The following is a 57,671-nucleotide window of genomic DNA, read 5'->3' as shown; positions in this document are numbered from 1 at the left end:
AACGTTTACCAAGATAATACTGGCGGAAATCATCGTCTGCGGCGCGCTCGCTAAGTAATGCCTCTGCACGCGCTAAATCTTTAGGTCCACCTTGGCCTGCAGCAAGCATATGCCCTAGATCATCTTTTGCTAATTCATCACCAGCGGCGGCGGATTTCTCAAAGTATTCACGTGCTTTGATATAGTCCGAAGTGACGCGCTCATCATGCCAGTAGAGTGTGGCTAAATGGTAATAGGCTCTTTGGTTTTCTTGTGCGGCGGCTTTTTCGAACCAGTAAATTGCTTGGCTAGCATCGGGATCGAGAAAGGGCTGGCTTAGATACAAGTAAGCAAGCTCATATTGAAACTCGGCTTGCCCCGCTTCGGCATTAGGTTTGAGCTGTTCTGCCTGTGCGATTAACTCATCGAGTGTTTGCGACTCAGAAGAGAGCAAATTAGGTAGTGTGAGCATGGGTAAATATTGAGGCTCTATTTCGGCGGCTTTTTTATACCAATCGTTAGATGCCTTGGGATCGGCGGGAACTTGTGGGAATCGACCGGAATAAAGTTCGGCCATAGCAATGGCGGCAACGGCTAAGCCTTTATCGACTGCCTGCTGAATATAATCTAGGCCAGAGTTGACTTCGCCTTGGTTAATCAGTGTTAAGCCATGATTGAGTAGCGCAGTAGGATCACCTGCGGCAAGTGCTTTAGCTTGCACTTGTTTTTTTTGATATTTAGCGAAAAAAATAAACAGTACAATAAAAGCAATAATTATGAGTATCAACAACATAGTAGTCCATCACTATTGATATTTGGGAGTATAGTAAACGTAAATTTTTACAAGAATGCAAGTTTACAATTTGGGCTAGGCTGATCGACTAAGCCTACCAATCCCATGGGCATTAGCGTTATTTATCTTGCAGATGGATCTCCCTAATGGGGCAGGCAATCTCGATTCCTGCCTGCTTAAGGGCGTTATAAAGAGCAAGGTTCACCTTATATTTATGCTGAAAATAGCTTTGTGTGGGCACCCAGTAACGAACCCCCATTTCAATTCCATTAGCATTAAAACCATTGATGCCAATATTAGGTGTGGTCTCTTGATAAACATAGGGATTATTGCTCAATAACTCAGTAATCACACTAATGGCTCGTTCGGGATCTGTGTTGTAACTGAGATTGAACTGGGTTTCGACTAGCTTATTGCTGAAGGAGTTGTGCAAGATTTCGCCGACGATATGCTTATTAGGAATGCTGATTTGCTCACCTTCCTCATTGGTCAGTATGGTCATGCCTAAGTGGATACGTTTAACGACGCCGCTTTCCCCTTTGATTTCGATAGTATTCCCTACTACAAAAGGGCGGGTGACGATAATAGTTACGCCTGCGGCATAGTTCGCTAGCATACCTTGTAAGGCTAAACCTGCACCGAGGGAGGCGGCACCAATTGCCGCAACCATAGGGGTAATACTGATGCCGATTTTGCCGAGGGCGATGATCCCGACCATGACTATGATCAAAATGCGGATAAGATTGCTGACAAAATTGCTTAGGGTGATATCGATATTGTGTTTGTCGAATTGCTTAGCGACTAAGCGTGATACTTTACTGGCTACCCATAAACCTAACAAAAAGATCAGCAAAGCACCTACGAGTTGAAAGCTGTAGGTGACTAAAAACTCGGTGATGAGTTGATAAACGCCTTGTAGTTGCTGCAATTCTTGATCGAGTCCAGGTGTTATCATTATGATATCCTTGTAATAAAATTAACTGTGCGATTATAGCGTAGATATTTCACCAAATACTTTTCGCCCTTCATGTGTGAAGCGTATCATGTAATCGTGGTTGGTTTAATGAGTCGATAGGGGGAGTCAGGTATGCTGTTCGCCTATCCAATAATGGAGTCGAGTGTTTATGAAAACGCTGTTGTTATGTTTGTCTTGTCTGTTAACCCCAATCTGGGCGTATGCTGCGAGTTATGTTGCCGGAGATGCGATTAATCCCATTTCACTTCTCGACCAAAATGATAAAACCATTAATGTGACTGATGAGACTCAAGTGCTGCTCTTTAGTCGCAGCATGAAAGGCGGTGATGTGATTAAGGATGCACTTACGCCCTTGAGCGCGACTCAAATGCCAACGGGTTTAGTTTATGTTGCCGATATCAGTGGTATGCCTTCTTTGATCGCTAAATTTGTGGCTGTGCCACAGATGCAAGATTTACCTTTTGCGATTGGGTTAGATAGGGATGGTGAGATCAGTCGTTTATTACCTGATAACAAAGATATGGCCACTATGATATTACTCAAGCAGCGTAACATTTTGGACATTGCCTATTTTGATTCCAGTGAAGCCTTGAACCAAGCCCTCGCAAAACTCAATCAGCCGCAGTAACAACTCGATTTAACGGACGTATTTTAAGGCATCCATTAGTCTTCTTTTCGCTGTGTGATTGTTACTTCAAGATAACTGTTTTTAGATGGATATTTTGGCTCCAGCCAGTCTATCCATCTCCCTTCCGATAACGTCGTAAAAAATTCACTTTTTATTCTGATAATGAACACAAATTTACCTTAGGGTTTGTGTGCATAATTATTTGTTTTATAGCGCCTTTTTTTGATGGTTCAGTTCCTTAAAGAGTTGTGGAATAAAAAGTTATTAATTCAGCATAAAAATTCGTTGCGTAAAGCGAAAAAATATCGTTTACTGCGCACGTTTTTAATACATCACACTTACTGTTATCTATCTGACCCAAAGGAGACTCTGGCCCAATGAGCCAATTTCAATCTATTGATGTTGCTGACTATTATGATATGGACACATTCAAGCGTATTGAAGCGTTTGCCAAAGACAAAGCAACCCCGTTCGTAGTGATCGATACCAGTATCATAGCGAAACAATACGATGACATGGTTAATAGTTTTCCTTACGCCAACGTTTATTATGCAGTTAAGGCAAACCCCGCGGCCGAGATCTTATCTTTACTAAAAGATAAAGGGTCAAACTTTGATATTGCCTCGATTTATGAGCTAGATATGGTCATGAATGTCGGTGTGACAACCGATCGAGTCAGCTATGGTAATACCATTAAAAAGCGCCAAGATGTGCGTGCATTTTATGAGCGTGGCGTGCGTATGTATGCATCTGACTCAGAAGCTGATTTGCGAATGATCGCTGAAGAAGCACCGGGTTCACGTATTTATGTGCGCATTCTGACCGAAGGTACAGATACCGCTGATTGGCCGTTATCCCGTAAATTCGGCTGCCAAAACGAAATGGCCTATGAGCTATTAGTATTGGCACAGGAATTAGGCTTAGAGCCTTTTGGTATTTCTTTCCATGTGGGTTCTCAGCAACGTGACATAGGTGCTTGGGATTCCGCTATTGGTAAAGTGAAAAGCATTTTTGACCGTCTACGTGATGAGCACAATATCACCTTGAAGATGATCAATATGGGTGGCGGTTTCCCTGCTAACTATATTGATAAAACCAATCAATTGGGTGTGTATGCCGAGCAAATCACTCACTTCCTGAAGGAAGATTTTGGTGATGATTTACCACAAATTATTTTGGAACCAGGTCGTTCGTTGATCTCTAACGCGGGGATTTTAGTGTCTGAAGTGGTACTGATCAGCAAAAAATCTTACACAGCGTTAGAGCGTTGGGTGTTTACCGATGTGGGTAAATTCTCTGGCTTGATTGAAACGATGGACGAGGCGATTAAGTTCCCGATTTATACTGAGCGTCAAGGCGAGCTGGATAAATGCGTGATTGCCGGCCCAACCTGTGACAGTGCAGATATCATGTATGAGCACTATAGCTATGGCTTACCAAATGACTTAGCCATTGGCGATCGTATGTATTGGTTGACCGCAGGGGCTTATACGACGACGTATTCAGCAGTATGCTTTAACGGTTTCCCACCGCTGAAGGATTACTATCTGTAAGCGATTGTGATGACATTAATAAGGGCGCTTAGGCGCCCTTATTTGTCTTTAGAGTAATAGTAGAATTACTCGTGGGATTTGAGGATCTGATAAATTTCCTCTTTTAAGTGTAACTTTCTGCTTTTGAGTTCTTTCACAGTGGGGTTGAAATCACTGGCGACACGTTTTTCCAGTTGTTTGATTTCCTCGTCTAACTGATTATGCTCATTAAACTTACGTTGAAAATGAGCATCTTGGGTTTTCAGGGTGGAAATTAATTCTCTGTACTCTGGAAACATCGGCATTCTCCTTGTCGTCATTTACTACACTTCAGGTTACGCCTTAACCCTAACCTTATACTAAGTCGTTAAACGTGACTTAGATCACCTTTAGCGGTCACTTAGATTAATACTAATGGATGATTTATTTTAATCTATTTTAAATCAGTACTTTAGGCATTTGTTGCCACAGACTCTGGCATGAGTTCAGGATCTAGTTCACACTTTGTTTGGTATAAATCAGACTGACATTCGAAATATGGGCAAATTTGCTATCTTGTGAGCAGATGCTGGTGTAGTTGGTAATTTCATTACGACTAAACAATTACTTCTTGCCGATAATTCTGTGATCAAGTTAACCTTCACCGCTTCGATACTAGGTTAAAGTCGATTTTATAAGAATTTAATTATCAAAAATGAAAGGGGTTTTCACAATGGCTGATGTATTTCATTTAGGTTTGACCAAAGCGATGCTCGATGGTGCAACCTTAGCAATCGTTCCTGGTGATCCAGAGCGTGTAAAACGTATTGCCGAACTAATGGACAATGCGACGTTTCTTGCTAGCCACCGCGAGTATACAAGCTATTTAGCGTATGCCGATGGCAAGCCAGTAGTAGTGTGTTCAACCGGTATCGGTGGTCCATCGACTTCTATCGCAGTAGAAGAACTTGCACAATTAGGTGTGAATACCTTCCTGCGTGTAGGGACTACAGGCGCAATCCAACCTCATGTTAATGTGGGTGATGTAATTGTGACTCAAGCTTCAGTGCGTTTAGATGGCGCAAGCTTACATTTTGCACCTATGGAATATCCAGCGGTTGCAAACTTTGAATGTACCACTGCTATGGTTGCGGCGTGTCGCGATGCTGGCGTTGAGCCACACATTGGCGTAACAGCTTCTTCTGATACTTTCTACCCAGGCCAAGAGCGTTATGACACTGTCACAGGCCGTGTAACGCGTCGTTTCGCGGGTTCAATGAAAGAATGGCAAGATATGGGCGTACTGAACTATGAGATGGAGTCTTCCACTTTGTTCACTATGTGTGCTACTCAAGGTTGGCGTGCAGCCTGCGTTGCTGGTGTGATTGTAAACCGCACCCAACAAGAAATTCCTAATGAAGCCACAATGAAGAAAACTGAAGTGAGTGCGGTTTCTATCGTGGTTGCAGCAGCGAAAAAATTGTTAGCTTAATTTTTAGTAAGCTAAGCAACACTCCCCTGCAAAGTGAGTGCTCAGAATAGAAAGGTGCCAATGGCACCTTTTTTGTTGCTTTAAAACTATGCCGATACCGATTAGAAATGGTATTGAGCAATCACAGAGTAAGTGTCTTGATCGACGCCTTTCACACCGTATTTATTGGTCCACAGATCGTATTCGATACCCACCAATAATTTATTGGCTTGATGATCACCGAACAGGCTCTTACCGAGATCGTATTTTAGCTGTGGGTTGAAATGGAAGTTTTCCTCGTAGCCGTTATCGTCGGTGGCAAATACCCAGTCGATAAAGCCATCGAGTACTATGTTGGCAGATCCAACAGGGATATCGATACGAAATACAGGAGTGAACTGCCAGCCGTCACTATTGTTACCAGTGCTCATACCATCGCGGCGATAGGTATTAAAGTTAAGATAAGTAAAGTATGGTACTGCTACGTCAACCCCTAAACCGTAAAGTAAGCTGTGGACTGGGCCTTCACCTTCTTCATAGGTTAACGCTAAAGACAAGTCTGTTATTGGGCCAAAGGCTATTTTTTCGCCAAGAATTTTACTGGCACTAAAACGTGGCGAAATTTCACCATAGGTAGTGCTTTCCATGCCTGTATCGTTACCTTTGAAATAGATAAAATCTTGGAAGGCAAACCAATCACCGTATTTCCAGCCGCCAGCCGTTTCTAAGGTAATAGTGGCTTGTTTATCTGATGGCGCTAAATCGTAGTCTTCGCCATAGAGGGCTGTTGCACTGAAATCCCACCACTGTACTAAGTCACCCGCAAATGCTTGAGGAGAAAGCATTAGTGCTAGGCATAGGCATGTTTTTTTCATTGTTATTTCCTGTTGTATAGGTCGAAGTTAATTCGTGTCTTACTCAATCCGCTCTCTGACCTATGGCATGGTTTGATGGGTAAGTTCAAACCTAGCGCGAGTGTACGTCAAAGGACTTGCTCAAAAGTGGGGGCAATATATGCAAAAATTTACATTTATTCAAAGTTTTTATCGAATGTTGTTGTCAAAATCACATAATCATTAGTGAGGAATTTTATTTTTAGATAATTGATTTTTAATGTTTTTTATTGTTATTGCGCCGCTTGTGGATTGGGGGGGTGCTATCTTTTTGAATTGATTATGCTTAATTTTAAAACAACCTAACGGCTTTCGTGGGCGGATATGGGAGAATGAGGATTAAGTCATAGGTGATTGAGTGTGCGTTTTGATAGGGTAAATTTTGACATATTATGTCGATTATCCGAAACTCTGCTGTTATAGTGCAGTAAAGGACACTCTCATTTCAGGGGGAAATATGGAGTTTTCAAATCCGATTTTAGTGTGGGCAGTGATTGGTTTAGTGTTAATGCTCGCCGAAATAGTGGTTCCAGGTGGCATAATAGTGTTGCTGGGTGCGGCTTGTTTAGTCGTGGCAGGTGCGTTAGGCATAGGACTGGTCGAAGGTGTCGTGCAGAGCATGACCCTGTGGTTTATCTCTGCCATTGTGTTGTTATTGGCTTTCAGACAAGTCACTCAGAGGCTCGTTGGTGGTGATTCCCATGTGGATAACACGGATGAAGCAATCGAACTATACAATCAAATTGTTCGCGTAAAGCAGACCATAGGTCCTGGGCAAACACCTGGGCGGGTGGAGTTTCAAGGTAGTGAATGGCCAGCGCTTGGCGATGGCAGCATTATCGAGGCGGGTACCGAAGTCAGAATTATTTGTCGTGAAAATATCGCTCTAGTCGTTGAGCCTATTTCAATAGAAGCTTCCAAAAACTAAAGGATGGAATCTATGTTTGTATTTACCTTAGTCATTTTATTTATCTTTTTTATTCTTTATAAGTTGATGTTAATTGTGCCGATGCGTGAAGTGCATGTCATTGAGCGTCTTGGCAAATTCCGCGCAGTATTAAGCCCTGGATTTCATTTTTTGATCCCTTTTTTCGATCGCGTCTCCTACCGTCACGATACCCGTGAGCAAGTATTAGATGTGCCGCCACAGAGTTGTATCTCCAAAGATAACACTCAACTTGAAGTGGACGGCTTGGTCTACCTAAAAGTGATGGATGGCAAATTGGCGAGTTATGGTATTGAAAACTACCGTAAAGCAGCGGTGAATTTAGCCCAGACCACTATGCGATCTGAAATCGGTAAGCTGAGTTTGAGTGAGACTTTCTCTGAGCGTGATAGCTTAAATGAATCAATCGTGCGGGAAATAGATAAGGCTTCCGAGCCATGGGGAATCAAGGTATTGCGCTATGAAATTCGTAATATCACGCCTTCACGCCATGTGATCCACACTCTTGAGAAGCAGATGGAAGCTGAGCGTCGTAAACGTGCCGAAATTACCTTAGCGAATGCCGAAAAAGCCGCGATGATCAATATGTCTGAAGGTGAGCGCCAAGAGGCCATTAACCTGTCAGAAGGTCAAAAACAGAAACGGATTAATGAAGCTAAAGGTACAGGTCAGGAGATCGCTATCATAGCCAAAGCAAAATCCGAAGGTATGGCAATGATCTCGCAAGCATTAGCCGTCAATGGCGGTACAGATGCGATGAATATGCTATTAAAAGAACAGTTTATTGCTCAAGTTGGCAAGATCCTCAATGATGCACAAGTCTCTGTTGTTCCCGCTGAAATGGCAAAACTTGAAGGTTTCTTCGAAGGCATGGAGCAAGTCACTCAGACTATGAGTGGCCAGAATAATCTTGGCAAAGGAGCGCGATAATGAATATTCCAGTAGATACAGATTTGATTGTGATGGCGATTTGGGGCCTGATATTTGCCATTTTTGTGATTAAACTATTTCAATCGATCCGCCTAGTACCCACTAAATCGGCTTTTATTGTTGAGCGTTTAGGTAAGTATCACAGTACGTTAGATGCAGGGTTCCATACCTTGATCCCCTTTGTGGATAAAGTGGCTTTTATTCATGATTTGAAAGAAGAAACCATTGACGTACCACCGCAGGAATGTTTCTCGAGCGACGAAGTAAACGTTGAAGTGGATGGGGTGATTTATATCTCTGTGACTGACCCAGTGAAGGCCAGCTATGGTATTACTGATTATCGTTATGCAGCAATTCAGTTGGCGCAAACGACGACGCGCTCTGTCATCGGGACACTTGATCTTGATCGTACGTTTGAAGAGCGTGATGTGATTTCAGCCAAGGTAGTGCAAGTCTTAGATCAAGCGGGTGCCATGTGGGGAATACGCGTGCATCGTTATGAAATTAAAAATATTACACCACCTGAAACCGTTAAAAATGCCATGGAAATGCAAGTAAATGCCGAGCGTGAGCGCCGTGCATTATTGGCTAAGAGTGAAGGTGACAAACAGAGTAAAATTAACCGTTCTGAAGGGGTTAAAGCTGAAACGGTAAACCGTTCTGAAGGTGAGATGCAGCGCCGGATTAACGAAGCCGAAGGTAAGGCTGAGGAAATTTTAACCATTTCCCGTGCGACGGCAGAATCGATTGAACGTCTCGCCTCTGTTATTGCCGCACCGGGTGGTCACAATGCCCTGCGGATGCAACTCGGTGAGCAATACTTTAAACAGCTCGATGGCTTAAGCCAGAAGAATAGTCGAGTCGTATTGCCGGGTAATATGGTGGATTTCGATTACTGGATGAATAGCATAGGCTTAACGGAAGAAAAACCGAGCTAAGGCTGTGGTTAAAATTTGAAACTAGCTAGATTTTTAAGGTCAAATACTCAGGTGTTTGGCCTTATTTTTTGGCTCTAATTGGATGATATGACGGTTTGTGTTGCGAATTGCGGGGAGATCATACAGCTTCTGTTGAATGAACCGCCAGAAGCTGCAGTTGGGCATAGTTAAATTTTTCATTGAATGGAAGGCTAATAAGCTAGGCGTTCATGAATTTGGGAATGGGCGTGGGTTTCAATGAGCTTGGCAATTTGGTTTTGTTCTAATTGCTGAAGCGCAGAAATTTCGTCATAAATCTTGTCTTGAACATCCAGTGGCATGCGCACATGTTCCATAAACATCCTAATTCCCAGCATGTCGCCACTCTTGAACAGTTGGCTGAATTCGGTGGCTTCTATCTCGATTAATGCATTCATAATACTTCACCCTGAGGTTGGATTTGACACAGATACAGCGGTCTTGCTGTTAATTAAGAGATACGCCTAAGTTTGATCTAGGTCAATTAAACTGCATATTAATCTTTCTTAATAAAGGATTTTGTTGTTTGTAAATAATGGGTTATAAATTTAGTAGATCAGCAAATTTGAAATGAGTTGTTGTTTAAAACTGAGTTTTTATGGGTAGGCAGAATCAATAAGTGAGTCATGTGATACGGATAAAAAAATAGCGACGAGCGATAAAACGCTGGCCGCTATTTATTCTTAATAGTCTATCAGGAGTAGGCTAAAGCCTTATTTAGGAATCGCTAGAATCTGGCAACCATTAATCCCCGCTTTTTGCAGTGTATGACGTTTACGCTCTGCATCACGTTTACGCTCGAAGGGGCCTAAAGCAACCTTGTACCATACGCCAGTCGTACCTTCGACTTGTCTCACTTGCGCCTCTAAACCTTGGAAAGCGATGACAGCTTTCATCTCGTTCGCCTGTGATTCTTGGCGGAAAGAAGCACACTGCAACTGATATTGCATCGGTGTTCTGCTCGCAACAATATCGGGAATATCGACCTCAACATGCTTATTTTCAAGCTCGTTGAGATAGGTCCATTCTTCCTTTGGTTGTGGTGGCAGAGCATTTGGATCTTTCTTTGGCGGAACAATAAGCTCAGCAGTTTCAGTTGTCTCTACTGGGATAACGACCGCTTGGCGTTCAGGTTCTTTGACCTTAGGAGTAAGCACTGCTGTCTCTTGAGGCTTAACTTGTACTTCCGTTTTCTTGGCTGGAGCGGGTATCTGCTTCACTTCTTGCTTAGCATTATCTTTAATGCTTGACAGGAAATAGACGAAACAACCCACAGCGAGTATGACAAAGCCTATCAAGGTCAGCGGCAGCTTCTTACGCGGCGCCGATTTAGATTGTGAAGGCTTTGCTCGAGTTGGGCGAGTCGCGCGGATTGGGCGCGGTTTAGCGCCCGACTGCGGCCTTCTATTGGCATAATCGCGATTACTCATGGCTTACATCCGCTCTAAGGTTTCAATACCGAGTAGATTTAGGCCTTTTTGTAACGTACGAGCCGTCAGTTGCGCGAGTAATAAACGGCTGTTCTTTTGCGCGTCATTATCGGCGGCAAGCACTGGACAAGCTTCGTAAAAGCTAGAGAAAGCACCCGCTAATTCATATAAATAAGCACACAGTACGTGCGGCTGACCTTTATCGACAACACGATTGAGGATCTCACCGAACTGCGCCAACTTATTACCGAGATCTTTCTCTTTTTCATGCTCAAGCACGATTTTCGCTTGGCTGAGATCCAGATCGGTTACTCGCTTGAATATGCCCGCAACACGGGTGTAAGCGTACAGCAGGTAAGGTGCGGTATTGCCTTCGAAGCTGAGCATTTGTTCAAAGCTGAAAATGTAATCGCTGGTTCGGTTTTTCGACAAGTCAGCATATTTAACGGCGCTGATCCCAACGACACGGGCGATTTCAGTCAGCGTGGCTTCATCCATATCAGGATTTTTGCTACGAACGAGTTCTAGCGCGCGCACATTGGCTTCTTCTAACAGGTCAACTAACTTAACGACACCGCCGCTACGGGTTTTGAATGGACGGCCATCTTCGCCGTTCATAGTGCCAAAACCTAAGTGTTCTAACGACATATCTTCACGGACAAACTTAGCCAGTTTCGCTAGGCTAAAGACTTGTTGGAAATGCAGTGCCTGACGTAGGTCAACAAAATACAGGACGCGATCGGCCTTTAACACGTTCGAGCGGTAGCGCATTGCCGCAAGATCTGAGGTGGCATACAAATAGCCGCCATCGGCTTTTTGGATGATAACAGGCAATGGCTCACCTTCTTTGTTGCGGAAGGCTTCTTGGAATACGACTTTAGCGCCGTTACTTTCGGTTAATAAACCTTGGGCATCTAAATCTTTAACCACTTGCTCGAGATCGGCGTTATAAGCACTTTCACCGTGTACATCGGCGCGGGTCAGGCTCACACCTAAACGGGCGTAGACTTCATGGCAGTGGCTTAACGAAATATCGTTAAATTCGCGCCACAGTTTGTTGCAATACTCGTCGCCAGATTGCAGTTCAACCACTAACTGACGAGCGCGGGTGGCGAATTCTGCTGATTCGTCGAAACGCAGTTTAGCGGCACGATAAAAGTTTTCTAAATCAGACAGTTCAAGTTGAGCTTCTTCACCATTTTTGGCACGCAGCTCTTCCATATAGGCCAGCAACATACCAAATTGTGTGCCCCAGTCGCCCACATGGTTTTGACGGATAACCTTGTGGCCTAAAAATTCTAACGCACGCACAACACTGTCACCAATGATGGTTGAACGCAGATGGCCTACATGCATTTCTTTGGCGAGGTTGGGTGAAGAGTAATCGACAACAACGGTTTGTGGTGTCGGTAACTTAATGCCTAAATGCTCATCGTTGACGGCATTTTGCAGTTGATCTGCTAAGGCGCTGTCGTTGATGAAAAAATTGATAAAGCCTGGTCCTGCAATTTCAACCTTAGCCACAAAAGCCGAAGCCGGTAAGGTATCTATGATCAGTTGGGCTAATTCGCGTGGATTCTTGCCTGCGACCTTGGTTAGCATCATGGCTAAGTTGGTTGCCAAGTCGCCATGACTCTTATCCTTGGTTCGATCTACCTGAATGCGTGCTTCAAAGTCAGCAGGCACAATACCTTGTTGTTTAAAGGATTCTAGAGTTTGTTCAAGTAATGATTGGATATGTGATTTCATGGGTTCTAATCGGCACTAACTTTAAGAGTGAATACAGGGAATAACCGCATATTTTAGCCGTTTGTGGTTAACAATTGCTATCTTCCCGATGATTTTTTATCAAATGGTGCTTAAATACTTATCAAATACTCGACTCAGAGGAGATCCTGCGGATCTCTGTCTAAGCTCCATCGGCAGCGTTTAGCTTCGATAAGTTGTTCTACAAGCGGATGAATACGTTCAAACTCTTGCTGCAGACGGTTGCGGTTTTTAGCTTGGAATAAGAGTTGGCGACGGAACTTGCCAGCTTTTTTATCTAAGGGCGCGGGCATAGGGCCAATCACCTCAAATTCTTTATCTTGGGGCAAGAGCGCGGCGAAGGCGTTGAGAAAATTATCGGCATCACTGGCTAAATGCGCTTCGGCGCGCACCAACACCATGTGCCATGCTGGCGGCAGCAGTGCTTGTTGACGTTCTTTGAGCTGGCTGCGAGCAAACTCGCCATAACCGCGGTGCAGCAAATCCCGCAAAATGGGATTGTCGCTCTGGTGAGTTTGCAATAATACCGTGCCGGGTTTACTGGCGCGCCCTGCGCGACCTGCAACTTGGGTATAGAGTTGTCCAAAACGTTCGGGCGCGCGGAAGTCGGCGCTAAATAAAGCACCATCGACATCAAGTAGCCCAACAAGCGTCACATCAGGGAAGTGGTGGCCCTTAGCTAGCATTTGCGTGCCGACGAGGATTTTATATTCCCCCTTATGAATCGCATTTAAGTGGGTTTCTAATGAACCTTTAAGGCGTGTCGTATCACGGTCGATGCGCACTACTGGATGTTTAGGAAACTCTTGTTGCAGCGCTTCGGCGAGCTGTTCTGTGCCTATGCCTTGGCCCATCAACATAGTGCTGCCACATTTGTGACATTGCTTGGGGATAGCGTATTGATTGCCACAATGGTGACAGCAAATTTCGCCAAGGGATTGATGTACTGTGAAAAACGCGTCGCAGCGGTCGCATTCGTGTAAGTGCCCACACTCGTGGCAAAGCAGGGCTGGTGCGAAGCCGCGGCGATTGAGAAACAACAAGACTTGGTTGCCTGCGTCTAAATGCAAGCGGATTTCGTTCAGTAGCGGTACTGACATACCGGCTTTCAGCGGCATATTTTTAATGTCGATAATGCCTTGGCGCACTTTTTTAGCCGCACCTGCGCGTTCACCCAATTGTAAATGATGGTAACGGCCGCTTAAGGCATTTTGTAGACTTTCGAGTGAGGGCGTCGCTGTGCCCAAAATCACCGGAATCGCTTCTAAATGGCCACGCATGACTGCCAAGTCGCGGGCATGATAACCAACACCTTCCTGTTGCTTGAAGCTACTGTCGTGTTCTTCATCGAGTATGATGATGCCGGGATACGCCATAGGTGTGAACAAGGCTGAGCGGGTGCCGATAATGATTGCAGCCTGACCACAGCGGGCTTGGCGCCATGCTTCGAGTCTCTGATTGTCGGTTAACCCTGAATGCAAAATGGCAACATTGACTTTGAAGCGGCGCTTAAAGCGATTGATTGTCTGGGGTGTTAAGCCGATTTCAGGCACTAAAATTAACGCTTGTTTGCCTTGCTTGAGGATTTCTTCGAGTACAGCAAGATAGACTTCCGTTTTACCCGAACCGGTAATGCCTTCTAATAAAGTACAGTGATATCCTTGTTGCAGATTTAAAGTGGCAACGGCGACGGCTTGTTCTTTATTGAGTTTATGTGGCGTTTCGTCCATTTCGAGTGTGGTGCGCCAGTCGAGGTTAAGCTCGGCAATTTTTTCATGGCGTGCCACCCAGCCTTTATCTTCTAGGGCTTTAAGCGCCGCTTTACTGATGTCTAAGCTGATAACCTCTTCTTGGGTTAAGCTGGCGGTTTTGAGTAACTCGAGTAGTTTTTTCTGTGCGGGTGCGCGTTTAACCGCTTCGGGCGCAATATTTTGGCCTATTTCAGTTAATTGCCAGAATTGGATCTTTTGTGGCGCGGCATCTAGCCCTTTACGCAGGGCCACAGGTAAGGCTTGGGTTAGCATCTGCCCTTGGCTGCAAAAATAGTATCTCGCAGCCCAAAGAGTTAATTTATAAAGTGATTCAGGCAGTAAAGGTTTATCGTCGATAAACTCGAGCACAGACTTAATTTGCTTTGGGGCTAAGCTGCAAGACTCAGTGATACCTGTGACTAACCCGATCAATTGTTGACGACCGAAGGGAACTTTAACGCGCACACCTATTTGCGGTGTACTAGGATAGGATTCGGGTACGCGGTAGCTAAAGGTTTGCCGCATAGGCACAGGTAACGCAACTTCGACAAACAATGACATATGCAGGCAAGTCTTAGACAAGAATGTGGTTTAGTGTACTCAGCGCGGCTGGCTAGGGCTAGCCCTAATGATGGTTTACCAAGGATAGTTGAGAGTAAATAAATGGCTAATATAGTGAAATCATTAGGTCTACTTGCTTTGGTGTGCAGCGCACCTAGCATGGCACAAGTCTCCCATGTGAGCATTAATAGCCGGATGTTTGAATTAGGCGCTTACCCTAAACTCAGGGTGAATGTGATCGCAGACAATCAAGATATGTCGCGCTTAGAGTTTGTCGTGCAGCAAGCTAGCGGCGAAGAAAGGTTAATGGTTGAGGAGATTAATCGCTTTTTAGTTTTACTCACTGGCGTTGAAGATGTGAAGGATAGCAGCGCTAAACTTTTAGTGAGAGAGTATCGCCTTGACCGATGGTATGACGTCAAAAGTATCAATTTATTCGGTGCGGCTAAACCGGCCTCTGCCGCGTTAACGACAAAAGCGGTTTCGGATTCGAAAAATACCACCACAGCGGGCGCCCCAAAAAGTGCTGATAAAGTGGGCATTAAGCCTGTAAAAGTGGTGGCAGAATCAAAGCTACTTGTAGAGGTAACGCCCGCAGCTACTGTTGTTACTGCTGTAAATACCCAATCCAAAGTACCAACGGTAGAAGTGGTGACTGGCTTTAAATTTCCTGAAGCCGCGAATAAACAAAATACGTCGGCTACTGAGATAAACGCCTTCGCTAAAACCTCTGAGACGATTGCTGTTGAAAAAGGGGCAGTTGAAAATGCTGCAACTGAAACTGTGGTTCCAGAAATAGTGAAAACGGCAAATAATGAGCAGAAACAGAATATTGCTGAAACGGCCTCACAGACACCCGCACATTGCCAGTTAACGTATCTTGCTGGCGAGACGTTGTGGCGTATCGCTAATCGATATGCCAAGGATTGGGATGTGAGTGTATATGGCGCTATGTTGGCGATTTACGAGGCAAATCCTGTGGCTTTCTCGAAGAATAGAATCAATGCACTCAAGAGCAATGCGGTGCTATCTTGTCCTTCGAAAATGATTTTGGATCAGCATTCTGATGCTAAAGAGGCGCGGGTGGTATTTGAGGCTAAAGAAGCGGGAAAATAAGCCGCTTAACTAAAGTCAAAATAGACACAGATTAACCGGCAAACGCTCAGATAATCTACTTGTATCCCTTGTAGGTATGCTGTACCATTCTGCGCCCTAAACATATTGTTATTAACATGCATGTGGTGTCCGACTACGGGTTGGAAGAGCGACATGGCCTTACACTTTTGAGGTAACCCCAATGAAACCAGGTATCCACCCAACATACGCTATCATCACTGCAAACTGTACTTGTGGTAACGTTATCAAAGTAAACTCTACTGCTGGTAAAGATCTGCATTTAGACGTATGTGGTGCTTGTCACCCATTCTACACTGGTACACAAAAAGTTGTTGATACCGGCGGTCGTATCGACAAATTCAACAAGCGCTTCGCAGTGCTTGCAAAGAAATAATTGCGATTGCAATGTTTCTAGAAAAGGCGCCTATGGCGCCTTTTTGCTTTTTGTTATTCGTCGATTTTCTTTATTCCGTTTATTCTACATATCTAGCTGGTACGACTTCACTCAATAAATCGTCAACTTATTCAGTATTGAGAGCTCAAGTGTATAATTCGACTTATTTATAGCAATTAACTATAAGATAAATATGCTAGTCGCCATATATTGTAATTTAACCAACATTTTTGAGATCAAGTCGCTACAACTAGCGCAGTAACTACAAAATATATGTTTGTTTCCTACAAAACATATTAAGAAATGCAGCTTTATTATAGGAGATAAGTTTATAAAACTAAGCTTAGAGGGTCTATTTGGCGGCTAAAGTGAAATTTATGAATCTCTTATTTATAAATTCCCCTTATTGGCGTATCTTACCCCGACCAGCCAGACTATTAACATCACCCTTTGGTGAGACTAGATGTGTGTTGGTAGGTCTTACTCTCATAAATTATAAATGTCGCATTTCAGGATTTTAAAATGTCAGATATTCGTCAACAAGCACTCGATTATCATGAATTTCCCATACCAGGCAAAACCGCAGTTTGCCTTACCAAACCCGCCGAAACGAGTCACGATCTCGCCCTAGCTTATAGCCCAGGTGTGGCTGAGCCAGTACGCGAAATCGCTGCAGATCCTGACAATGCGTATCGTTATACCAATAAAGGTAATACGGTTGCCGTGATTACCAATGGTACGGCTATCTTAGGTTTAGGGAATTTGGGCCCTTTGGCTTCTAAACCTGTAATGGAAGGTAAAGCATTATTGTTCAAGCATTTTGCGAATATCGATTCGACAGATATTGAGATTACGCATAATACGCCTGAGGAATTTATTAATACTGTTGCTGCGATTGCTGACACTTTTGGTGGTATCAATCTTGAAGATATTAAAGCGCCCGAATGCTTTGTTATCGAACGTGAACTGATTGCTCGTTGTAAAGTGCCAGTATTCCATGACGATCAACACGGCACCGCAATCGTGACTGCGGCGGGTATGATCAATGCGCTGGAAATTCAAGGCAAGTTGATAAGCGACGCGACTTTTGTGTGTATGGGCGCTGGTGCTGCTGCCATCGCTTGTATGACTATGCTGGTAAAATGCGGTGCGAATCGCGCCAACATTTACATGCTAGATACTAAGGGTGTTATTCATTCTGGTCGTACAGATCTTAATGAATATAAAGCACTCTTTGCGAATGATACCGAAAAACGCACGCTTCTTGATGTTATTAAAGGTGCAGACGTATTTTTAGGTCTATCAGGTCCTGACGTCATTGGTGCAGAAGAAGTCGCGCTGATGGCCGATAAGCCAGTGATTTTTGCGTGTTCTAACCCAGACCCTGAAATCAAACCTGCACTTGCTCATGCAACACGTAGTGATTTGATCATGGGTACGGGTCGTAGCGACTATCCAAACCAAGTGAATAACGTATTGTGTTTCCCGTTTATTTTCCGTGGTGCATTGGATGTGCGTGCGTCTTGCATTAATGATGAGATGAAAATTGCGGCAGTTCATGCAATTGCATCACTGGCAAAAGAGTCAGTGCCTACGAGTGTATTGAAGGCTTACCCTAATGTGACGTCGCTGAGTTTTGGCCCAGAATACGTGCTGCCAAAACCTATGGACCCACGTTTATTGCCAAATGTTGCCCGTGCTGTTGCACAAGCGGCTATCGACTCTGGTGTGGCTGCGATCACCACTTTACCTAAATACGCCGACTAGGCTAAAAGTGGTAAAAACATTAAAAAGAGGCTAATTAGCCTCTTTTTTGTTTTTAAGTGGGCATTAAAGTCACAGCGTCTTAGTTGCCTTTTAGGTTATGCTACTGAATAATCAACGGACAACTTTTGTTGAACTTCTGTTAAAATCGCACAAATAATTATAATAATCCTGCAGGATAGCGGATAGATGAAATTCACCCGAATGTTAACTACAAAATTAACCAGCTTTTGGTTAATGTCATTAGCCGCTATCGCCTTCGTATTTTTGCTGAGCGCTATGATGAGTTTCGTGCAGCTGACCTATAAATTTCAGCAGCAAAAAGTCGCTGAACTCGAAACTATGTTAGTGGATCAGTACCAACACCAACCTGATTGGGAGCTAGAAGCTTGGCTACCGCCTATGCTGCTTGCTTACAATGCCGTTAATTTTCGGTTGACCTTGAAAGATGAAGTGATCTTTGCCTATGAAGGCAACCTTTCTACGCAAAATGCGATGGTGTATGACCATGTGCTAGAGCCGACATCTGGCTTGCGTATGCAGTTAACCTTGACTCAGCCCTTTGAACATTACACTTTCAGTTGGTATGAAATTCTGATTTTGTTGGTCGGTATCTTAGCCGTGGCCGCCTTAGTGCGTTTTGGTCATTTATGGTTTTCACAGCAGCTCGATGGCATTGAAGAATTAGCCTTACGCAGTCGATTGATTCTGCAAGGTAAGCATGAGCAAGCACTCGCTACCCCCGGAAATGGTAAACCAAGACTGATTAACCGTGCTTTGACTAAGTTGTTAGAAGAGTTACAAGACGCACAAAAGGAGCGGGGGCGTTTTGACAAATTCATCCGTTCTAATACCTTTCTTGATGCGGAAACGCGCATTGGTAACCGACTCTTTTTGAATAATCGTCTCGACGCCCTTATTCATAATCAGGCTATGCTTGCCCACGGGGTGATTTATTTATTAGAAATGGATGATCTGGATTTATTGCAGCAATCCCAAGGTGAAGCAGTGACGAAAGAGCTATTAAACTCGACTGTTAATGCAATAAGTCAATTGCTGCAAACTCAAGCTAATAGTATTTTTGCCCGTCGCTCCCATAATCAATTTGCCATAGTAGTGCCGCAAATCTCCTTAATTGAAGCGGATCAATTTGCCAGCAAATTACTCAAGATATGTCTAAGCCAGCCTTTGCCTGATGTTGAGAATCGCGATAACTTTTTCCACCTCGGATGCGCTTATTTTACCGCAGGCGATAATGCGGCTCAGTTAATTGAAGAAGCCGATATGGCTTTGAGGGCGGCACAATTACAGGGTAATAGTAATTGGTTTATGTACGACAAAGGCGCGATTGATGAAGAATTTGCTAAAGGTTCAGTGCGTTGGCGAAGCTTTTTAGAAAACGCGTTAGTGCAGCGGCGCTTTTTTCCCTTTAGTCAGCCGATAATTGATTCAGATGGTAATGAACACCATAAAGAGATATTTACGCGTGCTCGGGATAATCAGGGGGCGTTAATCCGTGCCACACTGTTTATTCCAATGGCGAATAAATGTGGCTTAATGCCACAGGTTGAACGGCAAATTATTGAGCGGGTATTGTTATTATTGTCGAATGAATTAGCAGACGGCGTATCGAATGCTCAAACAGTTAAGAAATCAGCGCCACAGATATACAGTATTAATCTGAGTTTGGATTCGCTAATGAGCCGAGCCTTCACTCAATGGCTAAAAACGACGCTATTAGAATATCGCCATCTAACCACGCGACTGATTTTCGAAGTGTCTGAAGATATCGTTATTCAACATCAAGAAAAGTTGCAGCCTAAATTAGATATGATCCGTAAAATGGGCGCGAGATTATGTGTCGATCATGTGGGTCAGCAGGTTGTCGGTACTTATTACATTCGCGAATGCCATTTTGATTTAATTAAGTTACACAGATCCATCGTGCGTCATATTCATTTACGACCAGAAAACCAATTATTTATTCGCAGTTTGATTGGCGGTTTATATCGAACGGAAGTACAAGTCTGCGCCGAAGGGGTAGAAGTTTTTGAAGAGTGGCAGACACTGCAAATCCTCGGTGTTGGCGCAGCGCAAGGAATGTATTTCAGTGAACCCATAGAGGCTAAGTAAGGGAAGTTCAGTGTTTGGGTGATTAATGTCGTCTTAGAGACAAATAGATCCTATTATTCACGTATTTATCTATAAAATACGAGCATTTGCGGCTAAACTAGCCAGTGCCAAAAATATGACGTTTGCGGTTTTTATTCTGTATCGAGCAGGTCATAGGTCAAGGAGCACTGGAGAGTGGAGTGACAGGAAGTTTGTGCGAAAGAGACTACTCAAGCTTTTAAATTCAGTTGGTTATAGGCATCTTTATGGAAAAAAGTCTTATAGGTCGATTAGCCTTTTGGCAGAAGAGAACAGAACCGACTAGCCTTGGTGTCTATGTCTGCGCCGATAAATTATGGGTGTACGCACCTGCCCAAAAAGAGAATGCTGAGCAGTGGTTACCCTTTGAGCTGAAAGATGAGCACTGGTCATTGGCGTTTGCTGCTGTGGCTAAATCCTTTCCTAATGCACAGTTACAGCTGATTTTGGCTTCAGGCCTTTATCAATTACTGCTGACCGATAAACCGAATGTCGATACTGTCGAGTTATCCCAAGCTTTGCTGTGGTCAATTAAAGACATGGTCACGCTACCTGTACCGCAAATCCATTTGGATTACTTTGAGTCACCCATTCCGAGTAATAAAATCAACGTTGTGGTGGTGGATAAAGCTAAGTTAGTGAGCATGGTGCAGGCCATTCATGAACAAGATTTACAACTTTTCGGTATTAGTATCGAAGAGTTAGCCGTGACTAACCTATTTAATGATGACAACCAAGCGCGTCTGGTGGTAAGCCATAATCCCGGTCAAGAATTGCTACTGACTGTGGTTAAGCAAGGTCAGCTGTATATGCAGCGTCGCGTGCGCGGATTTACTCAATTGGATAAGACTCAAGCGGATGAGTTAAGTTATGGCATGGCAGACAATTTAAGCTTAGAAATTCAGCGTTCTATGGATTATTTTGAAAGTCAATTGAGACAGGCTCCGGTATCTTCTATCGAACTCCTCGCCGATGGTGCCGTGGATGCTTTAGCTAAGTTAGTCTCGGCAAACTTCAATCAAGCTGTGAATGTCATTGATAAAAGCTGTGTTGGCGCGCGAATGGCGGGATTAGCCTTTGCTGAATTTTATCGAGGTACTGAGTGATTAAATACCGAGTCAATCTTTACACTCCTTCATTATTGCCCCCGAAGCAAAGATTAACCTTTGCGCGTTTAAGTGCTTACGCCTTGGTTTTTGTGAGCTTATTTGCGGTTTTAGGTGGTTATAGCTACTGGCAAGTCAGTGAGTTACAACAGGCCCAGCAATTAGCTGCCCAACAAAAGCAGCAATTCGATACCCAAAAACAGGCATTAGAAGCACAAATTGCTGCGCGTAAACCCGATGCCGATCTTGTTGCGCGAGTCGATTTAGCGGCACAACAGTTAGAGCTGAAGCAATTACTCATGGGAGAATTGAGTCTTAGGACTTCTTTAACCAGTCGTGGGTTTGCGCCAGTTCTTAAAGATTTAGCCGTCGTGTCGGATGCGAGTGTTTGGCTTAGTCATATCGTCATTAATGAGCAAGATTTTATGTTCGAAGGTTTTGCCGACCATCCTCAAAGCATTCCGCAGTGGATTGGCAAACTTAAAACTACGCAGACTTTAAAGGGGCAAGCTTTCTCGTCGATGAGCATGGATCGCGGTGAAGATAAACCTTTGGCCTTTACCTTGAAAAGCGATAACAAGGAGGAAGCCGCGCAATGAAGCAAAAGTTAGCCCAATTAGGACAACAATTTGATGCGCTAAGTCGCCGTGAGCGAGTGTTGATCTCAGTCGCCATTCTGGCCGTAGTCGGCATGCTGAGTTATTTACCCTTAGAGTCCCTGTGGAAAACCCATGTGGCTGTTTCACAACAGCTAAAAGCCTTAGAGCAGGAAAACGCGATTTCGGCTCAGCAGATTGACTTGTATCAGCAACGTTTAGCGTTAGATCCCAATCAAGATTACCAACAGCGTTTAGTGCTGTTGCAGCAACAGAATCAAGCCCTAGATGCCCAGCTCGATGAGCAGATGGTGGATATGGTACCGGCAGACTATATGCCGCAGTTGCTGGGTAATTTACTAGGACAAGTGCAAGGGATTAAATTAATTAAGTTTATGTCGATAGCGCCCATCCCTTTGTTACCCGTGGGTAAAGAGAAAAAACTCAATCTATATAGCCATGGTATTCGCTTGAGTCTAGAGGGCGATTATTTTTCTGTGTTGCGCTTTGTTGAAGCCGTTGAGGCCATGCCAGATAAACTTTATTGGAAGCGTCTCGACTATAAAGTCGCAGAATATCCAAAAGCGACCGTTGAGATTGAACTTTATACCTTGAGTATTAATAAGGACTTTATCAGTGTTTCTAAATAAGTCTTATATTATCAGTGTGTTGTTATTGGTTAGTAGCCCTATGGTGTCTGCTGAATCGCTGCGCGACCCGACTTTGCCCGGTAAAGGCTTTGCTGTGCAGGGTCATGCGAGTCAAACGCAGGATCAGGCGCTTGTACTTAACAGCATAGTAAGCTCAGGAAACACGGCTTATGCTGTGATAAATAACAAGATATTGTCTGTTGGCGACAGCGTTCAGGGGCTGAGTATCGTTAAAATTACCCCCACTTATGTATCGCTGTCCGATGGACGGAAATTGACATTGTTTCAAGCAATAACAGAGAGATAGGGAATACACCTCAGATGAAAGCGATTAAATACTTTACACCTCTGCTCTCACTTTGCCTTGTGGCGTGTCAGACCACAAATAGGCCACAGCCGGAGGCGAGTAAGGCGGAATTAGCGGCCTCAATGGCGACGGCAACGGCATCAACGACGCCACCGCCTGCGACTATGCCGGACGCGGTTCAGCGGGAATTGAATTCAGGCGCATTGCTATCAGGTTTGACCCCCACATTGGAAACTGAGCGTCGTTTCGATGTATCTGCCCACGATGTTGATGCTAAAGTATTTTTTCCAAGCTTAGTCCAAGGTACACCACTGAGTGTCGCCGTACATCCTGACGTGCAAGGTACGATCTCATTATCCCTTAAAGGTGTGACGTTAACTGAAGCAATTCAAGTGGTTGAAGATATCTACGGCTACGAAGTGAGTCGCGAAGGTCGCATCCTAAGAGTGTTTCCTGCTGGAATGCGTACCGAGACGTTTCCGCTGAATTATCTCTACATGGAACGCGATGGCTTATCTGTGACGTCAGTGAGTTCAGGACGGATTTCGGATAGCAATAATTCCAATAGTAATTCGAACAATAACAATTCAAACAATAGCGGCTCGAATAATAACAATAACTCGAACAGCAGTAATGGCAATAACTCGAGCAGTAATGGCGGTAGCGATAGTAGCAACGGTACTTTTATCCGTTCGCGTACTAAGACAGATTTTTGGGGAGAGTTGAAAGAGACATTATCCTCGATAATCGGCGAAACGGGTGGCGGTCGTCAGGTTGTTGTTACGCCGCAGGCGGGTTTAGTCACTATTCGTGCTTTTCCTAGTGAATTACGCCAAGTGCGTACTTTCTTAAATTCCGCAGAAAGTCATTTGCAACGCCAAGTAATTTTAGAAGCGAAGATCCTTGAAGTCACATTATCCGATGGTTATCAGCAGGGTATTCAATGGGACAATGTGCTGGGACATGTTGGCAATACGAATGTGAATTTTGGTACATCAGCGGGCCCAGGTTTAAGTGATAAAATCACCTCGGCTATGGGTGGTGTCACCTCGTTGAGCATTAAAGGTTCTGACTTTACGACTATGATCAACCTATTAGATACCCAAGGTGATGTAGATGTACTGTCTAGCCCAAGGGTCACTGCATCGAATAACCAAAAAGCCGTAATTAAAGTGGGTTCCGATGAGTACTTTGTCACCGACGTTTCTTCGACCACAGTTGCGGGTACAACACCTGTGACGACTCCGCAAGTCGAGCTTACGCCGTTTTTCTCGGGCATAGCCTTAGACGTTACGCCGCAAATTGATAGTGACGGCAATGTGTTACTGCATGTGCATCCATCTGTTATCGATGTAAAAGAGCAGAGAAAAAATATCAAAGTGAGTAATGAATTGCTGGAATTACCCTTAGCTCAGAGTGAAATTCGTGAGTCTGATACTGTCATCCGCGCGGCTTCCGGTGATGTGGTGGTGATTGGTGGTTTGATGAAGAGTGAAAACATCGAAGTGGTATCGCAAGTGCCTTTGTTGGGTGATATTCCTTTCCTAGGTGAATTGTTTAAAAACCGTAGTAAGCAGAAGAAGAAAACCGAGCTTATTATTCTGTTAAAACCTACGATAGTCGGTGCCGACACTTGGAAAACGGAGCTGCAACGTTCTAAGACCTTATTAGATCGTTGGTATCCGGAGACAAAGTAAGCTTCTATGTATCAGAAGCATTTTGGCCTAAGCCAACCTCCATTTTCACTGACACCTAACACCGGATTTTTTTTCGGTCTGTCGCCACATGTGGAAGCCTTGCAAGTCTTGCAAACCGCGCTGCAAACGGGCGAAGGCTTTATCAAGGTGACAGGGGAAGTGGGGACTGGTAAAACGTTGATTTGCCGCAAGCTTATCAACGAATTGCCGAGTCAGTTTCATTGCGCATATTTGCCTAATCCTTATCTCACGCCAGCTGAATTACGCTGGGCGGTAGCGAGTGAGCTGGGCCTTAAATACACCAGCAATATCGACCAGCAGCAACTCACTGGACTTATTCAACAGCAGCTTTTAGCCTTGAGCGCCCACGGTCACGCCATCGTATTGGTACTCGATGAAGCGCAGGCATTGCCGGACGACAGTCTTGAGGCGCTGCGGTTATTCACTAATCTGGAAACCGAGACACGCAAATTATTACAGGTAGTGTTATTTGGGCAACCCGAGCTCGATGACAGGCTTAAACGCCAAGAATTTAGGCAATTAAGACAGCGTATTACTTTTAGCTACAACCTTCGCCCACTGACATGGGATGAAACCGACGCTTATCTTCGCCACCGATTAGCCATAGCAGGGCGTGCGGGCGAACCACTCTTTACATCACGGGAAACACGTCAGATAGCCTATGCGTCCCGAGGGATCCCCAGATTGATCAATATTCTTGCCCATAAAGCCTTGTTATTGAGTTTCGGCGAAGGCGCTACTCGTGTGCAAACCTCCCACGTTAAAGCCGCAATTCAAGACACCGAAGATGCAAGTGTTCGCCGATTATTATCGTGGAAATGGTTGCCTTTTTTCACTTTGATGACAGTGGCTTTCGGTTTGGGATTACAACACTTTTTCAGGGGTGTTGCATGAGCGTGATCAACAAGATGCTGCAGGATCTCGATAAGCGTCAGCAGGGGCATGAGCTCAGCAACGTGGCTCAGCCACAGGTGCAATATTTAGCTCGCAGGCGGGCTCCGTTTAACGGGCTGCTGCTCTGTGGTGTGTCATTGCTATTCGGTGGCGCTCTGGTTTATGGCTGGCAACTTTTCATGGCAAAGCCTGCTGAAGCGACTATTTCGGCTCAAACAAATGGGCAAAATGAATCTACTCAGACTCAAATCGAGCCTGTGCAGGTAGACAAGATTACTTCGAGGCAGCCTCCAGCAAGCGTCGTTGTCGTCGAAGAACCGCTTAAAGTTGCGACTACACAGGAGTTTACGACTAAGAGTGAAGAGCTTGAACCCAGTGTCGACGACGTTGTACTTAATCAGCCGCAAGAATTTGAATCAGAAAACGAGGTTGAACAAGAGTCACAACGGCAACAAGATGAGAGCTCAGCACTCGCAGATGACCTAGTCGATACGGCAAGCGAGCCAAGCCATTCACAGTCGAATCGTGTCACATCGAGCGTGCGAAGCGCCGAGGTCACTGCTGCCGCACCCTCTGCATTAATGATGTCAGAACGTGCCAGTGTTGCCGCCGATAATGAACTTAACGCGAGCAATGAGCTTAAAGTACAAGAAGTTAAAGCTGATGCAGGCACTAATCGACTCACGCCTCAACAGCAAGGGCAAATGGCGATTACTGAGGTGACGTTGACCCCAAAGCAGCTGGCGCAGAAGCGGTTCACATTAGCGAGTGAGGCTGAAAGGGATGGCAAACTCAAAGATGCCATTAGTTATTATGAGCAAACATTAGGCTTTGATCCCAGTATGCATGAAGCGCGCAAGCAGTTAGCTGCGCTGCATTATGGGCAAGGTCAATTAGCCAAAGCCAGTGAAGTGTTACAGCAAGGCATGCTGTTATTCCCACAGCAGTTAGACTTTGCCTTATTGCTTGCTCGGGTTCAGCAAGCCTCTGGTCAGGCTGATCTCGCATTAGTGACGTTAGCCAACATACCTGACACGCATCCGCTGGCGAGACAAAAGTGGATGGCACAATCGGATTTAGCGCAAAAGTTAGGACAGTTTTCGTTGTCAGAACAAGCCTATAGACAATTATTACAACAAGAACCTCAACAGGCTAAATGGTGGATGGGGCTGGCCTATGCGCTCGATTCGCAGCAGCAATTTCCCCAAGCACGCCAAGCCTATCGGACTGCTTTAGGCCATAGAGGCTTATCGGCGCAGGCGAGTGCCTTTATTGAACAACGTTTGACTCAGCTAGGAGATAGCCAATGAAACCCAGATTAAAAATGCGTTTGGGCGATCTGTTAGTTCAAGAAGCCATTATTACTGAAGCGCAGTTGCAACAGGCGTTGGCCGAGCAGCGCAATACGGGCAAAAAACTGGGTCGTACTCTGATTGATTTGCAATCGATTACCGAACATCAGTTACTGCAGTTCTTGTCGCAACAATTGAATGTGCCTTTGCTGGATATCAGTAAAATGCCTATCCCTGCAGAAGTGGTGCATCTTATTCCTGAGGTGCAAGCACGACGTTTCCGCGCTTTAGCGGTTGAAGACCGGGGCGATAGCGTATTGGTTGCAATGAGCGACCCCGCGGATTTGCAGGCGCTCGATCACCTCGAAATGCTTATCGCACCTAAGCGTTTGAAGTTAGCGGTAGCGCCCGAGCAGCAACTGCTGCAAGCGTTTGATAACTTATATCGCCGTACAGACCAAATTGCTCAGATTGCCGGTAAACTCGAAGAAGAATACGCTGCCGACGAGATGTTCGATTTAGCCAGCCTCACGTCGGGCGATAGTGACAATGAAACCACAGTGGTTAAGTTGCTGCAGTCGATTTTTGAAGATGCGGTGCAAATGCGCGCCTCGGATATTCATATCGAACCCGGTGATAAAGCCTTACGTATTCGCCAGCGTATCGATGGTCAGCTACATGAAACGATTCTGAATGAAGTTAATATTGCTGCCGCTTTAGTATTGCGACTTAAGTTGATGGCGGGTCTCGATATTTCCGAGAAACGTTTGCCGCAGGATGGTCGTTTTCATATGGAAATCAAAGGTCATCATATCGATGTGCGTATGTCGACTATGCCGATTTACCACGGCGAATCTGTGGTGATGCGTTTACTCGATCAATCAGCGGGTTTATTGACCTTAAACGAAACCGGTATGCCGCCTGCTATTTTGGCGCGTATTCGTAAACAGATTAAACGTCCCCACGGCATGCTACTGGTCACAGGTCCAACGGGTAGCGGCAAAACGACCACCTTGTACGGTATTTTGAGCGAGCTCAATACCGCCGACCGTAAGATCATCACGGTGGAAGATCCGGTCGAATATCAATTGCCGCGGATCAACCAAGTACAAGTTAACCATAAGATCGGCTTAAACTTTTCAAATGTACTACGCACCACCTTACGTCAAGACCCCGATATCATCATGGTGGGGGAAATGCGTGACCAAGAAACCGTGGAGATTGGTCTTAGGGGTGCATTAACGGGTCACTTTGTGCTATCGACCTTGCATACTAACGATGCGGTCACCAGTGCGCTGCGTTTACTCGATATGGGCGCTGCGAGTTATTTAGTTGCTAGTGCCTTAAGGGTGATTATTGCCCAGCGTTTAGTGCGCCGTGTCTGCCATAACTGTGGGGTAGAGTATCAACCGACACCACAGGAAAAAGCCTGGCTGAGTAGTGTGAGTCGCAAAGATTTTACCCATGCGAGTTTTAGAATTGGCACGGGTTGCCAGAGTTGTAATGGCAGTGGTTATCGTGGCCGTATTGGTATTTTTGAAATTCTCGAGCTAGACGAAAAGATGATCGATGCTATGCGTACTGGCAATCCGCAGGATTTTGCCAGAGCCGCGTTGCAGAGCCCTAACTTCACCCCACTCGCTGAGTCAGCGTTGCAATATCTGAGCGAAGGCATGACGACGATTGAAGAGGTCGCTAAGTTGGTGGAAGACGTGAGTGAATCTCAGATACCTTTGTCGAAGGATATTATCAGCCAACAAGGCGCTGAGGCGTAATTATGCCAATTTATCAATACCGTGGACGCAGTGGTCAAGGTCAATCCGTTACGGGACAATTGGATGCCGCGTCGGAAAGTGCCGCCGCTGACATGCTATTGGCGCGTGGCATTATCCCCCTTGAAGTCAAAGTCGCCAAAGTGGCTAAGTCGTTCTCACTGACTAAGTTATTTGGTGGGAAAGTCGCGTTAGAAGAATTACAGATTTTTACCCGACAAATGTACTCCTTGACCCGTTCTGGCATTCCTATTTTGCGGGCAATAGCAGGCTTATCTGAAACGGCGCATTCCCAGCGAATGAAAGATGCGCTTAATGATATTTCTGAGCAGCTCACCGCAGGGCGCCCCTTGTCATCATCTATGAATCAACATCCCGATGTGTTTGATTCTTTGTTTGTTTCTATGGTGCACGTGGGGGAGAACACGGGTAAGTTAGAAGATGCCTTCATTCAACTTTCAGGTTATATCGAGCGTGAGCAAGAGACGCGGCGACGAATTAAATCGGCCATGCGTTATCCCATGTTTGTATTGATTGCGATTGCGCTCGCTATGGTGATCCTCAATATCATGGTGATCCCTAAGTTTGCCGAGATGTTTTCTCGCTTTGGCGCCGACTTGCCGTGGGCGACAAAAGTGTTGATTGGTACATCAAATCTATTCGTGAATTATTGGGCGCTGATGTTGGTGGCGCTGATTGGCACTATTATCGGCATTCGTTACTGGCACCATACGGAAAAAGGTGAGAAGCAGTGGGATAAGTGGAAGTTACACATTCCCGCCGTAGGGTCGATTATTGAGCGTTCGACTTTAGCCCGTTATTGTCGCAGTTTCTCTATGATGCTCAGTGCGGGCGTACCTATGACGCAGGCCTTAAGTTTAGTGGCCGACGCGGTAGATAATGCCTACATGCACGACAAGATAGTCGGTATGCGCCGTGGCATAGAGTCTGGTGACTCTATGCTGAGGGTATCGAATCAGAGCAAGTTATTTACGCCACTAGTGCTGCAAATGGTGGCTGTGGGCGAAGAAACGGGGCAAATCGATCAATTACTTAATGATGCGGCAGATTTCTATGAGGGCGAAGTAGACTATGATTTAAAGAACCTCACCGCGAAATTGGAGCCAATTTTGATCGGTTTTGTGGCCGTGATTGTCTTAGTGTTGGCCTTGGGGATATACCTGCCAATGTGGGATATGCTCAATGTGGTCAAAGGCGGTAAGTAAGCGATATGGATAATATTTATTTCCTATCTTATACGTGGAACTGAGGTTAAATGCAGACTCAGCAAAAGGCTGAAAGCGATCTATTACGTATCTATGGACGTATGATCGCCATTGGAATTGTGTTGGTTATCATGGCGGTGATCGGAGCTAAGTACTTTTTTACGCTACCGCAAATAGCGGCTCGTGGATTGGAAGTGGAACACGCTCGTTTTTTAAATGTGCTGGTGATGGTGCGTTCCCAGTGGTTGTCTTTGGGTAAGCCGGCGCAATTGCAGTTGAACTGGGAGGTATTTGATAATCCCTCCCCAGAAACTGAGTCGAGTGTTGTCGATATCAATGATTTAGGATGGCCACAACCTAAGCACTTAAATGATCAAGGCTGCCAAGATTTGTGGCAACAGTTAATGGGCGCTGAAACTGATAATTTAGGTCTAGAGGCGGATTATTTGGTTAAGGATAATAGCTGCCACTATCGATCTAAAAATGGCGATAGTTTAGGCTACCAACTGAACTCTGGCAGGGTCATTTTTTTGACTGCTCCGTAAAATATTGTTAACTCAATGGCTTTTTAAAATTGATTTAACTGTTAGAATAAAATTTCTGAGGTCTGGGGACATATATATGAAAACTAAGCAAACAGGGTTCTCATTAATCGAACTTGTGATTGTGATTGTGATTTTGGGTTTACTCGCCGCAACGGCGATCCCACGATTCTTAAATGTCACCGATGATGCTGAAGATGCCAGTGTTGACGGTGTTGCGGGTGGTTTATCGACTGCAGTTAGCTTTGTGCGTTCTCAGTGGGAAGTTGATGGGCGTCAAAATAGCAGCGTTATCCTCGACGGTAACACAGTAAATGTCGATACACGTTTTGGTTATCCTACAGGGACTTCAGTAACCAGTGCGACAGCTATGACAAATGCCAGTTGCCAAGAAGTGTTTAACACTGTGTTGCAGAGTGCTCCACGTAACGTATTATTTAACCAAGATGCACGTAATCAACGTTATACCGCTCGTGTTATTAACGCCGCAGGCGGCAGTGCTAACTCAATTACTGGCGCAGTCGTCGCAGGTTTAGATTTATGTGTTTATCACCAAGTGGCTTCACTGGTGCTAAATCAAACGAATGGTGTACCCACTCCTGCCCCTGATTTAACAACGGTAGGTGCTAAGGGAATAGTGTATAACCCAGGCACAGGCAGAGTATTAAGTTTCACCCAAACGCCATTTGTACCATAGAAACTAAAGCGTCATGCTTAAGTTAATCAACTTTTTTGTAAAGTTATTGAATAGGTAATTAAGAATGAAAAGACAACAAGGTTTTACCTTAATAGAATTAGTAGTAGTGATCATCATCTTAGGTATTCTTGCTGTCACAGCGGCACCTAAGTTTATTAATCTTCAGTCAGATGCATACGCGTCTACCTTGAATGGTGTTAAAGCCTCTTTACAAGGTGCTAATTCACTCGTTTATTCTAAGGCGGCTATTCAGGGGGTGGAGAGCAAGCCGACATCTAGCATTATCATCGATGATAAAGGTAATTCTGATGTAGCTGACGATGTTAAAGTTGACGGTGTTTATGGATATCTTAAACAAACTGCAGTAGATATGGCTGTTGTACTTGATCTAGATACCACAACTGAGTGGACTATTGATGATGCGCCAGCGGTCACAACGACGCTTACAACTCCAGCAATAATTCATCCTAAAAAGTTGACGCCTTCAGATACGGTTAAATGTTGGGTTGAATACAAACAGGCTGATTCTAGTAATCTTCCTAAATATCATGTTGAGTCATCAGGTTGTTAAGTAAGGATTGCAAATGAAAAAGCAAAATGGTTTTACATTAATTGAATTAGTGGTTGTTATTATTATTTTAGGGATTTTGGCTGTTACTGCGGCGCCTAAATTTATCAATTTGCAATCAGATGCTCGAGCTTCAACCGTTAAAGGTTTAGAAGCTGCAATTAAAGGTGCGGATACGCTTATCAACTCAAAGTCATTAATTGCAGGTAATAATACAGTTGCTTCAACAGCCACAACCCCGCCATCTGTTAGTGTATCTACAGGTAAAACAGTTTTGATTAACTATGGACATGCAACACCTGTATGGACAGGTTCCTTGGAAAATGCTTTGGATATTAAGGCCGCAACAGCTGCTAGCGGAACATCAAGTGAGTGGATCTATCTGGAAGATAGTGCAAGTAAGAGCATTTATTTCTATCCTCAAGGACAAATCAGTCCTAAAGCTACGCCTGCAGGACAGTGTTATGTTCAGTACGTAAATGGTTTGACTGCATACGGTCCAATTACAGTGACTCCTGTAGTAACAGGCTGTTAAGTCTATTAATACTTAAAGGCCTGCCTAGCAGGCCTTTTTTTTAGATAAAATACGGTTCTTACATGATTTTAAATAAATGAGTCCGCCAAGAGTTTTCCGACATTTATTTGCGTTAATCATATAGTTGGCAGAAACTGAACCTAGTACATGAAATCAGCAATTAACGCGAGTGATGCTTAAATTCTCTATGTCAAAACAGGCTGGATTTACCTTAGTAGAATTAGTGACCACCATCATCTTGATTTCAATTCTTGCTGTGGTTGTACTGCCTCGCCTGTTTACCCAGTCTTCCTACAGTGCTTATAGCCTACGTAACGAGTTCATTAGCGAGCTGCGTCAAGTACAGCAGAAAGCGCTCAATAATACTGACAGGTGTTTTCGTGTAACCGTCTCAGCCACTGGTTATCAAGTGAGTCAATTCTCTGCCCGAAATGAGGCGGTTTGTTCTGGTACAGCATTATCGCCAAACCCGCTTTATACCCAAGCTTTTCAAGGTGGTGCTCAATTAGTGCTAGTAGGCCCTAACAGTACTAATATCAGCAACTTCAGCCTCGATTTCGATATCGATGGTAGCACTTCGTTGGCTTGTAATGGGCCATGCATTAATGTGATTGCTAATGACACTGTGATGATTAACGTCTCCTCCGAGGGCTATATTTATGCGAATTAATCCTCGGTTGCTATTGGGCAAAGCATCAGTAAAAACATCCAAAAAAGCCAAACCACAGCAGGGTTTTACCCTTATCGAATTAGTGATTGGCATGCTGGTGATTGCCATTGCAATAGTGATGCTAACCAGCATGTTATTCCCCCAAGCTGATCGTGCGGCCAGTACCTTACATAGAGTACGCAGTGCTGAGCTCGCCCATTCGGTGATGAATGAAATCTGGGGTAAACGTTACGATCAAAACACCAATGTCAATGGTGGCACGCCAGCCTGTGGTAGTCCGCTCGGTAGTAATTGTTCCACTTCCTTGGGGCCTGAGGTGGGTGAGAGTCGTAATGACTTTAACGATGTGGATGATTACAACGGCTTAAATGAAACAGCGACTATGCTCAACTCAACCCAAACCTATGCCGCTGCTTATCCTAACTATCGTTTAAACGTCACTGTCGCCTATGGGCCTGCGCCTAATACTAAGCTAGTCACCATTAATGTGACTACGCCGGACAACGAAGTGATTACTTACAATATGGTGAGGAGTAATTACTGATGGCCTCACCTTTATCTACGATTAATAAAAAATCCACACTAGGTTTTACCCTGGTCGAGATGGTCACTGTTATCTTGATTCTGGGGATTCTCGTGGTCGGGGTGAGTAGTTTTATTATTTTTGGTACGCGGATTTTTGTTGAGTCGAGTTCAGTCGATCAAGTGCTCAGTCAGAGCCGTTTTGCTGTTGAGCGAATGACTCGTGAGCTACGTAGTGCTTTGCCCAACAGTGTGCGTCTTAATAGCGATTCGCTGACCTATCAATGTGTTGAATTTGTGCCGATCGAGGCCAGCACGACTTATCTCACTATGCCAATAATCCCCGCTGCGGCTGCGAGTACTGGGATCGTGATTCTTGATAGAAATCAGTATGAGAATAAGATTAGTGAGAATCAATTTGCTTGGATTTATCCTTTGGTTGATGCCGATGTGTATAGCAGCGCGAGACAAAAACGAGCACAGGTTAAAACGCCTCCTCTGACCTTGGCTAATCAAGTGACACTGACTTTTACTGCGCCAACACGTTTTGCCGAAGCATCACCACGACAAAGGATCTATTTTGGTTCGAGTCCTGTGAGCTATTGCTTTGAAAAGGGGGCAAACGGTAATGATTTGCAAATAGTGCGTTATGCTGGTTATAACTTTAATACCGTTCAACCAAATCCAGCCACTATGGGCACGGGCGTGCTAATGGCGCAAAGTGTGGCGAATCGTCTCGATAATAGTAATGACTTGCCGTTGATCTTAACGCCATCGAGTTTAGTCAATAATGCCATGGTGCACTTGCAGCCAAGATTTAATGTCAATGGTGAGACGTTCCAATATCGACATCAAGTGCAGGTGATCAATGTTCCTTAATTCACAGCGTCGCTCGATAGGGCGTAATTCAGCATCCAGATCATCACTATCAAGATCAAAATCTTACGCTTTGCCTGAGCGCCAGCGTGGTAGTGCGTTAATCATTGGCGTGTTTGTGATTACCGTGATGTTTCTGCTGGCATCGGCACTGATCAATATTGTGGAAGACGGTGATACTGGGCTCACCCAAGAAGTATGGGGAACCCGTGCCTTTGCGGCGGCGAACAGTGGCGCCGATGCCGCGCTGGCACAATTATTCCCGCTAAATGGTGACGTGGGCGTTTGTTCGGCAAATAGCGCTTGGGCGCCACCCGATGTGGTAGGTTTTCATGCCTGTAGCGTGACTTTGCAATGTACGCGGTATTTTGTGGGGTCTTTCTCCCAGTACCACATTAAGAGCCAAGCGGTATGCGAGAGTGGTGATACCCGTGTAAGTCGACAAGTTGAGGTAGAAGCCCGTGGCAACTAAGCTATCAAAAATGATATTTAACAAAATAATAGCCAAATTCCCATTAATCCTTTTGCCCCTAATCATGGCATTCACATCCCATTTGGTGAAAGCCGATTGGACTAAAACATTTATAGAAGGTGTAAACAATTACGATAGAAACGGTTCAATTACCTTCAACAGTTCTTATTTATACAATGCCCCTAATAATGCTGGTCGTTGGTATAGTGACTTGCCAACTTATAACTATTTTCAAGGAGGAAACAGCTTTGACGATTTGTGTGTAACATCTAATAACTCCTATCGTTGGTGCCGTGCTGGAGATTATATTGCAACTTTACCTTCTAATCGTATTGATTTCTCTCAATGTTCATCTTCAAGTGCTGTAAATGTCGGCCCTCCAACATGGAATAATACAAAAATTGATATCGTTGAAGGTGAATATAATCGTATTTTACTGGAGGGCGGTTCTGATAAGACAATTCGTTTTGTGAGTGATGGTGGCATATATAAAATGAAGTCCCTTACAGCTACTTCGGGTCGAATCGAACTGGCTGCAGGGCAATATTGGATTGAAACTTTATCTATTAATGACGGTGTAACTCTGGTCTTTCCATCAACTGGTACTGTGTCATTTTTTATTAAGAATAACTATAGACATTACAACTTAAATACCATTGGACAGCCAGAAAAATTTCTCATATATAGCTATTCAAATTTCACTCTCAATGGAGGGGCATCTCTTAAATCCTATGTTGTTGCAGAAGGAAATGCGGTGCTAGACGGTAGTTCTTATTTAGAAGGAGCTATTACGGCAAGAAATATTAGTTTAGGTGGCAACAGTAGTATTAAATTTGATGATAATGCTGCAAAGATTGATGTTGTTCCAAATTGTAATCCTGCGCCCGTTTTACAGTGCTTTAATGATCGTTTCTCTCTGGGTGCTTTAAGCAATGACTGGGTGGTTTCACGTAGTAGTGGTTCGTTTACTCCTTCGGTTGTTAGTGGGCGTATGCGCTTAACAGAAGCGAAATCAGATCAATCCACCGCCTCGACCTATCAAAGATTATTCCCAGCAGCCAATAACTTAGTCGAGATCCAGTTCGATCACTATGCCTATGGTGGTACTGGTGCCGATGGAATTGCAGTGGTGTTATCAGATGCCGCCATTACGCCCCAGCCCGGTGCCTTTGGCGGCCCCTTAGGTTATGGATTTAAGCCCGGCATTAGCGGCTTTGCTGGCGGCTGGTTGGGTATTGGGATCGATGAGTTTGGTAACTTCTCCGGCGAAGGCGGCAGTTCTAATATCGGCCAACGTCGTCAATCTGTTGCGGTGCGTGGCTCTGGTACTGGCACCTCAGGATACCGTTATTTGAAGGGGACTTGTAACAATGGCAGCAGTAATACCAATGGCAACTGTTTATCTCCCACGGTCGATGGTAACAATGTCTCGCCAGCCTATAGATATAAAATTACTATAGATTCGCAGGTTTCGGGCCAGTCGATAGTGAAGGTTGAACGTAATACGGGGTCGGGGTTTGTCACCTTAATCCCTGCTTTTAATGCGATTGCACAATCAGGGCAAGCGGCGACCCCCAGTGACTTCTTGATGTCACTTACGGGATCTACTGGTGGCTCAAATAACAATCATGAAATTGATAATGTGCAAATTTGTGCCTTGAAATCTAACCCTATTGGCGCCCAAATCGATCATTTTGAGTTTGATCATACCGGGCAGGGATTAACCTGTAATCCCGAAACCGTGACGATTCGAGCCTGTGCCAACGCCAGTTGTAGCCAGCTCTTTACCGATCCTTTGACGGCAACCTTGTTACCCGAATCCGCCTCCGAAGGAATATGGGTTGGCGGTAATCAAGTGAGTTTTAGTAATGGCAGTACTCAGTTACAGTTAAGACGTAATATCCCAGGTAAAGTGACCTTGGGTGTAAAAGGCTCTAATCCCACCACTAAACCATTAAGCAAAACCCTTTGTAGAGTTGGCTCAGGATCCTTGAGCGAGAATGCTTGCTCACTGGCTTTCGCCGACAGTGGGTTTATCTTCGACGTGCCCGATAAATTGGCCAATAAACCTATTAATGTGTTGGTCAAAGCGGTGAACAAATCCGATGAGACTCAGCAGTGTGTCCCAAGCTTCCAAAGCCAGACTAAAACGCTGAATTTCTGGAGCAGTTACCAAACGCCAAGCGCGCCTATCTCGCCTAAAGCCGTCACCATCAACAATACGGCAATTAGCACATCAAGTGCCTCGCCTACGGCGGTGAACCTGCTGTTTGATACCAACGGGCAAGCAAGCATTTTAGTCAATTACCCTGATGCAGGTAAATTACAATTAGATGCAAAATATACAGGTACTGGTGATGAACAGGGCTTAGTCATGGCCGGTTCAGACCAATTTGTCAGCGTACCAGCGGGATTGTGTGTTAAGTCTGTAGATGCCAATGCTAGCTGCTCAAACGCGAATATGACGTGTAATGTTTATCGTAAAGCGGGTCAAACCTTTGGCATGACAGTACAAGCGATGGCATGGGAAAAAGATGGCGATCCGGACTTTTGTTCGGGCAACTTACCCACGCCTAACTTTAGTGATGCGCAGATGAAGCTTGCCAGTAAAGTCGTTGCGCCAAGCATTGCCAACGGCGGACTTGATGGGGCGTTAGGCGTGGCATCCTACAGCCACTCGGCGCAGGCCAATAATCTCAATACCATCAGCAATCAGACCATCAGCGAAGTTGGAGTATTCCAAATTGCAGCGCAGGCTAGCCCAAATTATTTAGGGACGGCAAGCAGCTTAAATATTCCAATTGGATATTCAGCTAATATTGGCCGTTTTGTGCCCGATAGATTTTTAATCAGTAACGTATCGGTCATACCTGCCTGTGGCGGCTTTAGCTATATGGATCAGCTGTTCCCTATGTCGATGGAGCTCAGTGCTTTAAATATCGCGGGGGATATAACGAAAAACTATTTCCCGCCATTTTCCCTCGCCACTGCCAAATTAGTGGGAGAAAACAACAATAATGGTGTTGATTTACAGAGTCGCTTAAGTGCCTTACCTATAAAGGCTGATAGTTGGAATCAAGGTGTGGCGACGGTCGATGCTTCTTACCAAGCTAACTTTAGTCGGGTGACCCCAAATGTGGCGACGAATCTGTATCAGGATGGCCCCTTTGAGCTGCTCGATATTGGCGTGCAATTGATGGATAACGATCCTCGGCCGAATGGGCTTTACAGCTATGTGGCCTCACCAGACATGGATGCGGCATCTACAGGCACTTGCACTAACTGTAATGCTAAGAAAATCAGCACTCAAACCCTTCGTCATGGCCGTGTGGTGATGGATAACACCTATGGTCCTGAGACAGAAATACTGCGTATGCCGACTCGAGCCGAATATTGGAACGGCAGCAGCTGGGCCTTAAATACTGCCGATAACTGCACAACGGCAGTGTATGCTTTGGGTTCGCAGGTTGATCATTCCGCTCTGGGTTACAATTTTGATCCCGACTTAGTGGCGGGACAAAGTGTTGTGCGTTCTGGCGGGACTGCAACATTCCAAGCTGGCCAATTTGAGTTGCTTTGGCAAGCCGTTACAACAAGTGGGTTGCCATACCGCGGCCAAGTGACGGCGCCCTTGGATGTGCCGACATGGCTAGAATGGTACTGGAATTGGAATGGCGTATCGCCAACAGAGGTCACTGAACCGCGGGCAAGTGCGTATTTTGGTCGTTATCGAGGGCATGACAAAATAATCTATTGGCGTGAGGTAAACTAATCTGAGTTCTTTCTCTCATTAAATTGAACTCAGGCTTTCCCTTGAAATGGGCTGCCATTTCACTTATTGGAAGTCGACGAAAACGCTTGTAACAGATTCTAAATGCAATGCCTTAGTTTGATATTTGTTGCTGAATTGTGTGTTCACTCGTTTTTTGTTGCTGATATTATCGTCAATAAACAGTATTTTCCGCTTAAATACTGTTTTTTACGTGGTGATTTGAAAAAAAATCACCTCATTAGCGATTGTTAACCTCATCGGTCTTGTGGAATCAGGGTGGCATTGATAAAGTTAGCTGATTTTTCTTTTCTTCTGACTCCACAGAATACAGGCTAGTTACATGTTTAAGAAGCTACGCGGCATTTTTTCTAATGATCTATCGATCGATTTGGGTACAGCTAACACATTAATTTATGTTCGTGGCGAAGGCATAGTCCTCAATGAGCCTTCTGTTGTTGCTATACGTGGTGAGCGTAGTGGCTCCGGTCAGAAATCTGTTGCCGCGGTCGGCACAGAAGCTAAACAAATGCTAGGCAGAACGCCTGGCAATATCCAAGCTATCCGCCCAATGAAGGACGGTGTCATTGCAGATTTTTATGTGACGGAGAAAATGTTGCAGCACTTTATTAAACAAGTGCACAACAATAGTTTTTTTCGTCCAAGTCCACGCGTGCTTGTGTGTGTGCCCGTTGGTGCCACTCAAGTAGAACGCCGTGCTATTCGTGAATCAGCCATGGGCGCTGGTGCTCGCGAAGTGTATTTAATTGAAGAGCCAATGGCAGCTGCGATTGGTGCGGGTTTACCCGTATCTGAAGCGACCGGCTCTATGGTGGTGGATATCGGTGGTGGTACCACTGAAGTCGCGATTATTTCACTTAATGGTGTAGTGTATTCGTCTTCTGTACGTATCGGCGGTGATAAGTTTGATGATGCGATCATCAACTATGTCCGCCGTAATTACGGGAGCTTGATTGGTGAAGCTACGGCTGAGCGTATCAAGCACACTATCGGCACTGCTTATCCTGGCGATGAAGTGCTCGAGATCGAAGTCCGCGGCCGTAATTTGGCAGAAGGTGTACCTCGTAGCTTTACACTGAACAGCAATGAAATTTTAGAAGCCTTACAAGAGCCATTATCTGGCATCGTAAGTGCTGTGATGGTGGCGTTAGAACAATCTCCACCAGAATTAGCTTCAGATATTTCTGAGCGCGGTATGGTGTTAACTGGCGGCGGCGCTTTATTGCGTGATTTAGACCGTTTATTAATGCAAGAAACCGGAATTCCTGTAATGGTGGCGGACGATCCATTGACCTGCGTAGCACGTGGCGGTGGTAAAGCCCTCGAAATGATTGATATGCACGGCGGCGATCTGTTCTCCGAAGAAACCTAATTTAACTTCGGTATGGGGCGGTTAATCACCGCCTTAGCTTTCCTATGAAGCCAATTTTTGTTCGTGGTATTTCAAACCAATTCCGTCTGACACTGGCAATTATTTTGTCGGTGGCTTTGCTCGTTGCTAATCATCGCCTCGATCCTGTACGGCAATCGTTATCCTCTTTTTTTAGTCCATTGCAGTATTTAGCGAGCGTGCCCGGTGTTGCGCTTGACTGGTCGTCTGAAAGTTTTGCCACCCGCAATATGTTAGCGTTGCAGAATAAAGAGCTGCTCAGGCAGCAACTGCTGATGAGTGAACGCTTACAGCGTTTCGAACACTTACGCCAAGAAAATGAACGTTTACGCGCACTGTTGGGCTCACCAGCCTACCTTGATTCGCGCAAAATGGTGGCTGAAGTATTGGAGGTTGCTAGCGATCCTTTCCATCACTATGCGGTGCTAAACCATGGTTCACGCAGTGGTGTATTTGTTGGGCAGCCTGTGGTCGACGCCCAAGGGGTTGTTGGCCAAGTGGTACAAGTCAGTGAAATGACCAGTAGGGTGCTATTGCTCTCCGATGTATCACACGGATTACCTGTGCGTATCACCCGTAATGATGTGCGCCTTGTTGCCAATGGTACGGGTGAGCTAGATGAAATAGAACTGCGCCATGTGGCCAAGAGTACTGACATTCGTGTCGGCGATTTGCTGGTCACCTCAGGTTTAGGGAATCGTTTCCCAGAAGGTTATCCGGTCGCGCGGGTAATGGAAGTGTTGACTGAAGATGGTCAAAGTTACGCTCGAGTCACCGCCCAGCCTTTAGCGGCGTTAGATCGTATTCGTTATTTATTGTTGATTTGGCCATCCCCCGATTCTGGTGTGACTTTACCGAGTCAGCCTACCGTGCCTGCTGCGGATCATTCATCGAGCGATAATGTATCAAAAGCAGATAGCGCTGTTCCTGCTGGCGGAAGTGTCACGCCAGCAGAGGCTTCTAAACCTGTGACCGCGCCTGCGACCAAACCGTCAACGGAAACCACTCCTCCTGTGGCTGAGGTGCATTAATGAGTTTTCAGGCCGCCAATGGGCGCTTTATTGTTTGGGTGACATTATTTATCGGCGTGATCAGCCAGATCATGCCTTTGCCAAGTGCTGTTGATGCTTGGCGTCCAGACTGGCTATTAATGATTGTTCTCTATTGGTCTATCGCATTACCCCACAGATACAACATCTTAACCGCATGGGTTTTAGGCCTAGTATTAGATATTTTATTGGGAGCCACCTTAGGTGTGCGCTCTTTAGCCATGTCTTTGGTTATTTATATTGCTATCTTGCATTGCCAGCGTTTGCGAAACTTCCCTCAATGGCAGCAGTCGTTAGTGATCATGCTACTGATTTGTATTTATCACTTAGTGATTTACTGGGTTGAATTTGTGATGCAAGAGGCTGTTTTCAAAACGGATCTATTTTTACCTGCGATTTCAGGATTAGTGATCTGGCCTTGGATATTTTGGATTTTACGTCGGGTTCGACGTCATTATAAGGTTCGTTAACTGTGGATTTAGTTTTAGCTTCAACTTCGCCACGTCGCAAAGAATTATTGGCACAGATTGGATTCGGTCGTCCTGAGTTTAGTTTCACGCAAGTGGCACCTGATATTGATGAAACTGTGCAACAGGGCGAAGCGCCAAGGGATTATGTACGACGTTTAGCCGCTGAAAAAGCCCAAGCTGGACTGGCATTATGCGCAGATATGTCACAGCCTGCTGTATTAGGTTCTGATACTATCGTAGTGCTTGAAAATCAAATATTAGGCAAACCGCTGGATGTGGCCGATGCTAAGCAAACGCTCAGTGAACTGTCTGGCCGAACGCATACTGTGATGACGGCTGTGGCACTGACCTACAAAGCAGGCGAGTCTGACTCAACCTTAAAAATCTCAGTGCGCTTAGTTGAAACACAAGTGCGTTTTTGCGCTTTATCGACAGCTGACATTGAGGCTTATGTGGCTTCAAAAGAGCCCATGGATAAGGCGGGCAGTTATGGCATTCAAGGGCTCGGCGGTTGCTTTGTGGCTGCAATTGAAGGCAGTTATTCTGGCGTTGTAGGTTTACCTCTGGTTGAAACGCGTGAGTTGTTAGCCGAAGTTGGCTTTATTTAACTGCTGCTGGTTGCTTATATTGCGATTTTGGCTTGAGGTTAGAATGAACCTTATTGGCGTTTAGGGCTCTGAATCGAGTACTCCAATGACGTTGACCTTGTTCCTTTATTCGGTTTTCATGCTTAGAGAGTTTGTAACTTCGATTAATTAATCTAGTTTCCCGAATGGGGTGAGTCGTGAATACCAGTCGCTTAAATCCAAATAAAATACAGCGCAAGATGGGTTCAGAATTACTGATCAACGTAACTCCATCTGAGGCGCGCGTTGCTTTAGTTGAGCATGGTGTGCTGCAAGAAGTCCATATTGAACGCCGTATGAAACGGGGTTTAGTGGGTAATATTTACAAAGGTAAAATCAGCCGTGTGTTACCCGGTATGCAAGCCGCCTTTGTCGATATTGGCTTAGATAAAGCGGCTTTTTTACATGCGTCCGACATAGTGCCACACACTGAGTGTGTCGCCGATGTTGAGAAAGGTCATTTCGTTGTTCGTGATATCGCCGAGTTAGTCCGTCAAGGGCAAGACATTATGGTGCAAGTGGTTAAAGATCCGCTGGGCACTAAGGGCGCACGCCTAACGACCGATATCACGCTGCCTTCCCGTTATTTAGTCTTTATGCCAGGTTCTAGCCATGTTGGTGTTTCCCAGCGTATTGAACTAGAAGAAGAACGCAGTCGCCTCAAACAAATTACTTTGCCCTATGTTGATGATGACGGTGGTTTTATTATCCGCACCGCCGCCGAAGGCGTAGGGGAAGATGAGTTATCCCAAGATGCGGCATTTTTACGCCGAGTTTGGTCAAAGGTGAGTGAGCGACGTAAACGCAGTGGTGTGTCGCTCCTGTATCAAGATTTAGCCTTACCTGTGCGCATTGTGCGTGATTTTGTCGGTACTGAGCTGGACCGTATTCAAGTGGATTCTCGCCGCACTTTTGCCGAGTTGCAGTCTTTTGCGCAGGAGTTTATGCCAGAGATTGCCGATAAGATTGAGCATTATTCAGGGCCTGCGCCTATTTTTGATCTCTACGATGTGGAGAACGAAATTCAACGTGCACTCGGCCGTAAAGTCGAGCTCAAGTCTGGTGGCTATTTGATCATAGATCAAACCGAAGCCATGACGACTGTGGATATCAATACCGGCGCCTTTGTGGGGCACAGGAATCTTGAAGAAACCATTTTTAATACCAACCTCGAAGCGACCCAAGCGATAGCGAGGCAGTTACGTCTGCGTAATCTCGGCGGCATCATTATTATTGATTTTATCGACATGATGACGGCGGATCATAAGGCTCGTGTTCTTAGCAGCTTAACCAGCGCTTTGTCTAAAGACAGGGTGAAAACCAATGTGAGTGGTTTTTCGGGGTTAGGTCTAGTCGAAATGACCCGTAAGCGTACCCGAGAAAGTTTAGAGCATGTCGTCTGTGGCGAATGTCCGGCCTGCCATGGCACGGGGAGCATGAAGACAGTCGAGACGGTTTCCTATGAGGTCTTTCGCGAAATAATCCGTTTAAACCGTGCCTACGATGCTGATGAGTTCCTGTTGTACTGTTCGCCTGCCGTGTATCAAAGTCTGCATACCGATGATAATCATCTTATTGCTGAACTTGAGGTTTACATAGGTAAGCGCATCCGTTTGCAAAATGAGCCTATGTACTCACAGCACAAATATGATGTGGTGATGATGTAGTGGCTACGCTTTTTACTGCAAAAAAATTTAGCCGTTTTTGTTGGCAATTTCTGGCGCTTATTTTGGTCTTGTTTGCGCTTGCCGTCAGTTTGATCCGTGGCTTATTACCGCAGGTTGATGAAGTTCGCCAGCAACTGGTGAATTACGTAAAAAGCGAATATAAAGTCGATGTGCAAGTGGGGGAATTATCCGCCCATTGGCAGGCATTTGGCCCTGCAATTAACATCGATGACTTAGTGATCCCGCCACAGGAACAACTGCCTGTGACCTTGATGATCAAGAACGTACAAGTGAAGTTAGATTTTTGGCAATCGCTGCTCACGCTCACCCCGCGAATCGAAGATGTTATTTTTGAGGGTGTCCATGTCGCTTTAGACATGGATAAACTTACCGAGAACGATCCCGCCACAATTAATAAAGCCCCGCAACTCGATTGGCTCTATGCCCTATTACTCAAACAACTCGATAGATTCTCCTTAACCAATGCCACAGTGCAATTGCTGAGCATGCACCAAGAGTTTCGCCCGATCCATATTCGTCATTTGAACTGGCGCAATCAGGGTGAACGTCACCGCGGTGCGGGAGAATTGTATCTTGATAGTCATGCCTCTAAGCATGAGTCTCTCGGATTACAGTTAGATATCAATGGCGATGGTGCAAATCCCGACAGTTTGACTGGGCAGATTTATTTGGCGGCTAACTCTTTAGACTTAGGTGAATGGGCTTCACGTCAACCTAATCCCTATGATTCCACTCAAAAGTTACCCTTAGAAGGGGTTGTCAATCTTAAGGCTTGGCTTACGTTTGCCGACCGCAGCATCAGTTCTGCTATGGTTCATTTTGAGCCGAGCTGGCTGCAATGGACATTAAAGCAAGAGCCGCAGAAATTTGAAATTCAAGCGGGCGATATTGTTTGGCAGCCAAAGGCGACGGGTTGGGAAGTACAAAGTTCAGGACTGGATTTTGTCACCAATGGTGAGCATTGGCCGGCATTAACGCTGGCCGCGAAGCGTCAAAACGATGAATTATTTGCCTATGTGAATCAAGTTAATACTCAGAGTCTATTGCCGCTGCTGCCGCTATTTCCTGGAGTCGATAGAGCCGTATTACGTCAATGGCATGCGTTAGCTCCAGAGGCTAGTATTGGACCAATCCGCCTGTATCAAAAAGCCGACCAGCCTTTGCTCGCCAGTACCGAAGTGAAGCAGTTGCATTGGCAGAAGGTTGACGGTATTCCCAATACTCATCCTGTCGATGTGAACCTTCGCTGGCAAGATAAGACGTTGTATTTCTCTCTACCTGAACAAGTGTACACCCTCGATTTTGGTGATGAATTTTCGGCGCCATTAGTATTCAATGGTGCGTCAATTGATGGTCAATTCGATACTGAACATCTGAGTTTAAATGTGCCTCAGTTGCAGTTTGAAAACGAAGATATCGGCGTTGATGCGGCATTGAATTTGGACTTTAGCGGTGCTGCACACATGGCGCTGGCGGCCAATGTTCGTATCAACAATGTGGCTAATGCCGACAAGTATTTCCCCAATAAGGCGATGGGTGAATCACTGGCAGAGTATTTGGATACTGGGCTTAAAGCGGGTCAGACCCAAGATGCGCAAGTTGTTTGGCGTGGTTCGTTAAGTGGTTTTCCCTTCGATGATAATAGCGGCGTGTTTCAGGCAGCATTTACCTTAACAGATGCCAAATTTCAGTTTCAACCCGACTGGCCAGCGGTCACAGATCTGTCCCTTAACGCTTTGTTTGAAAATACCCGCATGGATCTTTGGTTAAACCAAGGCAAGCTGATGAATGTGGATGCCACAGGTGCCCATGTATTTATTCCCGCCATTGGTGAACAGACGCTGCTAAGGATTGAAGCCGAACTTGCTACTCAAGGCAGTGCGGCGACTAAGGTGTTACAAGCCTCACCTTTGGCGAACTCAGTAGGTAAAACCTTAGATGTCGTGCAAGGTGCTGTCACTGGCACTTTAGACATCAGCATTCCACTGTATGAAGGTGAAGCCGAAGATATTCGTGGTCAAATCCGTTTTGATAATACGCCTGTATATATTGCTCAGCCAGGGCTTCAACTTCATGGCGTGACTGGTGTAGTCGACTTTGCGAATGAAGTTGTGACAGGAAAAGGCATCAAAGCGCGCTTGTTCGAACAACCGCTCAGTTTAACTTTCGACACTCAGCCTAAAGGTAAAGATTTTGGCCTTAATCTTTCGCTGAAAAGTCGTTGGGATCTCAGCCGTCTCCCCGATGAATTACACAATCCCTTGAGCGATTTTTATCAGGGAAAAATCAGTTGGGACGGTGCTATGACTATGCTATTTACTGAGCAAGGTTATCAAATCCAAGCCAAAGTGACTTCGGATATGCTGGGGACGCAACTGTTACTCCCAGGATACTTTGCTAAACCCGAAAATGAACCACGACCTTTAGTCGCTGAGTTTGTTGGCGATCAAGATGATGCGACGCTTGATGTCAAGCTTGCCAGTCATGCCGAGTTTATCGGTGGTTTCGATGCCGATAAAGGTGCAAATTTTAGTTATTTTGACTTGTTATTGGGGCGTTTATTCGATGAGGATGAAGCCAGAAATACAGAACAAGGTCATATTCAAGTCGATCTCGGTAAGGCCAAATTAGCCGAATGGTTACCTGTGATTAATGCCTTTGTTGGTCAAGAGAAAATACCGAAAACGGGCATTTTAGTAGATGATATTCCCCATAAAAGTTTATTTCCCGCGGTGGCGAGTATCGATTCTCATATCGGTCGGCTCGATCTTTTAGGGCAACAACTGACGGAGCTTAGGCTTAATGCTAAGCCTAACGAGACGGGATGGCGTTTTAATACCGTTGCCAACGAATTTGACGGTTGGATCGATTTCTATCCAAATTGGAAAACTCAAGGTCTCAAAGTTGTGGCGAATAAATTTTATTTTTCACCTGAGGTAAAGTCGAACACGGATGCCGATTTTGCCAGTGATCAAGTGCTCACTAACTTGCCGCCCGTGGCAGTGAATGTGGAAGATTTTCGTTTCTTCGATAAATCCTTTGGAAAGCTTGTTTTGCAGGCGAGCCCACAAGCGGCAGGATATAAGATTCAAACATTGTCTTTGACTACGCCCAATGTCAATTTGCAGGGCAGTGGCATTTGGCAACAACAGGCTGGACAGAATAAAACTGACCTCAGTGTTGAGTTAAATGCCACTCAGTTTAGTTATCTATCTGCTCAATTGGGTATAGAGCCTGGCGTTAATGAAGCCCCCTTGAAGGTGAATGCGGACTTATCTTGGCAAGGTGCTCCCTATGCCTTCTCCCTCGAAACCTTAAATGGCAAGGTGAAATTCAACTTAGGCAAAGGCCACTTATCTCAGGTGAGTGACAAGGGCGCACGGATTTTCTCCCTGTTCAGTTTAGATTCTTTGGTGCGTAAACTGTCGCTGGATTTCACCGATGTCTTCGGTCAGGGCATGTATTTCAACTCTTTCAATGGCAATCTGCAGATTGATAATGGCGTGGTGAAAACCACTGATACTGAAATGGATGCCATCGCGGGTAATATGAAGGTGCGTGGCTATACGGATCTCACTACTGAAAGTTTGAATTACGATATCCGCTTTGTGCCGCAATTGGCCTCAAGTGTGCCGACTGTCGTATTGCTCAGTACCAGCGCTTGGACACTGGGTCTGGGGGCCTTTGCCCTGACAAAAGTGCTTGAGCCTGTGATTGAAGTTATTTCAGAAATTCGTTTTCGGGTGACAGGGACTATGGCAGAGCCTGTGGTCGAAGAGTTAGAGCGTAAGAGTAAAGAGATTGAAATTCCAGAATCTATTTTACCTGTGGTTGGCGTTGAGCGTCCAGCGGTGCCGACCGAAGCCGCGAGTCATAACGCCGATATCACTCAGCCGGTAGAGACTAAATCGACCGAGGCTCAATTAACAGAAGCTAAGCCAACTGAAACTAAGTTAACTGAAGCTCAGTCAACTGAAGTCAAACCAAGCAACGCTAAATCTGAGCCACAGCTTCAAGCAACACAACCAGAAGCGCTCGAGCCACAAGATGTTAAGCCTGAAGAGGCCAGATCTGAAGAATCAAAATCAGAAGAGCTAAAGCCAGCAACAGATCAAATTAAAGCGCCCGACTTAAAGCGGGAGCAACCTCAAGCGACGCCTTCGCCTGAAGCGCCGAACACGCCTGCCACACCAGAGAATCAGCCAGTAGTAGAACCGATTAAGCAAATTCAGGGAGATCAGAATGCACATCAGCCTGTTGCAATGTCAGAGCAGTCGCGACGTCAGCGCCAATCTGCAGTTTATCGAATCGCAGCTTAACGAACTCAAACGGGATGCCGATGCGCCCCATTTAGTCGTGTTACCCGAATGCAGTTTACTGTTTGGTGGCCATGAAAGTCAGCAACTTGCCTATGCGGGCGATGTCCATCAGAGTCCGCTCAAATCGGCGTTAAGTGCACTGGCCGCCAAGTATCGGGTGTTTATGGTCGCGGGGACTATTCCGGCGTTGGCTGAGGATGGTCGTGTCTATAGCCGCAGTTATCTGTTTGATGATAAAGGTGATACTTTAGGGCATTACGATAAACTGCACCTTTTTGATGTGGATGTTGCCGATGGTACAAAACAATATCGCGAGAGCGAAACCTTCTGCCCCGGTGATCACATTAGCGTTATCGATACACCTTTTGGCAAAATTGGCTTAACCATCTGTTATGATTTACGCTTTCCCGACTTGTTTAGGGCGATGCGCCTTGCGGGTGCCGAGATTATTACTGTCCCTTCTGCCTTCACTAAGGTGACGGGGGAAGCCCATTGGCAGGTATTGTTACAGGCAAGAGCGATTGAAACCCAATGCGTTATTCTTGCAGCAGCTCAGTGGGGACAGCATAACGAAGGCAGTCGAGAAACTTGGGGGCAGAGCATGATAGTCGGTCCTTGGGGGAATATTTTGGCTGAACTTAAAACTGGTACGGGTTGGGTACAGGCTGAGGTCGACTTAACCGAACTGCACAGTATTCGCAGTAAAATGCCCGTCATGCAGCATAATCGTTTCCTTGAACCAAGCTTGAAATAATGTGCCAGTAGCCAGCAGACGAGTTGAAATGCTGAATTTGCGCTTGAGCCGATATGCAGCATTAACACATAGAATTAGTACACCGAATTTACACTCAGAATATCAAGATCCCTTGGGGTCAAAGAGAGCATAGATGCCATTTTTAGCACAAGTAGAGCAAAGTTTATTGAAGAATGGGTTAGCGTTAGATGGCCTGCAAACCTATCTAAACACCATACATCAGCACAAAATCGATTATTCCGATCTCTATTTTCAAGGTAGTCGCCACGAATCTTGGGTGCTGGAAGACGGCATCATCAAAGACGGTAGTTTCCATATTGAACGCGGTGTGGGCGTGCGGGCCATCAGCGGTGAGAAAACGGGTTTTGCCTATGCCGACGACATCACTCCTGCCGCCTTAAGCGCTGCAGTACAGGCTGCCCGTGGCATTGCTAGTGCGGGTGAGCAGACTCAGGTACAAGCCTTTAAACGTCAAAAAGCATTGGCGTTATACGACAGCTTAGATCCGATTGCGGCGATGGAAGAAGTCAAAAAAATCAACCTGCTGAAAGAAGCCGATGCGTTTATTCGCAGTCTAGATAGCCGGATTATTCAAGTGGTGGTTAGCCTTGCTGGTGTGCACGAAGAAATCCTCGTTGCTGCGAGTGATGGCACTCTGGCGGCCGATATCCGTCCTCTGGTTCGTTTTAACTGTAGCGTGATTTTGGAAGAAAACGGTAAACGTGAACGTGGCGGCGCCGGTGGTGGTGGTCGTCATGACTACGGTGTTTTAATGGCAAGCGATGACACAGGTTTACCTATGTGTTTCGCCTTTGCCCGCGAAGCCGTGCGTCAAGCGCAGGTCAATCTAAATGCCATCGATGCACCAGCGGGTGAAATGCCAGTGGTGTTAGGTAATGGCTGGCCCGGTGTATTGCTCCACGAAGCGGTTGGACATGGTTTAGAAGGCGACTTTAACCGTAAGGGTAGCAGTGCTTTTAGCGGCAAGGTTGGTCAGCAAGTTGCGTCTAAGTTAGTGACAGTGGTCGACGATGGCACCTTGCCTAATCGTCGTGGTTCACTGAGTATCGACGATGAAGGTGTACAAACCCAAAGAACCGTATTGATTGAAGACGGTATTTTAAAGGGTTACATCCAAGACAAACTCAATGCTCGCTTAATGGGTGTTGCGCCAACGGGGAACGGCCGCCGTGAATCCTACGCGCATTTGCCTATGCCACGTATGACCAATACTTATATGACGGCCGGTGAGTCAGATCCCAGTGAGATTATTAAGTCAGTGAAGAAGGGCATTTACGCCCCTAACTTTGGCGGTGGCCAAGTCGATATCACTTCGGGTAAGTTTGTGTTCTCAGCATCCGAAGCCTATTTGATTGAAAATGGTGAAGTTACTCAAGCCATTAAGGGGGCTACTTTAATCGGTAATGGCCCTGAGGCTATGAGCCAGATTTCTATGGTCGGTAACGATATGGCTTTAGATCAAGGTGTGGGCGTTTGTGGTAAAGATGGTCAAAGTGTGCCTGTGGGTGTGGGTCAACCGACCCTAAAACTCGATAAGCTTACCGTGGGCGGAACAGCATAAAACCTAGAACCTTACGTCTATGGGTTCTAGTCGCTACCCACCATGAATGTTATCATTCGCAAAGGAAATTAGAGTAACTACTCTAGAGGTGTTAATGAAACTATCACGTGTGGTATGGCTGTGCCTATTATCATTGCCTTCGGCTGGCTATGCTCAGCCGATTAGCTTTACTGATGCTTGGCAGCAAGTGCTGAAGGTGAGCGACAAGTTGCAAGCACAATCTCAGGAAGTTAACCGCGCTAAGGGTGAACAAGAGGCGGGCGAGAGCTTAAATTTGCCCTCATTAGACATTCGCGGTAACTATATTCATTTGGATAAACCGATAGAGTTTGATCTGAAAGAATTAAATTCTGTGATTTCTATCCCGCCATCGCTTGGCGGCATTATTGCGGGTATTCCGCCGCTGCCCTTAAGTGAACAAGATATTTTTAGCGCCAGCTTACAGGCAATGTGGCCGATTTATACGGGCGGACAGATCACTGCGGCTCAAGGTATACACGCGGCTATGGTGGCCGAGAAGCAACAAGAATTACAATTGGCAACGCGTGATTTATTTACCCTGCTGGTGGATAGATATTACGCTGTCGATGTAACGTTGGCATTGGTGAATACTCAGACTGATCTGGTTGGCTCGTTAACTAAGCATGTTGATCATGCTTTAGCACTAGAGCGAGAAGGGCAAATTGCTAAGGTCGAGCGCCTCAATGCGCAGGTTGCCCTAGACAATGCTAAAGTCAATTTAGGCAGTGCTCGTCGGCAACACGAAATGGCAGTGATCGCGCTGGCACGTATGCTACAGCAAAGTCAGGTGAGCACAAATTCTCCCTTATTTGTACTGCCACAGGCTCCTTCATTCGCTCAACTCAGCCAAATTACCCTGAGCCAACATCCGGCGCTCAAATTGCTCGAAGCGAAAGAAACGCAAGCGAACGGTTTAATAGCGTTGGAAAAAGGTAAATACCATCCAACGGTTTTCCTCTTCGGTAACTACACCTTGTATGAAGAAGACACGCTCTTGACGAGCATCACACCTGACTGGATGGTTGGGGTTGGGGTCAATGTGCCACTGATCAGCCGAGATGGTCGTAGCGGTAAGGTCGAAGCGGCGAAAAGTGCACTCTTACAAGCTCGTTATACCAAGGCACAAACTAAACAAGACTTGAGTCTGCTGGTGGATCAAAGCTATCGCCAATTATTACAGGCCGAGGAAGAAGTGACGGCGCTCGATACTTCGCTCGAACTTGCTATTGAAAACCTGCGCCTGCGTGACATCGCCTTTAATCAAGGGCTTTCAACCTCTATCGACAGAGTCGATGCGGAGCTGAAACTGAGCGCAGTGAAAACTCAGCAATTGGCTGCCCGTTATCGTTATGTGCAAGCCTATGCCAGATTAATGGCCATTAGTGGTCAACTAGATGAATTTATCGGTCGTACCACAGCCCCTACCCAAGTGCAGGAGACAAACAATGCGCGCTAACAGAATACTTGCCCTTGTGGCGTTGGTCGCATTAGGCCTTATCTTAGCCTATGGACTCAAGCTCGCTTATAGCCCGCAGCCGAGTTTGTTGCAGGGCCAGATTGAAGCCCGTGAGTACAATGTTTCGTCCAAGGTGCCAGGCAGAGTCGAACAAGTGCTCGTGCGCCGCGGTGATAGTGTGGCCCAAGGGGATTTATTATTCGCGATCCGCAGTCCTGAGCTAGATGCAAAGTTAATGCAGGCCGAAGGTGGTCGTGATGCCGCTAAGGCGATGCAGCTTGAAGCCAACAACGGTGCTCGCAGCCAAGAAGTGATGGCAGCCAAGGAGCAATGGCTCAAGGCGCAGGCGGCAGCAACACTCGCTAAAACCACTTATACCCGAGTCGAAAATTTATTTAACGAAGGTGTGGCGGCAAGACAAAAACGCGATGAAGCCTTTACCCAATGGCAAGCGGCAAAATACACAGAACAAGCTGCCTTAGCCATGTATCAAATGGCAGAAGAAGGCGCGCGGACGGAAACCAAAGTGGCTGCTGCAGGTAATGCCCGTAAGGCTGAAGGTGCAGTGAAAGAAGTTAGCGCCATTATGGAAGATAGCCAAATGCGCGCACCTAAATCGGGTGAGATCAGCGACGTGCTGTTACAGGCGGGTGAATTGGCACCCAGTGGTTTTCCGATTGTCAGTTTGATTGATATGCAGGATGCTTGGGCCGTGTTCCAAGTGCGAGAAGACCAACTTAAACGTTTCAAAAAAGGTCAAAAAATTCAATTAACGATTCCGGCACTCGGGCAGGATGTGGATTTTACTGTGTCCCATATCAGTGTGATGGGTGAGTTTGCCACTTGGCGTTCGACTGAAAGTGGCCATGATTTTGATATGCGAACCTTTGAAGTGGAATTGCGTCCAAACCAGCCGATTACCGATCTGCGTGTCGGCATGTCTGTGCTGCTGCGCAGTGAGTAAAAGTCGTGACTGAACGTACGCCTCACGCCAACGCGGCGGACAAGATTAAGGACGAATTACAGCCATCGAGCATAAGCTTTATGGCGTTGCTCACAGCGTTAGTTCGCCGTGAGCTGCGTGCCCTATGGCATGACCCTTGGCAGTTAGCGCTGATAAGTTATATTCCACTACTGGGGATTTTATGCTTATGGTGGTTATTCAGTGCAGGTCTGCCAAGGCAACTGCCCGTGGCGATTGTCGACCAAGATCATAGTCAATTGAGCCGCATGTTGACCCGTCAGCTTAAGGCAAACCCGGTTACCGATCCGCAAAGTTTTACCGACTTATCCTCGGCGATAAGCGCGATGCAACAGGCGAAAGTCTACGCTATTGTGGTTTTTCCCTATGATATGAAAAAGGATTTACTTACAGGTCATAAGCCTACAATTGATGTGCGCTACAACAGTCAATTTTTGCTGGTGGGTAAGTTACTCTCAAGCCAAATTCAGCTGAGTTTAGGCGACGGATTACAGCAAGTGGCGGGTTTAAAGCAGCTCGCAAATGGTACACCGAAATCCCAAGTCGCAGTGAATTTAAGCCCAGTCAAAAGCCAAACAACAGCCCTGTTTAACCGAAATAACAATTACATAGGTTTCTTAGTACCGCCAGTGCTGATTGCGCTGTGGCAGTTGTTATCTATGTTAGTGATGGCAAACAGTTTAAATCGAGAGCTGCATTTAGCGCCTACCACTCAGGCCGATGGCATGTCGAATATCTTAACTGAACATTTTTGGCCTAAAGTGTGGGCGAAAATGGTGCTGTTTACGCCGATATTGATGCTGCAGGGCGGCTTTATTTTAGCTTGGCTGTATTTGTATCTTGCTCTGCCGATGGCGGGGAGTTTAGCCCTATTATTGCTCGCGCAATTAGTCATGTTATTGGCAGTCTGGAGCTTAGTGTTATTAATATTTGTAGTGATGCGTGACAGTGCGCGGGTCATCAGCTTTTGTACCGCTTTATTTGCGCCAGCGTTTGCCTTTATGGGCATTACTTTTCCGACTCACGAAATGCCGCAATTAGCCCAGTGGTGGCGACTTATCATGCCATCGAGCCATTATATTGAGTCCCATGTTAGTATCGTGAGTTATGGCGCTACTTGGCCAAGTGTGGCGAGCCAAATCACCAGCTATTGGGGCTTTATCTGTTTGATACCTTTGATATATTTTCTGTCGCGTAAATTACTGCCTACCACAGTTAACACCAATGCTTCAGTGACGGTTTATGACTCGGACGCAGCTATATCTGCGAAGGGGCAATAGGATGAATTTATCCAAGAGCGAACACGCAAACACACCACGTCAGCTCAGTCTGTGGCTACTGATCCTCACTGAGTTTAAGGCCATTATTAGCGATAAAGCGATCGCTGTGACCTTATTTGGCGGTGTACTGTTTTATTCGGTTTTGTATCCTTTGCCCTATTTGAATCAAGTGCCGACCGAGCAACAACTGATCGTGGTGGACTTAGATCATTCTTCCCTAAGCCGTCAATTGATCCGTCATGCCGATGCCAGCGCAAAAATTCAAGTCATAGGCCAAGTTGGTTCGATTACCGAGGCGAAGCGTTTTATTGAGACGCGTAAGGCCCACGGCTTACTCGTGATCCCAGAAGGATTCCGCCGCGATTTATTGCTCGGTAAAGGTGTGACGCTAAGCTATGGCGGTGATGCTAGTTACTTTTTGATTTATTCCGCGGTTGTTGAAGGCTTAGTTAGCGCTGGAATGGATGCGGGTAAACAAGTGCAATTGATTGGCATGCTTGCTCAAGGACAAAATCCTAAGCAGGCCCAAGAGAGTTTAAACTCGCTTCATCTTAATAGTGTTCCTGCCTTTAACCAGAGCCTAGGTTATACGCCCTATGTGGTACCTGGATTGTTCTTGCTGATTTTGCACCAAACCTTACTCATTGGTACTGGCATTTTAGGGGCAGGGCAATGGCGGCATAAAGGGTATTGGCAGCAGGTGTCACCGGTGCAATTAGTCTGTGGTCGTATTCTTGCTTTCATGTTGATTTATATCTTCTTTACCAGCTTTTATGTGGGCTATTGTTATCACTGGTATAACGTGAGTATTCAAGCGAGCCTTGGCTTAGTTGCGCTGTGGTTATTGCCGTTTTTACTGGCTACCGCCGCTGCAGGTGTTGCCATGAGTACCTTGTTCACCCGCCGCGATTTACCCACCCAAGTGCTACTGCTGATCTCTATGCCTATTCTATTCGTGTCAGGTTTTGTGTGGCCGATAGCACTGATCCCAGAACCTTTAGTACTCGGCTCACAGTTTATTCCTGCCGTACCCGCGATTATGGGCATGTTAGAACTCAATCAAATGGGCGCAAGTTGGGCGAGTGTGATGCCCAAATGGCTGCAACTATGGGGCTTATTTGCGGTCTTTTTCGGCCTAGCGATGTTGGGGATTAAGCGAAGAGCAAGATTGTTGGATGAAGCTAATCAGCTTTGATGGGACTCGCGGGACAGAGTATCTCGCGAGTGTTTACAGGTTTTGTACTCTACAGGGGCAGTTTAGGTACTTCTGCAATTAATCTTTAGAAGTAGAGACTTTCAACAATTTTACCGTCGACGAGCATATCGCACTTATCGCCTGAGCTCGACTTAGTCGCTTGAATGACGCCGGCAATCGCGCCAAATGCGCCACCTTGGCTGCTGAGTACTGAACCGAAATAGCATTGGCTAGAAATCTTGAAATCCTTGTATTTACCGCTCAAATTTTGAGTCGGAGTATAAGGCGGGAAAGTGCCTTTCATAACAGAATCGCCATTCACAGAGAGTGAAATGTTTTTGCGTTCTGTATCAAAACTGCCACCAAAAACTAAGTTAACACCCTCGATTTCAACGGTTTTTTCTTGAGCGATAATAGGTGGTTTTGCGGCGCAGGCGGCGAGAAAACAGCTGCCAATGGTCAGAGAGACTAAAGTAATTTTACGCATTTCATCTTCCTTTTGATGCGATAAAACAAATGAAGCGGTTGCTTCGCAAATTAAACTGCCCCTGTTTAATTTTTGCCGGAAGATTATATCTATATCTGCTTTATTTCCAATAACAAATTTAAAACAAGTGAAAAAATTATTCAGTTTTGAGCTTGTCCTTCGGCATGTCATCAGCCTTACTATCATATTCTAGTAGCGTGTCTTAGTGTTCAAACTGCTTTAAGCCATCTTTATCCTTGTCTATTCTATTCCGTTAATTTAACTCTCATCGTGCAGATAGCCATCAAACGGCCCTTATTGGGTTGTCTTCTTATTGGTTTTGGGGGAGAATGCGCGCCGAAAAAATAGCCGAGATACTCAGTATCTCGGTTATTTTTTATTTATGACGTATGTGTTTTAAAACAATTGAGGCCGGTAAACATCCGGAAATGATATGAGGTTCAGTTGAACCTATTTTACTGAGGAAAGACCAATGGGGCTGTTGTGTACCGGATTGTCGGTAGTTGTTGTAAATCAAGTTGTTGCGTTAGCCATTAAACCTAGAGTGCAGACGGTTAGCCGCAAGCAAAAACTAATTGCAGATGCGTGCTTAGGTGTTCAACCCTGTAGAATGGGGGTGTGCTGATGAGCCAACAAAATCTGGGTTTGAAGCAGACCCTCAACTTATGGCAAGTGGTGGTGATGGGGCTTGCCTATCTCACGCCTATGGCCGTTTTTGACACCTTTGGTATTGTTTCCGAGATCACCTCTGGCCATGTGGCTACGTCTTATCTATTCGCATTGGCGGGGATTTTATTTACCGCGTTTAGTTACGGTCATTTGGTACGTAAATATCCCTATGCGGGTTCAGCCTACACTTATGCTCAAAAAACCTTTAGCCAGAATGTTGGTTTTATGGTGGGTTGGTCATCGCTGCTGGACTATATGTTTATGCCAATGATCAATATGTTGCTCGCAAAAATCTATTTAACCGCCATGTTTCCCAGCGTCGAACCTTGGATCTTTATTTTCGCACTTGTGACCATAATGACCTTGCTTAATCTCAAGGGGATTGATCTCGTCGCGAACTTTAATGGGGTGATAGTGTTTGCACAGATCGCCATTATTGTGGTGTTCATTGGTCTAATGGCCTATAGCATTTCCCTCGGTGAAGGCGAAGGTGTCGTCGCGAGTGTGCGACCATTTTATGCCGATAATATGGCGATGGCGCCATTATTCACAGGGACGACGATTCTGTGTTTCTCCTTCCTCGGCTTTGACGGGTTAAGTTCACTGACTGAAGAAACTAAAGATGCGCAGCGTGTTATCCCTCGCGCGATTGTGTTGACAGCTTTGCTCGGTGGCGTGATTTTTGTTGGCGTGTCTTATTTTTTGCAGCTCTATTTCCCCGATATTTCCCGCTTTCAACAGCTTGATGCGGTATTGCCTGAAATTGCACTCTATGTGGGTGGTAATCTATTCCAGTCCATCGTATTAGTGGCGACCACAGTTGCCGTATTGGCATCCGGTATGGCTGCCCATGCTGGGGTTGCACGGATTTTATATGTGATGGGGCGGGATAATATGTTGCCACGTAAAGGGTTTGCTTATATCCATCCTAGATGGCGAACCCCAGCATTTAATGTCTTGTTGGTGGGTGCGCTTGCGCTGTCTGCCGTTTCATTTGATTTGGAAATGGCGCTAGCCTTAGTGAATTTTGGCGCTTTAGTCGCTTTTACCTTCGTAAACTTATCCGTGATTGTGCAGTTTTACCTAAGGGATCGACGTAATAAATCTTTTAGAGACCACTTACAATACTTAGTCTTGCCATTGTGTGGCGCCGGCACTATTGGCGTGCTTTGGGTGAACTTAGAGCCACAATCACTAGAGTTAGGGCTTATATGGGCGGCAGTGGGAGCATTGTATTTGGCTTTACGGAGTTTCCGTTTACGCCGTGCAGTAGAGCTATAAAATTAAGAGTTATAAAATTAGTGAGAGTCATGGCTCATAGATGCACAGCTATAACTAAAGATGTGTAGTAGATCTAAGGGCTGTGAGTTGTCATCCTCTAACAAAATATTCCAATAAAAAGACCCGCATTAGCGGGTCTTTTCAGTTTGCTTAATTGAGTTTTAAAGCGCTG

The 57,671-nt window shown here is 45.5% G+C and carries 51 protein-coding genes (2 of these 51 running past the window's edge); 41 read left to right on the top strand and 10 right to left on the bottom strand.

Annotation, left to right across the window (positions count from 1 at the left end; all coding sequences use genetic code 11):
* Positions 1–772, bottom strand: partial view of a tetratricopeptide repeat protein gene (locus L5M49_RS10170; protein WP_263265977.1) — the 5' portion only. 767 nt of this gene lie to the left of the window's left edge; 772 of the gene's 1,539 nt are visible here — the first part of the coding sequence; it begins with the start codon at positions 770–772; its stop codon lies off the left edge, out of view.
* A gap of 118 nt (positions 773–890) precedes the next feature.
* A complete protein-coding gene (locus L5M49_RS10165) occupies positions 891–1,727 on the bottom strand; it encodes a mechanosensitive ion channel family protein (RefSeq protein ID WP_131523458.1) in 837 nt (278 codons plus the stop codon).
* Between the two features lie 169 nt (positions 1,728–1,896).
* On the opposite strand from L5M49_RS10165, the gene L5M49_RS10160 reads away from it, so the two are divergent.
* Both L5M49_RS10160 and L5M49_RS10155 read left to right on the top strand, forming a co-directional pair.
* On the top strand, positions 1,897–2,376 hold the full coding sequence (locus L5M49_RS10160) for a hypothetical protein (protein ID WP_105251255.1): 480 nt from the start codon (positions 1,897–1,899) through the stop codon (positions 2,374–2,376).
* Positions 2,377–2,753: 377 nt separating this feature from the next.
* Positions 2,754–3,929: a type III PLP-dependent enzyme gene (locus tag L5M49_RS10155; protein WP_105251256.1), complete on the top strand. Its 1,176-nt coding sequence runs from the start codon at positions 2,754–2,756 to the stop codon at positions 3,927–3,929.
* Positions 3,930–3,994: 65 nt separating this feature from the next.
* Here the strand turns inward: L5M49_RS10155 and L5M49_RS10150 are convergent, their stop codons facing one another.
* On the bottom strand, positions 3,995–4,207 hold the full coding sequence (locus tag L5M49_RS10150; RefSeq protein ID WP_006083288.1) for a YdcH family protein: 213 nt from the start codon (positions 4,205–4,207) through the stop codon (positions 3,995–3,997).
* 413 nt (positions 4,208–4,620) lie between these two features.
* On the opposite strand from L5M49_RS10150, the gene udp reads away from it, so the two are divergent.
* A complete protein-coding gene (gene udp, locus L5M49_RS10145; protein ID WP_105251257.1) occupies positions 4,621–5,379 on the top strand; it encodes a uridine phosphorylase in 759 nt (252 codons plus the stop codon).
* Between the two features lie 101 nt (positions 5,380–5,480).
* Here udp and L5M49_RS10140 read toward each other — a convergent pair whose 3' ends face one another.
* A complete protein-coding gene (locus tag L5M49_RS10140; protein WP_028759442.1) occupies positions 5,481–6,233 on the bottom strand; it encodes an outer membrane protein OmpK in 753 nt (250 codons plus the stop codon).
* A 475-nt stretch (positions 6,234–6,708) separates the two neighbouring features.
* Between L5M49_RS10140 and L5M49_RS10135 the strand changes: the two genes are divergently transcribed.
* Genes L5M49_RS10135 through L5M49_RS10125 form a run of 3 tightly spaced genes read left to right on the top strand, consistent with a single transcriptional unit; the run spans position 6,709 to position 9,065 of the window.
* Positions 6,709–7,179, top strand: coding sequence for an NfeD family protein (locus L5M49_RS10135; protein WP_113940097.1), 471 nt, complete (start codon positions 6,709–6,711; stop codon positions 7,177–7,179).
* Between the two features lie 12 nt (positions 7,180–7,191).
* Complete coding sequence (locus L5M49_RS10130) at positions 7,192–8,127, top strand: SPFH domain-containing protein (protein WP_105251260.1); 936 nt, start codon at positions 7,192–7,194, stop codon at positions 8,125–8,127.
* Complete coding sequence (locus L5M49_RS10125) at positions 8,127–9,065, top strand: SPFH domain-containing protein (protein ID WP_181800857.1); 939 nt, start codon at positions 8,127–8,129, stop codon at positions 9,063–9,065. The genes L5M49_RS10130 and L5M49_RS10125 overlap by 1 nt, the downstream gene beginning before the upstream one ends.
* Before the next feature lie 191 nt (positions 9,066–9,256).
* On the opposite strand, the gene L5M49_RS10120 is transcribed toward L5M49_RS10125, so the two are convergent.
* The 4 genes from L5M49_RS10120 to priA form a co-directional block, all read right to left on the bottom strand.
* Positions 9,257–9,481, bottom strand: coding sequence for a hypothetical protein (locus L5M49_RS10120; RefSeq protein ID WP_006083282.1), 225 nt, complete (start codon positions 9,479–9,481; stop codon positions 9,257–9,259).
* A 315-nt stretch (positions 9,482–9,796) separates the two neighbouring features.
* Positions 9,797–10,513, bottom strand: coding sequence for an SPOR domain-containing protein (locus L5M49_RS10115; RefSeq protein ID WP_263265976.1), 717 nt, complete (start codon positions 10,511–10,513; stop codon positions 9,797–9,799).
* 3 nt (positions 10,514–10,516) lie between these two features.
* Positions 10,517–12,262 carry an arginine--tRNA ligase gene (argS, locus tag L5M49_RS10110; protein ID WP_105251263.1) on the bottom strand — a complete coding sequence of 582 codons (1,746 nt, stop codon included), beginning with the start codon at positions 12,260–12,262 and terminating at the stop codon, positions 10,517–10,519.
* 134 nt (positions 12,263–12,396) lie between these two features.
* Positions 12,397–14,592 carry a primosomal protein N' gene (gene priA / locus L5M49_RS10105; RefSeq protein ID WP_113940093.1) on the bottom strand — a complete coding sequence of 732 codons (2,196 nt, stop codon included), beginning with the start codon at positions 14,590–14,592 and terminating at the stop codon, positions 12,397–12,399.
* Between the two features lie 102 nt (positions 14,593–14,694).
* Between priA and L5M49_RS10100 the strand changes: the two genes are divergently transcribed.
* The 34 genes from L5M49_RS10100 (at position 14,695) to L5M49_RS09935 (ending at position 55,062) form a co-directional block, all read left to right on the top strand.
* Positions 14,695–15,708: a FimV/HubP family polar landmark protein gene (locus tag L5M49_RS10100; RefSeq protein ID WP_263265975.1), complete on the top strand. Its 1,014-nt coding sequence runs from the start codon at positions 14,695–14,697 to the stop codon at positions 15,706–15,708.
* Between the two features lie 181 nt (positions 15,709–15,889).
* Positions 15,890–16,102 (top strand): 50S ribosomal protein L31, encoded by a 213-nt coding sequence (gene rpmE, locus L5M49_RS10095; RefSeq protein WP_063883331.1) that lies wholly within the window; start codon positions 15,890–15,892, stop codon positions 16,100–16,102.
* Positions 16,103–16,624: 522 nt separating this feature from the next.
* Complete coding sequence (locus L5M49_RS10090; protein ID WP_263265974.1) at positions 16,625–17,869, top strand: malic enzyme-like NAD(P)-binding protein; 1,245 nt, start codon at positions 16,625–16,627, stop codon at positions 17,867–17,869.
* A gap of 186 nt (positions 17,870–18,055) precedes the next feature.
* Positions 18,056–19,999, top strand: a complete 1,944-nt coding sequence (gene csrD / locus L5M49_RS10085; protein WP_263265973.1) for an RNase E specificity factor CsrD — start codon at positions 18,056–18,058, stop codon at positions 19,997–19,999.
* A 245-nt stretch (positions 20,000–20,244) separates the two neighbouring features.
* The gene (locus L5M49_RS10080) at positions 20,245–21,123 is read left to right on the top strand and encodes an MSHA biogenesis protein MshI (protein ID WP_263142551.1); all 879 of its coding nucleotides are present in this window, start codon (positions 20,245–20,247) and stop codon (positions 21,121–21,123) included.
* On the top strand, positions 21,120–21,722 hold the full coding sequence (locus L5M49_RS10075; RefSeq protein ID WP_263265972.1) for a fimbrial assembly protein: 603 nt from the start codon (positions 21,120–21,122) through the stop codon (positions 21,720–21,722). Before L5M49_RS10080 ends, L5M49_RS10075 begins: the two co-directional genes overlap by 4 nt.
* A complete protein-coding gene (locus L5M49_RS10070; protein WP_263265971.1) occupies positions 21,719–22,369 on the top strand; it encodes an MSHA biogenesis protein MshJ in 651 nt (216 codons plus the stop codon). The genes L5M49_RS10075 and L5M49_RS10070 overlap by 4 nt, the downstream gene beginning before the upstream one ends.
* On the top strand, positions 22,356–22,676 hold the full coding sequence (locus tag L5M49_RS10065; protein WP_105251271.1) for an MSHA biogenesis protein MshK: 321 nt from the start codon (positions 22,356–22,358) through the stop codon (positions 22,674–22,676). Before L5M49_RS10070 ends, L5M49_RS10065 begins: the two co-directional genes overlap by 14 nt.
* Positions 22,677–22,690: 14 nt before the next feature.
* On the top strand, positions 22,691–24,373 hold the full coding sequence (gene mshL, locus L5M49_RS10060) for a pilus (MSHA type) biogenesis protein MshL (RefSeq protein ID WP_263201898.1): 1,683 nt from the start codon (positions 22,691–22,693) through the stop codon (positions 24,371–24,373).
* A 6-nt stretch (positions 24,374–24,379) separates the two neighbouring features.
* Positions 24,380–25,288 carry an ExeA family protein gene (locus L5M49_RS10055; protein WP_263265970.1) on the top strand — a complete coding sequence of 303 codons (909 nt, stop codon included), beginning with the start codon at positions 24,380–24,382 and terminating at the stop codon, positions 25,286–25,288.
* The gene (locus L5M49_RS10050) at positions 25,285–26,598 is read left to right on the top strand and encodes a tetratricopeptide repeat protein (protein ID WP_263265969.1); all 1,314 of its coding nucleotides are present in this window, start codon (positions 25,285–25,287) and stop codon (positions 26,596–26,598) included. The genes L5M49_RS10055 and L5M49_RS10050 overlap by 4 nt, the downstream gene beginning before the upstream one ends.
* Positions 26,595–28,355 carry a GspE/PulE family protein gene (locus L5M49_RS10045; RefSeq protein WP_263265968.1) on the top strand — a complete coding sequence of 587 codons (1,761 nt, stop codon included), beginning with the start codon at positions 26,595–26,597 and terminating at the stop codon, positions 28,353–28,355. The genes L5M49_RS10050 and L5M49_RS10045 overlap by 4 nt, the downstream gene beginning before the upstream one ends.
* Before the next feature lie 2 nt (positions 28,356–28,357).
* Complete coding sequence (locus L5M49_RS10040) at positions 28,358–29,578, top strand: type II secretion system F family protein (protein WP_126491075.1); 1,221 nt, start codon at positions 28,358–28,360, stop codon at positions 29,576–29,578.
* 50 nt (positions 29,579–29,628) lie between these two features.
* Positions 29,629–30,123: an MSHA biogenesis protein MshF gene (locus tag L5M49_RS10035; RefSeq protein WP_168825687.1), complete on the top strand. Its 495-nt coding sequence runs from the start codon at positions 29,629–29,631 to the stop codon at positions 30,121–30,123.
* Between the two features lie 76 nt (positions 30,124–30,199).
* Positions 30,200–30,817, top strand: a complete 618-nt coding sequence (locus L5M49_RS10030; protein WP_105251278.1) for a prepilin-type N-terminal cleavage/methylation domain-containing protein — start codon at positions 30,200–30,202, stop codon at positions 30,815–30,817.
* Positions 30,818–30,881: 64 nt separating this feature from the next.
* Positions 30,882–31,388 carry a type II secretion system protein gene (locus L5M49_RS10025; RefSeq protein WP_263206884.1) on the top strand — a complete coding sequence of 169 codons (507 nt, stop codon included), beginning with the start codon at positions 30,882–30,884 and terminating at the stop codon, positions 31,386–31,388.
* Between the two features lie 13 nt (positions 31,389–31,401).
* Positions 31,402–31,920 carry a type II secretion system protein gene (locus L5M49_RS10020; protein WP_263206882.1) on the top strand — a complete coding sequence of 173 codons (519 nt, stop codon included), beginning with the start codon at positions 31,402–31,404 and terminating at the stop codon, positions 31,918–31,920.
* 172 nt (positions 31,921–32,092) lie between these two features.
* Complete coding sequence (locus L5M49_RS10015) at positions 32,093–32,590, top strand: type II secretion system protein (protein ID WP_263265967.1); 498 nt, start codon at positions 32,093–32,095, stop codon at positions 32,588–32,590.
* Complete coding sequence (locus L5M49_RS10010; protein WP_263265966.1) at positions 32,580–33,134, top strand: prepilin-type N-terminal cleavage/methylation domain-containing protein; 555 nt, start codon at positions 32,580–32,582, stop codon at positions 33,132–33,134. The genes L5M49_RS10015 and L5M49_RS10010 overlap by 11 nt, the downstream gene beginning before the upstream one ends.
* Complete coding sequence (locus L5M49_RS10005) at positions 33,134–33,991, top strand: PilW family protein (RefSeq protein ID WP_263265965.1); 858 nt, start codon at positions 33,134–33,136, stop codon at positions 33,989–33,991. The genes L5M49_RS10010 and L5M49_RS10005 overlap by 1 nt, the downstream gene beginning before the upstream one ends.
* On the top strand, positions 33,981–34,460 hold the full coding sequence (locus L5M49_RS10000; RefSeq protein ID WP_263206874.1) for an MSHA biogenesis protein MshP: 480 nt from the start codon (positions 33,981–33,983) through the stop codon (positions 34,458–34,460). Before L5M49_RS10005 ends, L5M49_RS10000 begins: the two co-directional genes overlap by 11 nt.
* A 64-nt stretch (positions 34,461–34,524) precedes the next feature.
* Entirely contained in the window at positions 34,525–38,232 is a 3,708-nt protein-coding gene (locus tag L5M49_RS09995; RefSeq protein WP_263265963.1) for a DUF6701 domain-containing protein, read from the top strand.
* A 340-nt stretch (positions 38,233–38,572) separates the two neighbouring features.
* Positions 38,573–39,622, top strand: coding sequence for a rod shape-determining protein (locus L5M49_RS09990; RefSeq protein ID WP_105251284.1), 1,050 nt, complete (start codon positions 38,573–38,575; stop codon positions 39,620–39,622).
* 44 nt (positions 39,623–39,666) lie between these two features.
* On the top strand, positions 39,667–40,671 hold the full coding sequence (mreC, locus tag L5M49_RS09985) for a rod shape-determining protein MreC (protein ID WP_263148058.1): 1,005 nt from the start codon (positions 39,667–39,669) through the stop codon (positions 40,669–40,671).
* On the top strand, positions 40,671–41,159 hold the full coding sequence (gene mreD, locus L5M49_RS09980; protein WP_105251286.1) for a rod shape-determining protein MreD: 489 nt from the start codon (positions 40,671–40,673) through the stop codon (positions 41,157–41,159). The genes mreC and mreD overlap by 1 nt, the downstream gene beginning before the upstream one ends.
* Positions 41,160–41,161: 2 nt before the next feature.
* Positions 41,162–41,767, top strand: coding sequence for a Maf family protein (locus L5M49_RS09975; RefSeq protein ID WP_263192960.1), 606 nt, complete (start codon positions 41,162–41,164; stop codon positions 41,765–41,767).
* 218 nt (positions 41,768–41,985) lie between these two features.
* Positions 41,986–43,452, top strand: coding sequence for a ribonuclease G (gene rng, locus L5M49_RS09970; RefSeq protein ID WP_168825804.1), 1,467 nt, complete (start codon positions 41,986–41,988; stop codon positions 43,450–43,452).
* Entirely contained in the window at positions 43,452–47,792 is a 4,341-nt protein-coding gene (locus L5M49_RS09965) for a YhdP family protein (protein ID WP_263265962.1), read from the top strand. The genes rng and L5M49_RS09965 overlap by 1 nt, the downstream gene beginning before the upstream one ends.
* Positions 47,716–48,546, top strand: a complete 831-nt coding sequence (locus tag L5M49_RS09960; RefSeq protein WP_168825669.1) for a carbon-nitrogen hydrolase family protein — start codon at positions 47,716–47,718, stop codon at positions 48,544–48,546. The genes L5M49_RS09965 and L5M49_RS09960 overlap by 77 nt, the downstream gene beginning before the upstream one ends.
* 133 nt (positions 48,547–48,679) lie before the next feature.
* Entirely contained in the window at positions 48,680–50,128 is a 1,449-nt protein-coding gene (gene tldD / locus L5M49_RS09955) for a metalloprotease TldD (protein WP_113940074.1), read from the top strand.
* A 94-nt stretch (positions 50,129–50,222) separates the two neighbouring features.
* Positions 50,223–51,605 carry a TolC family protein gene (locus L5M49_RS09950; RefSeq protein WP_263186510.1) on the top strand — a complete coding sequence of 461 codons (1,383 nt, stop codon included), beginning with the start codon at positions 50,223–50,225 and terminating at the stop codon, positions 51,603–51,605.
* Positions 51,595–52,569, top strand: a complete 975-nt coding sequence (locus L5M49_RS09945; protein ID WP_168825663.1) for an HlyD family secretion protein — start codon at positions 51,595–51,597, stop codon at positions 52,567–52,569. The genes L5M49_RS09950 and L5M49_RS09945 overlap by 11 nt, the downstream gene beginning before the upstream one ends.
* A gap of 80 nt (positions 52,570–52,649) precedes the next feature.
* A complete protein-coding gene (locus tag L5M49_RS09940) occupies positions 52,650–53,867 on the top strand; it encodes an ABC transporter permease (protein WP_263186532.1) in 1,218 nt (405 codons plus the stop codon).
* A 1-nt stretch (position 53,868) separates the two neighbouring features.
* On the top strand, positions 53,869–55,062 hold the full coding sequence (locus L5M49_RS09935; protein WP_263237161.1) for an ABC transporter permease: 1,194 nt from the start codon (positions 53,869–53,871) through the stop codon (positions 55,060–55,062).
* 85 nt (positions 55,063–55,147) lie between these two features.
* Here the strand turns inward: L5M49_RS09935 and L5M49_RS09930 are convergent, their stop codons facing one another.
* Positions 55,148–55,549: a hypothetical protein gene (locus L5M49_RS09930; RefSeq protein ID WP_107402714.1), complete on the bottom strand. Its 402-nt coding sequence runs from the start codon at positions 55,547–55,549 to the stop codon at positions 55,148–55,150.
* Positions 55,550–56,173: 624 nt separating this feature from the next.
* Between L5M49_RS09930 and L5M49_RS09925 the strand changes: the two genes are divergently transcribed.
* Positions 56,174–57,499 (top strand): APC family permease, encoded by a 1,326-nt coding sequence (locus L5M49_RS09925; RefSeq protein WP_263265961.1) that lies wholly within the window; start codon positions 56,174–56,176, stop codon positions 57,497–57,499.
* A gap of 161 nt (positions 57,500–57,660) precedes the next feature.
* On the opposite strand, the gene L5M49_RS09920 is transcribed toward L5M49_RS09925, so the two are convergent.
* Positions 57,661–57,671: the 3' end of an Ig-like domain-containing protein gene (locus L5M49_RS09920; protein WP_263255279.1), read on the bottom strand. It continues 2,491 nt past the right edge of the window; the window shows 11 of its 2,502 coding nt (coding positions 2,492–2,502); its start codon lies off the right edge, out of view; its stop codon occupies positions 57,661–57,663.

The organism is Shewanella sp. SM74, from assembly GCF_025653725.1.
Classification (GTDB): Bacteria; Pseudomonadota; Gammaproteobacteria; order Enterobacterales; family Shewanellaceae; genus Shewanella; species Shewanella oncorhynchi.
The sequence above is the reverse complement of the archived record's forward strand: the minus strand, read 5'-3'. Positions and strand labels throughout refer to the sequence as shown.

What these genes read in the sequence shown, in the direction of transcription:
- priA (WP_113940093.1), bottom strand. Translation starts at nt 14,592, where the DNA reads ATGTCATTGTTTGTCGAAGTTGCGTTACCTGTGCCTATGCGGCAAACC.
- L5M49_RS10050 (WP_263265969.1), top strand. Translation starts at nt 25,285, where the DNA reads ATGAGCGTGATCAACAAGATGCTGCAGGATCTCGATAAGCGTCAGCAG.
- L5M49_RS09950 (WP_263186510.1), top strand. Translation starts at nt 50,223, where the DNA reads ATGAAACTATCACGTGTGGTATGGCTGTGCCTATTATCATTGCCTTCG.
- L5M49_RS10080 (WP_263142551.1), top strand. Translation starts at nt 20,245, where the DNA reads ATGGAAAAAAGTCTTATAGGTCGATTAGCCTTTTGGCAGAAGAGAACA.
- L5M49_RS10120 (WP_006083282.1), bottom strand. Translation starts at nt 9,481, where the DNA reads ATGAATGCATTAATCGAGATAGAAGCCACCGAATTCAGCCAACTGTTC.
- L5M49_RS10005 (WP_263265965.1), top strand. Translation starts at nt 33,134, where the DNA reads ATGGCCTCACCTTTATCTACGATTAATAAAAAATCCACACTAGGTTTT.
- L5M49_RS09960 (WP_168825669.1), top strand. Translation starts at nt 47,716, where the DNA reads ATGCACATCAGCCTGTTGCAATGTCAGAGCAGTCGCGACGTCAGCGCC.
- L5M49_RS09990 (WP_105251284.1), top strand. Translation starts at nt 38,573, where the DNA reads ATGTTTAAGAAGCTACGCGGCATTTTTTCTAATGATCTATCGATCGAT.
- udp (WP_105251257.1), top strand. Translation starts at nt 4,621, where the DNA reads ATGGCTGATGTATTTCATTTAGGTTTGACCAAAGCGATGCTCGATGGT.
- L5M49_RS10160 (WP_105251255.1), top strand. Translation starts at nt 1,897, where the DNA reads ATGAAAACGCTGTTGTTATGTTTGTCTTGTCTGTTAACCCCAATCTGG.
- L5M49_RS10045 (WP_263265968.1), top strand. Translation starts at nt 26,595, where the DNA reads ATGAAACCCAGATTAAAAATGCGTTTGGGCGATCTGTTAGTTCAAGAA.
- L5M49_RS10000 (WP_263206874.1), top strand. Translation starts at nt 33,981, where the DNA reads ATGTTCCTTAATTCACAGCGTCGCTCGATAGGGCGTAATTCAGCATCC.
- L5M49_RS10130 (WP_105251260.1), top strand. Translation starts at nt 7,192, where the DNA reads ATGTTTGTATTTACCTTAGTCATTTTATTTATCTTTTTTATTCTTTAT.
- L5M49_RS10040 (WP_126491075.1), top strand. Translation starts at nt 28,358, where the DNA reads ATGCCAATTTATCAATACCGTGGACGCAGTGGTCAAGGTCAATCCGTT.
- rpmE (WP_063883331.1), top strand. Translation starts at nt 15,890, where the DNA reads ATGAAACCAGGTATCCACCCAACATACGCTATCATCACTGCAAACTGT.
- L5M49_RS09935 (WP_263237161.1), top strand. Translation starts at nt 53,869, where the DNA reads ATGAATTTATCCAAGAGCGAACACGCAAACACACCACGTCAGCTCAGT.
- L5M49_RS10015 (WP_263265967.1), top strand. Translation starts at nt 32,093, where the DNA reads ATGCTTAAATTCTCTATGTCAAAACAGGCTGGATTTACCTTAGTAGAA.
- L5M49_RS09930 (WP_107402714.1), bottom strand. Translation starts at nt 55,549, where the DNA reads ATGCGTAAAATTACTTTAGTCTCTCTGACCATTGGCAGCTGTTTTCTC.
- L5M49_RS10025 (WP_263206884.1), top strand. Translation starts at nt 30,882, where the DNA reads ATGAAAAGACAACAAGGTTTTACCTTAATAGAATTAGTAGTAGTGATC.
- L5M49_RS09940 (WP_263186532.1), top strand. Translation starts at nt 52,650, where the DNA reads ATGGCGTTGCTCACAGCGTTAGTTCGCCGTGAGCTGCGTGCCCTATGG.
- L5M49_RS10140 (WP_028759442.1), bottom strand. Translation starts at nt 6,233, where the DNA reads ATGAAAAAAACATGCCTATGCCTAGCACTAATGCTTTCTCCTCAAGCA.
- mshL (WP_263201898.1), top strand. Translation starts at nt 22,691, where the DNA reads ATGAAAGCGATTAAATACTTTACACCTCTGCTCTCACTTTGCCTTGTG.
- L5M49_RS10100 (WP_263265975.1), top strand. Translation starts at nt 14,695, where the DNA reads ATGGCTAATATAGTGAAATCATTAGGTCTACTTGCTTTGGTGTGCAGC.
- L5M49_RS09995 (WP_263265963.1), top strand. Translation starts at nt 34,525, where the DNA reads ATGGCATTCACATCCCATTTGGTGAAAGCCGATTGGACTAAAACATTT.
- L5M49_RS10030 (WP_105251278.1), top strand. Translation starts at nt 30,200, where the DNA reads ATGAAAACTAAGCAAACAGGGTTCTCATTAATCGAACTTGTGATTGTG.
- L5M49_RS10070 (WP_263265971.1), top strand. Translation starts at nt 21,719, where the DNA reads ATGAAGCAAAAGTTAGCCCAATTAGGACAACAATTTGATGCGCTAAGT.
- L5M49_RS10165 (WP_131523458.1), bottom strand. Translation starts at nt 1,727, where the DNA reads ATGATAACACCTGGACTCGATCAAGAATTGCAGCAACTACAAGGCGTT.
- mreC (WP_263148058.1), top strand. Translation starts at nt 39,667, where the DNA reads ATGAAGCCAATTTTTGTTCGTGGTATTTCAAACCAATTCCGTCTGACA.
- L5M49_RS10010 (WP_263265966.1), top strand. Translation starts at nt 32,580, where the DNA reads ATGCGAATTAATCCTCGGTTGCTATTGGGCAAAGCATCAGTAAAAACA.
- mreD (WP_105251286.1), top strand. Translation starts at nt 40,671, where the DNA reads ATGAGTTTTCAGGCCGCCAATGGGCGCTTTATTGTTTGGGTGACATTA.
- L5M49_RS10155 (WP_105251256.1), top strand. Translation starts at nt 2,754, where the DNA reads ATGAGCCAATTTCAATCTATTGATGTTGCTGACTATTATGATATGGAC.
- L5M49_RS09945 (WP_168825663.1), top strand. Translation starts at nt 51,595, where the DNA reads ATGCGCGCTAACAGAATACTTGCCCTTGTGGCGTTGGTCGCATTAGGC.
- L5M49_RS10125 (WP_181800857.1), top strand. Translation starts at nt 8,127, where the DNA reads ATGAATATTCCAGTAGATACAGATTTGATTGTGATGGCGATTTGGGGC.
- L5M49_RS10150 (WP_006083288.1), bottom strand. Translation starts at nt 4,207, where the DNA reads ATGTTTCCAGAGTACAGAGAATTAATTTCCACCCTGAAAACCCAAGAT.
- argS (WP_105251263.1), bottom strand. Translation starts at nt 12,262, where the DNA reads ATGAAATCACATATCCAATCATTACTTGAACAAACTCTAGAATCCTTT.
- L5M49_RS10055 (WP_263265970.1), top strand. Translation starts at nt 24,380, where the DNA reads ATGTATCAGAAGCATTTTGGCCTAAGCCAACCTCCATTTTCACTGACA.
- L5M49_RS10115 (WP_263265976.1), bottom strand. Translation starts at nt 10,513, where the DNA reads ATGAGTAATCGCGATTATGCCAATAGAAGGCCGCAGTCGGGCGCTAAA.
- rng (WP_168825804.1), top strand. Translation starts at nt 41,986, where the DNA reads ATGGGTTCAGAATTACTGATCAACGTAACTCCATCTGAGGCGCGCGTT.
- L5M49_RS10035 (WP_168825687.1), top strand. Translation starts at nt 29,629, where the DNA reads ATGCAGACTCAGCAAAAGGCTGAAAGCGATCTATTACGTATCTATGGA.
- L5M49_RS09925 (WP_263265961.1), top strand. Translation starts at nt 56,174, where the DNA reads ATGAGCCAACAAAATCTGGGTTTGAAGCAGACCCTCAACTTATGGCAA.
- csrD (WP_263265973.1), top strand. Translation starts at nt 18,056, where the DNA reads ATGAAATTCACCCGAATGTTAACTACAAAATTAACCAGCTTTTGGTTA.
- L5M49_RS10020 (WP_263206882.1), top strand. Translation starts at nt 31,402, where the DNA reads ATGAAAAAGCAAAATGGTTTTACATTAATTGAATTAGTGGTTGTTATT.
- L5M49_RS10090 (WP_263265974.1), top strand. Translation starts at nt 16,625, where the DNA reads ATGTCAGATATTCGTCAACAAGCACTCGATTATCATGAATTTCCCATA.
- L5M49_RS10135 (WP_113940097.1), top strand. Translation starts at nt 6,709, where the DNA reads ATGGAGTTTTCAAATCCGATTTTAGTGTGGGCAGTGATTGGTTTAGTG.
- tldD (WP_113940074.1), top strand. Translation starts at nt 48,680, where the DNA reads ATGCCATTTTTAGCACAAGTAGAGCAAAGTTTATTGAAGAATGGGTTA.